Source organism: Inquilinus sp. NPDC058860 (assembly GCF_042743185.1).
Lineage (GTDB): Bacteria > Pseudomonadota > Alphaproteobacteria > DSM-16000 > Inquilinaceae > Inquilinus.
In genome coordinates this window covers 1-54,180 of sequence record NZ_JBHYMS010000012.1, presented here as the reverse complement: position 1 = coordinate 54,180, position 54,180 = coordinate 1, and the positions used below count along the sequence as shown (strand labels likewise).

Here is a 54,180-nt window from a genome sequence, read left to right as displayed (position 1 = left end):
GCCACAGATAGTATTCCCGATACTCGAATCGACAATCTGCAGAAGGTCAGCGATATCTATGACTGGTTCGATCCCGCCGTGGATCATGTGGTGCGCCGCCACCTGAAGGTGGTGCCGGGCGTGTCCCGCCGGACCTGGGAATTCGCGATGATCTTCCTGGCCCTGCACCGGGCCGGAAAGCTGCATGACGGGGCGCGCGGGCTGGCGCTCGGCGCCGGCACCGAACGGCTGATCTTCGCCATCGCGGACCGGGTCGCCCATGTCGTCGTCACCGATCTGTACCAGGCCGACAGCCGCTGGGTCGGGGTGCGAACCGATAATCCGCAGGATCTGGTGATCGCGCATGCGCCCTGGCCGGTCCCGGAGGGCCGGATCCGGGCGTTGCGCATGGACATGCGGCAGATCGAGTTCCCGGACGACAGTTTCGACTTCGCCTGGTCGACCGGGTCCTTCGAGCATATCGGCGAGGATGCGGATTTCATCCGGCATCTCGACGAGGTGCATCGCGTGCTGAAGCCTGGCGGCGTCTACGCCTTCACCACGGTGGTATCCTACGGCAGCGAAAGCCACCGGATTCCCAACAACTACTACTTCCACCCGGAGCACTTCGTCGATCTGCTGCACGCCTCGAAGCTGCGGCCTCAGCCGGTGTTCGATTGTGCGGTCCGGGAGCATCACTTCAACAAGCCGGGCCTGGAGTCGCTCGAGGATTTCGGCTGCGCCGTGGCCGACGGGCAGCTCCACGCGGTGGTCGCCTGGCGGCGCGGCACGATCAACGTCGCCAACCTGGCGGTGCTGCGGAAGGACGACGTCGCACCCAAGGTCCGGCCGGAGGTGCGGGGATTCGCCGAGACCAAGGCCCGGCTGTGGCGCGAGGCCGAGATGCTGACCCGGCGGCTATGGGCCGACTGGCAGGAACTGAAGCCGCGTCGCAGCGGCGCCGACCACGTCACCGGCCCGCAGTATTTCGGCAGGGGCTCGGTGGAGATCGAGGTCGATGCGATCGACCGCAACGGCACCGCGATCGACGTGGCGGTGCTGGCGCGCCGCCCGGCCCCGCCGCTTGGCCGGCGGATCCTGACGACGCTGCAGCACAAGCCCGGCGACGGGCCGCTGACCTTCCAGGCGCAGGCCGGCCACCTCTATGCGCTGCGGGTCGCGCGGCAGGATGGCGGCGACGGCGGGACCGTGCGGCTCCGCCTGCGCCGCGCCCGGAAACGCGGATCGCAGGCCGGCGTCATGACCGCCACGGCGGCCTGACCCCGCCACTCGGCATCCGGTGCCGGCGGGGCGGCACAATGACAGGAGCCGCCCCGTCGGCATCAGGGTTCACGAACAATTCACGGTCGCCGCCAATGATGGCGCTCGCCGGAGGGATAATCCGGAACAGCCAGGGGTGATCGCATGTGTCAGGGAATGTCCAGCTATTATGCTCTCTTTTCGGCTGTGTTGGCGGAGCGGTATTTGCAGAAACTCGATGGCGCCATGGATCACTGGGAGGTCCACTTCCTGCGCCGTGGGTATGACTTCCTGCGTCGTGGCATTCCGGAGGGTGCCATTTCCGCGCTGAACTATCTCGAGCTTCCGCCCGATCGTCGGGCGGCGGCTTTCACCGGGCCGATGCCGGTCACGCCGCTGACCAGCCGCGAGGCGGAGGAGATCCGCCGCGGGCTCGGGCACGTCATCGCCATGGATGAGAGGCGGATGGTGGTCTCGGTCCCATCGGTCGCCGCCTCCACCCGGATGCCGACAGCCCGGTTCGGCTAGACCTCGACCAGCGCCTTGATCACCCCGGCCTCCGGGCGGCTCCAGCCCGGCACCAGCGCCGGTACCTCGGCAAGGCCGCCGCGATGGCTGGCCAGCGCCGCGGTCGGCACATGGCCGGCCCGCATCGACGCCAGCACATGCTCGAAATCCTCGCGCGTGGCGTTGCGGCTGGCCAGGAGCGTCGTCTCGCGCTTGTGGAACTCGGGGTCGGAGAAGCCGATCTCGCCGAGGACGATGCTCAGCAGGACATAGGCGCCGGCATGGGCGACGTAGGAGAAGCCCTTGCGCATCGCCGCCGGGCTGCCGGTGGCGTCGACCACGAGGTCGAAGAAGTCGCCATCGGTCGCCTGCTTCAGCCGGTCGTCGATGTCGCCGCCGCCCTGGAACACCGCATCGGCCTTCAGCACGTCGCGGCTGAAGGCGAGGCGGCCCGGATTGAGATCCAGCACGCTGACATGGGCGCGGCGCAGCTTGGCGAAGATTGTCGCGGCGATGCCGATCGGCCCGGCGCCGACCACCAGAACCCGGTCGCCGGCCGCCGGCGCGCCGCGGCGGATGCCATGCGCGCCGATCGCCAGGAACTCGACCATCGCCGCCTGGTCCAGGCTCAAGCCCTCGGCCGGCACGACGTTCTGCTCCGGTACCGAGATGAATTCGCACAAGCCCCCGTCGCGGTGCACGCCCAGCACCGACAGGGTCCTGCAGCAATTGGTGCGGCCGCGCCGGCAGGCGCCGCAGGTGCCGCAATGCAGATAGGGCTGTATGGCGACGACCTGGCCCGGGCGGAAGGCGCTGCCGGCATCGGCCTCCACCACCTCGGCGCCGAGCTCATGGCCGATGACCCGCGGATACTCGAAGTAAGGCTGGTTGCCCTTGTAGATGTGATAGTCGGTGCCGCAGATGCCGACCCGGCGGATCCGCACCAGCACCTCGCCCGGGCGGCGCTGCGGCTCCGGCCGGTCGATCAGGCGCAGGGTCTCGGGCTTCTCGCAGAGGATCGCTTTCATCGTCGGTCCGTGTCGGCTTCGCGGCGGGCGTCCCCAAATTGATCGGACATATCGCGATTGTCGAGCGCGTTTGACTGGAAAGCCGGGCCGGATCTGGGACAGACTGCCGCCCGAGTCCCAAGAGGCCCAGGGCCGATCATCCGGGGGAAGCCAGGAGTGCAGAGAGTCGCCGAGGCTGTGCGCGGCGGAGAAGTCCCGCCGGCCATCGCGTTTTCCGGGATTTCCGTCGCCTATCCGCTGAAGGGCGGCGGGCGCTACGTCGCGCTGGGCGAGACCGATCTTGTGGTGGCCGACGGCGAGTTCACCGCCATCGTCGGCCCGACCGGCTGCGGCAAGTCGACCCTGCTGAACGTCGCCGCCGGGCTGGTGCCGGCGGCGTCCGGCGGCTGCACCGTGTTCGGCCGGGCGCTGCAGGGGCTGAACCGCGATGCCGGCTATCTGTTCCAGGCCGACTCCCTGATGCCGTGGAAGACCGCGCGCGACAATGTCGCCGTCGGCCTGTCGGTGCGCGGCGTGGCGGGGACGGAAGCGCGGGACCGGGCCCAGGCCTGGCTGACGCGGGTCGGGTTGGCGTCGATGGGCGACCGCTATCCGCACCAGCTGTCCGGCGGCCAGAAGAAGCGTGTCGCCCTGGCCCAGATGCTGATCCTGGAGCCGAAGCTGCTGCTGATGGACGAGCCCTTCGGCCCGCTCGACGCCCAGACCCGGATCGTGATGGGCGACCTCTTGCTGTCGCTGTGGTCGGCCGAGCGCAAGGCGGTGCTGTTCGTGACCCACGACCTGGAGGAGGCGATCGCGCTGGCCGACCGGGTGGTGGTGCTGTCGGCCGGGCCGCAGGCGCGGATCATCGCCGACCATCGGGTCGGGCTGGCCCGGCCGCGCGAGCTGGCCGAATCCCGGCACGATCCCGAATTCATGGGCCTGCACCGGGCGATCTGGGCGGCGCTGAAGGACGAGGTGATGAAGGCCTATGGCGATGTCGTCTGAGCGCGCCCGCATCCTGTTCTGGCAGATCGCGGTCGCGGTGATCTGCCTCCTGGCCTGGCACGTGCTGACGGCGACGAAGATCCTCGATCCGTTCTTCTTCGCCACGCCGCTCGGCGTGATCGAGCGGACCTGGAAGGATTTCGCCTCCGGCGTGATCTGGCGCCATCTCGGCGTCACCCTGCTGGAGACCGTGCTGGCCTTCGCCATCGGCTCGCTCGGCGGCACGGCACTCGGCTTCTGGTTCGCCCGGCGGGCGATGGCCGCAGCCGTGTTCGACCCCTACATCAAGGCCGCCAACGCGCTGCCGCGGGTGGTGCTGGCGCCGATCTTCGCCCTATGGTTCGGCCTCGGCATCTGGTCGAAGGTGGCGCTGGGCGTCACGCTGGTGTTCTTCATCGTCTTCTTCAACGTCTACCAGGGCGTGCGCGAGGTCAGCCCGACCGTGCTGGCCAATGCCCGCATGCTGGGCATGAACGACCGGCAGCTGCTGCGCCATGTCTATATGCCCTCGGCGCTGTCCTGGGTGTTCTCCAGCCTGCACACCTCGGTCGGCTTCGCCCTGGTTGGCGCCGTGGTCGGCGAGTATCTCGGCGCCACCGCCGGGCTCGGCTACCGCATCGCCCAGGCCGAGGGCGTGTTCGACGTGGTCAGCGTGTTCTCCGGCATGCTGGTGCTGTCGGCCTTCGTGGTGGCGATCGATGCCTTCGTCTCGGTGATCGAACGACGGCTCTTGGTGTGGCGGCCGGAGAGCGCTGCGAGCGCCTCGGCCCAGGGATGACGGGAGGAAACCGATGAAGACCCTGCTGCGCGGAATGGCGCTGGTTCTCGGCCTGGCGCTGGCAGCGCCGGTGGCCATGGCGGCGCCGGAGAAGACGCACGTCAACATCGGCGTCGGCGGCAAGCCGCTCTTGTACTACCTGCCGCTGACCGTCGCCGAGAAGAAGGGCTTCTTCCAGGAGGAGGGGCTGGAGGTCGAGATCAGCGACTTCGCCGGCGGCGCCAAGAGCCTGCAGGCGATGATGGGCGGGTCGACCGACGTCACCACCGGCGCCTATGAGCACACCATCCTGATGCAGGCCAAGGGCCAGGACATCCGGGCGCTGGTCGAGCTCGGCCGCTTCCCCGGCATCGTGCTGGTGGTGCGCCAGTCGCTGGCCGGCGAGATCAAGTCGGTGGTCGACCTCAAGGGCCGCAAGATCGGCGTGACCGCCCCCGGCTCCTCGACCAATTTCTTCGTCAATGCCCTCCTGGCCAAGGAAGGGCTGACGCCGGAGGACGTGTCCTTCGTCTCGGTCGGCGGCGGCCCCAGCGCGGTGGCGGCGATGCAGCATGGCGAGATCGACGCCATGGCCAATCTCGACCCGGTGATCTCGAAGCTGCAGCAGACCGGTGCCGCCACCGTGCTGGTCGATACCCGGACGGAGGAGGGGGTGAAGGCGGTGTTCGGCGGTCCGGTGCCGGCCGCCGTGCTGTACGCCAAGGAAGACTTCATCGAGGAGAATCCGGAGACGGCGCAGGCGCTGGTCAACGCCTTCATGAAGTCGCTGCGCTGGCTGGCCACGGCGACGCCGGAGGACGTGGCCGCGGTGGTGCCGGAGGAGTATCTGCTGGGCGACCGCGACCTCTATGTCGCGGCGGTGAAGGCCTCGCTGCCGATGTATTCCCGCGACGGGCTGATCAAGGCGGAGGGGATGCAGACCGCGCTCGACATCCTGCACCGCTTCAGCCCGGAGCTGAAGGACGCCCAGATCGACCTGTCGAAGACCTGGGACCCGCGCTTCGCCGAGAAGGCGCAGGCGATCAAGTAGCCGGCGGGGAAGGCTGGGTTCGCGCCGCAGTCTCAGCCTTCCCCTCGTCCCGGACGATCCGATGCAGGGAAGGGCTTGACTCAATATTTCTCTATATCGTTAAATATTTCATATCGAGTGAAGGAGATGAGCCATGGCTGAGCCTGCCCCGCGCCCGGCGTTGACGCCGAGCGTCTTCTACAGGGACCCCAAGGCTGCTCTCGACTGGCTGGAGAAGGCCTTCGGCTTCGAGCGCAGCATGGTCATCACCGACCAGGACGGGAACCTCGCCCATTCCGAGATGCGGGTCGGCGACGGCCTGATCTATGTCGGGTCCGAATGGACCGACTCCGTCGCCAGCCCCGCCTCGGTCGGCGGCAAGAACACCCAGTCGATCCATGTTCACCTCCATCATGGCATCGACGAGCACTGCGCCCGGGCGAGAGCGGCCGGGGCAGCGATCCTGCAAGGCCCATCCGACCAGTTCTATGGCGACCGAACCTACCGCGCGAGTGACCCGGAGGGTCATGTCTGGGTTTTCGGCCAGACCGTCCGCCAGGTCTCGCGCGAGGAGGCGGAGCAGGCCTCGGGGCTGAAGATCGAAGGCTGGATGTGAAAGCGGCCGCCGCGCTCGACCAGACCCTGGCGGCGCTCGCCGACCCGCATCGGCGGCGGGTGGTCGAGCTGCTGCGCGAGCGGCCGCGGCGGGCGGGGGAGCTGGCGGAGGCGCTGGGCCTCAACCCACCGGCGCTCAGCCGGCACCTGCGCACGCTGAAGGCGGGCGGGCTGATCGAGGAGGCGCATCCGGAGTTCGATGCCCGTGTCCGCATCTACAGCCTGAGACCCGAGCCGATGGCCGATCTGAAAGCCTGGCTGGCCGAGACCGAGCGGCTGTGGGTCGACCAGCTCGCCGCGTTCAAGGCGCATCTGGAACGTTCGCCATGACCTCGCGCATCCTTGTATCGCTGCGCGTCGCGGCGACGCCGGAGCGGGCCTTCGCCGCCTTTGTCCGGGACATCGGCCTGTGGTGGCGGCCGAACCCGCTGTTCCGGTTCGGCCCCGGCGAGTCCGGGACGCTGAGCTTCGAGCCGGGTCCCGGCGGCCGGTTCACCGAGACATACCCGGACGGGCGGATCTTCGAGATCGGCCGGATCTCGGCGTGGGAGCCGGGCAGCCGCCTGGTCTTCTCCTGGCGGCAGGCGAGCTTCTCGCCCGGGCAGGACACCGAGGTCGAGGTCCGGTTCGAGCCCGTCGGCGACCAGACCCGCGTGACCGTCGAGCATCGCGGCTGGGACAGCGTGCCGCAGGACCATGTCGCCCGGCACCATTTCCCGGACGCGGTGTTCCTGCAGCGGCACGGCGAATGGTGGCAGGCCCTGCTGGGGGCCTATCGGGCGTCGGCCCGGTTTGATGGATAGGACAAGGTCGTTCCCCGGCCTTCTCCCGGGTCAGCCCCGCGCCTCCGCGATCTTCTGCCGGATCTCGTCGGCGAAGGTTGCGGCCTGGATCGGCTTCTGGATGTAGGAGGAGCCCCCGGCGGTCAGCGCCTGGTCGATCAGGCTCATGTCGCGGGTGGCGCTGATCATGATCACCGGCAGGTCGCTGTAGCCGCCGTGCCCGCGGATCAGCGAGCACAGCTCGGTGCCCGAGACCTCCGGCATGACGATGTCGATCAGCACGGCGTCGAAGTCCCGCGCCGGCTTGGCCTCGTCGTCGAGATGGAGCGCGGCCATGGCTTCGGCCGCGCTGGCGCAGGTCTCGACGGCGGCGCCGTCGGCGCTCAGCATGGCCGAGGCGAATTCCAGGAACAGCTCGTCGTCGTCGACAAGAAGGATCTTCATCGGGGCGGCGCACCTGCTCGAAGCCATTGGGCCGGCCGGGTCACGATGGACGCCTTCCCCGAGGGTGAGGCCGGCGGCTTCCGACATGTCGCATTTCCCGCTGCTGCTCCGCTGTCCGAGGTCGGCATCCCTGCCCATGCTGAGGCCGGTCCGTCACGGCCGGTGACGAATTGCAGATAATCAATGCGATGGCAAATGGTTCCCTGTTGCCGATGTGAACGTTACCATCGAACGGGTCCCCACGCTATGCGCCGCGGTGAACCGCGCGCGCCGCGGCTGCCAGATCGCCGGCGGGCACCGGCTGGCCGAACAGGTAGCCCTGGCCCTGCTCGACGCCCAGCCGCCGCAGGATGTCGTATTGCGCCTGGCTCTCGACATGCTCGGCGCAAAGCGAGACGCCGAAGGTCTCGGCGAAGCGGGCGATGCCGTCGATCAGCCTCTCGCAGCGGGATTCGGTCGCCAGGGTCTGCACGATCTCGCCGGCGATCTTGATGGCGGAGAAGGGCAGCCGCGACAGCGCCGCCAGATTGGCCTCACCGCTGCCGAAATCGTCGAGCTCGAAGGTGATGCCGAGCCCGACCATGCGCTCCACCACCGCCTCGACCTCGGCCGGCATCCGGGTCAGGGCCCGTTCGACGATCTCGATCCGCAGCAGGCTCAGCGGCAGCCCCGCCTCGGTCATGCGGCCGAGCATGGCGGTGAACACGGCGTCGGACTGCATCACCGCGACCGGGATGTTGATCGAGATCGGCACCAGCGCGTCCCGCGGCAGCCGGATCAGCGTGTCGGCCAGGGAACGCAGCAGCCACTCGGTGTATCCCAGGGCCAGATCGGGGCGGCGCTCGACCCAGGGGATGAAATGGCTCGGCGACAGCACGCCGAGGGTCGGATGGTTCCAGCGGGCCAGCGCCTCGAACCCGGTCACCCGCCCGCTGACGAGGTTGACCCGCGGCTGGAACACCAGCCCGATCTGATCCGACTGCAGCGCCGCCGGGATATCGAACTCCACCGCCGAGATCGACATCGCCCGCCGCACCTCCGGCGTGGCGGCCGAGGCGATGCCGGTGGCGGATTGCTTGGCGTAGTACATCGCCATGTCGGCCAGGCGCTTCAGCAGGGCCGGGTCGGATTCATGGTCGGGGCAGGTGGCGATGCCGATGCTGCAATAGATCGGCAGCCGGTAGCCGCGCAGCATCGCCGGCTCCTTCAGCGCCTTGGCGATCCGTCCGGCAGCGGCCGTGGCCGCGCCGGCATCCGCGGTGACGACGGCCGCGAACTCGTCGCCGCCCAGCCGGGCGACGAAGGCCTCGGCCGACAGGGCCCGGCGCAGCCGGCTGCCGACGATGGCCAGCAGCAGGTCGCCCACCTCGTGCCCCAGGGTATCGTTGACCTTCTTGAACTCGTCCAGGTCCATGAACAGGACCGAGACCGGAGAGGCGGCATCGACCCCGCGGGCGAAGGTCCCGGCCAGCCGCTCCTCGAAGCAGCGGCGGTTGGGCAGGCCGGTCAGCGGGTCGCGGTAGATCAGGTCCTGCACGTCGCGGTCACGCCGGTCGCGCCGCAGCGCCATGGCGAACAGCCGGCCGACGGTCTGCCGCAGCGCGTCCGGCACCCCGTCCGCAGGGGGCAGGCCGGCGAGCACCAGGGCGCCGGCGATCCGCCCGTCATCGTCGGTCAGCGGTTCGGCGAGCACCTCCACGGCGCCGTTGGCCCGGCCGAGGAGGCCGGCGGCCGCTGCGTTGGTGAAGACGGCGACACCCGGCGGCGGGCCGGCGGGGCCGACGCGGATCGTTCCCAGCGCATCCAGCACGGGTCCCTGCAGCCCGCTCTGCGCCAGCAGGGACAGGCTGGCGCCGCTTTCGTCGAGCCGCAGGAAGGCGACGCCGGCCCCGGGGGAAAAGGGGCCATGCAGCCGGCCCACCGCCCGGGCCACGTCGCGCAGGATGGCTTCGATCGGATCGCCGTCGACCAGGGCCTGCAGGGCGTCGCGTTCCAGCGCGATCAGGGGGGAAGCGGGGGAGCCAGTCATCGGGCCGAAGCGGCGGCTCCAGCGGGCGGCGCGGCCCGCTCCATATTGGGATGCGGCCGGGCGGTCGAAGATCTGCCGTTCATGGCTCCCGCATCTCCCGGTCGGACGAATGGTCCGGCTCGGCGCCGGTCCTCCGCCGATTAGAGCCGGATTTGGGCCGGAGGCGGAAGGCATTTCAAATAAATACAATTTTAGCAAATTGCAATTCCTTCGTGATGCCCAGCGGGATGAGCCCGAGTCGCAGGCCGTCCGCTGCTCATTGACGAATCGAACGGCAGCCGCCAAAGGTGGACCCTCGGCATCGGCGGTCCGGGCCGTGCCGGCGATCGCGAGGGGACATGGGAAAGATCATGCGCAACCAGGCACGACCGCGGCATCTCATCGGTTCGATCGCGGCGGCGGCCGCGGCCCTCTTCCTCGGCATCGCGGCGCCGGCCCAGGCGGCGGGCGGCAAGCTGGTCTTCATCTCGCCCGACCCGCTCGGGGTGAACGATTTCCTGAAGCTCGGCCGCAAGGGCGCCGAGGAGGCGGCGGCCGCGATCGGCGGCGAGGCCAGGATCTATGAGAGCACCGACCCCGCCACCCGCCGCCAGAATGTCGAGGCGGCGGCGCGCGAGGGCGCCGCGGTGGTGATCGTGATCGGCTTCGAATTCGGCGACATCGTGCCGGATGCGGCGGCGAAGTTCCCGGACATCAAGTTCCTGATCGTCGACCAGTGCATCCAGAAGCCGATGCCGAACGTCTACTGCGCCGTGTTCCGCGAGCATGAGGGCGCGTACCTGGCCGGCGCCGAGGCGGCGCTGACGACCGAAAGCGGCACCATCGGCGCGGTCGGCGCGCTGGACATCCCGTTCCTGCACCGCTTCACCGACGGCTTCGCCGCCGGCGCCAAGGCGGTGAACGACGAGATCGTGGTCAGCCCGACGGTCTGGGTCGGCGGCGACAACCCGTTCTCCGACCCGGTGCGGGCGCAGCAGCAGGCGGTGTCGCTGATCAGCGACGGCGCCGACCGGGTGCTGGCCGCCACCTCCGGCGGCAATGGCGGCATCTTCAAGGCGGCCGAGGCGACGCCGGGCACCCTGGCCTTCGGCGTCGATGTGAACCAATGCCCGTTGGCGCCGGGCGTGGTGCTGGACAACATCGAGAAGAAGGTCGATGTCGCCCTGGTCGAGGCGGTGAAGGGCATCCTCGCCGGCACCCAGGCGCCGTTGACCTCCTACGGGGTGAAGGAGGGCGGCATCACCCTGACCGGCCTCGGCGACGACGTCGCCGGCTCCAAATGCCTGATCGCCGAGCACCCCGACGTGATCACCAAGGTGCGGGAGCTGCGCGACGCCATCGCCGCCGGCACGGTGACGGTGACCGATCCGCTGACGGCCGGCCAGTAAACCGGAGGCGGTGCCGTGGCGTTCCTGGAGATGCGCGGCATCGTCAAGCGCTACCCCGGCGTGCTGGCGAACGACCGGGTCGACCTGTCGGTCGAGGCCGGCGAGATCCACGCGGTGATGGGCGAGAACGGGGCCGGCAAGTCGACCCTGATGGGCATCCTGTACGGGCTGGTGCAGCCGGATGAGGGCGAGATCGCGATCGACGGCCGGAAGCGGTCGTTCCGCTCGCCGATCGACGCCATCGCTGCCGGGCTCGGCATGGTGCACCAGGCCTTCAAGCTGTTCGACAGCCTGACGGTCTGGGAGAACGTGGCCTATCGGGCCGAGCCGCGGCGCGGGCCGTTCATCGACCGCGCCGCCGCCCGCCGCAAGGTGGCGGAGCTGGCGCGGCGCCATGGCCTGCCGATCGACCCCGACGCCCGGGTCGGCACCCTGCCGGTCGGGGTCAAGCAGCGGATCGAGATCCTGAAGGCGCTGTACCGCGACGCCCGCATCCTGATCCTGGACGAGCCGACGGCGGTGCTGACCCCGGGTGAGCGCGACGGGCTGTTCCAGGTGATGCGCGGCCTGGCGGCGGACGGGCGCACCATCCTGTTCGTCACCCACAAGATCCATGAGGTGATGGCGGTGACCGACCGCATCACCGTGCTGCGCGACGGCCGCGTTGCCGACCGCATGGTGACGGCCGAGACCGACCCGCAGGCGATCATCCGGGCGATGACTGGCCGCAACGTGACGCTGAAAGTCGACAAGGCGCCGGCCCAGCCGGGCCGGCCGTTGCTGGAGGTCGAGGGCCTGACCCTGGCGGCGCCTGGCAAGCCCGCGGTCGACGGCGTCTCCTTCGCGGTGCGGGCGGGGGAGATCGTCGGCATCGCCGGCGTCGCCGGCAACGGCCAGACCGAGCTGATCGAGATCGTGGCCGGGCTGCGGGCGGCCGATGCCGGGGCGATCCGGGTCGACGGGCGCGACGTCACCGCCGCAGGCGTCGCCGGCCGCCGCGCCGCCGGCATCGCCTATGTGCCCGAGGACCGGGCCCACACCGGCACCGCGCTGCGCGCCAGCGCCACCGACAATCTCGGCATGGGCTTCCACCGGCGTGCGCCGCTGTCGCGCCGAGGCGTGCTCGACCCCACGGCGATGCGGGACCGGGCGCGCGGCCTGATCGCCCGCTTCGGCATCAAGATCCCGGGCGAGGGCACGGCGGTCGGCACCCTGTCCGGCGGCAACCTGCAGAAGGTGGTGGTGGCGCGCGAGCTGGACCACGAGGCGCCGGTTCTGATCGCCGAGCAGCCGACCCGCGGCGTCGATGTCGGCGCCATCGAGTTCATCCACGGCCGGCTGGTGGCGGAGCGCGACCGCGGCCGCGCCGTGCTGCTGGTCTCGGCCGAGCTGAGCGAGATCCTCGCCCTCTCCGACCGGGTGCTGGTGATGTATGAGGGCCGGGTGATCGCCGAGGTGCCGGGCGCCGAGGCCACCGAGACCAGCCTGGGCCTGCTGATGGCCGGAGTGGCGGGGGAGGCGGCATGAGGGCCCTCTCCGGGCCATGCCCATTCTTGTCCCCCCTCCCCTTGCGGGAGGGGGGTAGGGGGAGGGGGTTCGTGCCGATTGCGCGTTGGGCGAGGAAGAGTGCAGGTCGACCATCCTCGAATACGCTCCGGCCTCTCGCGCCGCCGGCTCTTTGCATCGACAACCCCCTCCCCCTAACCCCCTCCCGCGAGGGGAGGGGGGACTCAGTTTTTCTCCGTCGGAGATCTCTATGACCGCCGCCACTGCCCTGCGCGGCGCCGCGACCTCCTCCGTGCTCTGGGCGATCCTCGGCGGGCTCATGATCGGGGCGCTGATAACCCTGGCCGCCGGGCACGACCCGGTCGCGGTCTATGGCGAGATCCTGGCCGGCGCCGTGGCCGGGCCGAACCTGGCGGAGACCGTGGCCCGGGCGGTGCCGCTGGTCGGCATGACGCTGGTCGCCGCCATCCCGCTGCGCGGCGGCATGGTCAATCTCGGCGGCGACGGCCAACTGGTGCTGGGCGGGCTGGTGGCGGCGGTGGTGGCACTGTACCTGCCGGCGCCCGGCGAGGTCCGGCTGGTCGCCGCGATCCTGGCCGCCATGGCCGTCTCCGGCGCCTATGCCGCGCTGGCCGCCTGGGGCGAGGTCCGGTTCGGCGTGCCGCTGCTGATCTCGACCCTGCTGCTCAGCTATCCGGCCCAGGGCGTCAGCTCCTACTTGGCGCGGTTCCCACTGCGCGACCCGGCGACCGGCATGCCGGAGACCTTCCGGGTCGAGGAGACGGCGCGGCTGCCGGTGCTGGTGCCAGGCACGCCGATCACCTGGGGGCTCGTCCTCTTGCTGCTGGTGATCGCCGCGGTGGTGTTTGTCGACCGGCGCGGCACCGCCGGCTACGAGCTGCGGCTGCGCGGCCTGAACCCGCGCTTCGTCGCCTATGGCGGGGTCGATCTCGGCCGCCAGACCGTGCGGACGCTGTTCGCCAGCGGCGCCGTGGCCGGGCTGGTCGGCGCCATGCTGGTGCTGGGCGACCAGTTCCGCTTCACCGACGGGGCGCTGCTGTCGCCGGCCTACACCTGGTCCGGGCTGATGGCGGCCCTGCTGGCGATGGGCGAGCCCATCGGCGCCGTCTGCGCCGGGCTGTTCTTCGCCGCGCTGCAGACCGGCGGCTTCGCCATGGAGCGGGCGACCGAGGTGCCGCGAGTGCTGACCCTGGTGCTGCAGGCGGTGATCATCCTGCTGCTGGCCATGCGCCACGGCCTTCGGAGGCGGTGACCGGCATGGACTGGCTGTCGCTGTTCAACGCGGTGCTGTTCGCCCAGACCATCCAGGCGGTGACGCCGATCCTCTTGGCCGCCCTGGCCGGGGTGCTGTGCGACCGCGCCGGCGTGTTCAACATCGCGCTGGAAGGCCAGATGCTGATCGGCGCCTTCGCCGCCATCGCCGGCACCTGGTACACCGGCAGCGTCGCCGGCGGCGTGGCCGTCGCCCTCATCGGCACCATGGCCTTCTCGGCCATCCTGGCGCTGGGATCGACCTGGTTCCGCGGCGACCCGATCGTCATCGGCATCGGCCTCAACCTGCTGGCCTCGGGCCTGACCGCCTTCCTGCTGCGCATCCTGTTCGGCGTCTCCGGCACCTTCACCGACCCGACCATGCAGGACCTGCCGCGCGTGGTGCTGCCGCGGATCGCGGCGGTGCCCTGGTTCAACCGCGTCTTCGGCAGCCACAGCGTGCTGACCTGGGCGGCCTGGATCCTGGTGGCGGTGATCGCCGTGTTCCTGTTCCGCACCGTCTGGGGCCTGCGCCTGCGCGGTGTCGGCGAGCGGCCGGATGCGGCGGAGACGCTGGGTGCCGACGTCGCCCGCACCCGCATCGCCGCGGTGCTGGCCGGCGGCGCCCTGTGCGGTCTGGCCGGGGCGCAGCTGTCGCTCGGCAGCGTCACCCTGTTCGCCGAGGATATGAGCGCCGGGCGCGGCTGGATCGCGGTGGTGGCGGTGATGCTGGGCCGCGGCCATCCGGTCGGCGTCGCCCTGGCCTGCCTGCTGTTCGGCTTCGCCGACGCCGCCGGCCTCAGGCTGCAGGGCCGGGGGCTGCCGAACCAGCTCACCGATATGGCACCCTATGTCATCACCCTGGTCGCGCTGGTGGTCGCCCGCGGGCGGCGCCGGCGCGGGGCCATGGCCTGAAAGCGAGGAGACATCGCGATGGAAGACCCCTATGTTCTGGCGGAAGCCGCCGCCGCGGCGCTGAAGCAGAAGCTCGGCGCCGACCACCACGTCGCGATCGTGCTCGGTTCCGGCTGGGGGCCGGCGGTGGACAGGATCGGCGAGACCGTGGCCGAGGTGCCCTTCGCCGAGATCCCCGGCTTCCCGCCGACCACCGTGCTGGGCCACAAGGGCGTGTTCCGCAGCGTCCGGGCCGGCGACCGGCGGATCCTGGTGATGGCCGGGCGGGTTCATCTCTATGAAGGCCATCCGCCGGCCAAGGTGGTGCATGGCGTCCGCAGCATGGTGCTGGCGGGGACGAAGATCATTGTCCTGACCAATGCCTGCGGCGGCCTCAGGCCGGGGATGAAGCCGGGCGAGCCGGTGCTGATCCGCGACCACATCAACTTCACCGGCGTGTCGCCGCTGTTCGGGCCGAACCCGGAGCGGCTGGGGCCGCGCTTCGTCGACCTGACCGGCTGCTATTCGCCGCGGCTGCGGCAGGCGGCGCAGGCGCTGGACCCGGCGCTGACCGAAGGCGTCTATGTCGGCTTCCCGGGCCCGATGTTCGAGACGCCGGCGGAGATCCAGATGGTCGGCCGCTGGGGCGGCGACATGGTCGGCATGTCGACGGTGCTGGAGGCGATCGCCGCCCGCCATCTCGGCGCCGAGGTGCTGGGCCTGTCGCTGGTCACCAACCTCGCCGCCGGCCTGCCGGGCGCCGATCTCGACCACGAGCACATCCTCGAGGTCGCCCGCGGCACCGCCGAACGGATGGGCGGGCTGTTCCACGACCTGGTGCGGACGATCTGATACCGCAGACGTAGGTCGGGTTCGCCACGGGCGAACCCGACATCCCGCCACCAATGATGGCCCCGAACGTGTTGGGTTCGCTGCCGCGAACCCAACCTACGAAACCAATGCCGACGCAGCTCAGTGGTTGTTGCGCGGCACGCCCTTGGTCTGAGCGACGCGCTGGTACTTCAGCGCCGGCTTGAGCGCCATGCCCTCGGCCAGCTGGTCGGTCATCCCGCGCTGGATCTCCTGCCACGGGGTCTGGCTGGCCGGGTACTTGTAGCCGCCCTGGGCCTCCAGCGCGGCCCGCCGGCGCGCCAGCTCCTCGTCCGGGATCAGCACGTTGACGGTGCGCTGGCGCAGGTCGACCCGGATCTTGTCCCCGGTCTGCAGCAAAGCGAGGCCGCCGCCGGCCGCCGCCTCGGGCGAGGCGTTCAGGATCGAGGGCGAGCCCGAGGTGCCGGACTGCCGGCCGTCGCCGATGCAGGGCAGGGCGTGGACGCCGCGCTGGATCAGGCGCGCCGGCGGCTGCATGTTCACCACCTCGGCGGCGCCGGGATAGCCGATCGGCCCGGTACCGCGGATCACCAGGATCGAGAACTCGTCGATCTCGAGCGCCGGGTCCTCGATCCGGTGGTGGTAGTCCTCGGGCCCGTCGAAGACCACGGCCTTGCCGATGAAGGCCTCGGGGTCCTGGGGATTCGACAGGTAGCGGTCGCGGAACTCCGGCGAGACCACGCTGGTCTTCATGATCGCGCTGTCGAACAGGTTGCCCTTGAGGTTGAGGAAGCCCGACTTCGCCTTCAGCGGCCGGTCGGTCGGGCGGATCACCTCGGGGTTCAGGTTCTCCACGTCCCGGCAGTTGTCGCCGATGGCGCGGCCGTTGACCGTGACCGCCTCGGGATGCGGCAGCAGGCCGGCCTTCAAGAGCTCCGCCACCACGGCCGGCACGCCGCCCGCCTGGTGGTAGTCCTCGCCGAGATACTCCCCGGCGGGCTGCAGGTTGACCAGCAGCGGGATGTCGTGCCCGACCTTCTCCCAGTCGTCATTGTCCAGCGGTACGCCGAGATGCGCGGCGATGGCGTTCAGATGGATCGGCGCGTTGGTCGACCCGCCGATGGCGGAGTTGATGACGATCGCGTTCTCGAACGCTTCGCGGGTCATGATGTCGGACGGCTTGATGTCCTGCTCCACCATCTCGACGATGCGCTTGCCGGTCTCGTAGGCGATCTGGCCGCGCTCGCGGTAGGGGGCCGGGATGGCGGCCGAACCGGGCAGCTGCATGCCCAGCGCCTCGGCCAGCGAGTTCATGGTCGACGCCGTGCCCATGGTGTTGCAGTAGCCGACCGACGGGGCCGAGGCCGCAACGATGTTCATGAACTCGTCGTAGTCGATCTCGCCGGTGGCCAGCCGCTCGCGCGACCGCCAGACGATGGTGCCGGACCCGACCCGCTCGCCCTTGTGCCAGCCGTTCAGCATCGGGCCGACCGACAGGGCGATGGCTGGGATGTTGACGGTGGCGGCCGCCATCAGCAGCGCCGGGGTGGTCTTGTCGCAGCCGACGGTCAGCACGACGCCGTCGAGCGGATAGCCGTACAGCACCTCGACCAGCGAGAGATAGGTCAGGTTGCGATCCAGCGTGGCCGACGGGCGCTTGCCGGTTTCCTGGATCGGATGGCAGGGGAATTCGAAGGGCACGCCGCCGGCGGCGCGGATGCCGGCGCTGACCCGCTTGGCCAGCTCGAGGTGATGCCGGTTGCAGGGCGACAGGTCCGATCCGGTCTGGGCGATGCCGATCATCGGCTTGCCGGACTGGAGCTCCTCCCGCGTGATCCCGAAGTTCAGGTAGCGCTCGATATACAGGGCAGTCATCCCCGGATCGTCCGGGTTGTCGAACCACTGCTGGGACCGCAGCGGTCTCGAACGGTCTTGGCCGGCCATCGTCTTTCTTTCCTCCAAGCGCCGCACTTCGTCGGCGCCCCACACCAAACGCAAATGTACGACGATATTAGGGCAGCAGGAGGCCGTCCGGATAGAGGCGGATTTATCGGATGGTCTACGGCGGGAACCCGGCAAGGCATCCGGCCATTCGCGAGAGGGAGGAGGCCGTGCCATGCCGCGCATCAGGCGGGCTCCGCTCGAGTCCAGCGCCGTGAACTCCGTCGGTTATGATCCGCGGACCAAGGCACTTGATGTCGAATATGCCGGCGGCGCCGTTTATCGCTACTATCCCGTTCCGGACCGCGTCTACCGGCAACTGCTGCAGGCGGAGTCGAAGGGCCGGTTCGTGAATTCCCGGATCCGCGACGCGTATCCGTTCCGTCGCATCGGCTGACTGGCCGCCGCAATCCGGCCACCGAATCCTGCTTCGATCGCGGGATGCTTCGGCGCCGCCTCTTCCTCTCATTCGGTCTTCTGCCGGTTCTCGGCCGCATCGCCCGGGCCGAAGCGCCGGATCGGCCGGCGCGGCTGGTGGCGGCGGCCGAGGCCCAGATCGGCGTGACCTTGACCTACGACCCCGCCTATGTCCGCCTGGCCTATCCCGGCGGCGACGTGCCCCGCGACCGCGGCGTCTGCACCGATGTGGTGATCCGCGCCTATCGCGACGCCTTCGGCATCGACCTGCAGCGCCTGGTGCATGAGGACATGCGGGCGAACTTCGCGCGCTATCCCCGGTCCTGGGGGCTGTCGCGCCCGGACCGGAACATCGACCATCGCCGGGTGCCGAACCTGCAGACCTTCTTCCGCCGCCGCGGCCGGGCGCTGCCGGCCGAATCTCCGAGGGATTTCGCCGAGGGCGACCTGGTCACCCAGATGCTGCCGGGCAATCTGCCGCACATCGCCATCGTGACGGGCCGGGCCGGCGCCAGCGGGGCTCCGCTGGTGGTCCACAACATCGGCGGCGGGACGCGGCTGGAGGATCGGCTGCTCGACTTTCCGCTCACCGGCCGCTACCGCTTCATGGTCGGCTAGGCCGGCGCGGATTCACAGGCAGGCAGACCCGGCATGAAGGCCGCCATCTTCGATCTCGACGGCACTCTGGTGGACAGCGCGCCGGACATCGCCCATGCGGTCAACCGCATGCTGGCCGACCGCGGCGCGCCGGTGCAGGCGGTGGCCTTCATCGAGACCCTGGTCGGCGAGGGGGCGCGGGCGCTGGTGGCCAAGCTGCACCGCGCGCTGGGGTTGCCGGAAGCAGACGTCGACCAGGACACCCGGATCTATCTCGATTACTACGCCGCCCGGCCGGTGGCGGATTCCCGGCTCTATGCCGATGCGGCGACCGCCCTGCCGGCGTTGCGGGCGGCGGGCATCCGGCTCGGAGTCTGCACCAACAAGCCGCAGGCGCTGGCCGAGCAGGTGCTCGACCAGCTCGGGCTGCTGGGCGATCTCTCCGCGGTGGTCGGCGCCGACACTACGCCGCATGTGAAGCCCGATCCGCGGCCGCTGCTGCACACGCTCGGCGCGCTGGGCGTGACGGCGGGCGAGGCGGTCTATGTCGGCGACACCGGCATCGACCTGGCCTGCGCCCGGGCGGCCGGGGTGCCCTGCCGGATCGTCGGCTGGGGCACCGGCCCGGCCGTGCCGGTCGAGGACTCGGCGCGGCTGGGCTGCTTCGCGGACCTGCTGCCGGCTGCGGCGCCGGCGTAGAGGATCAGCGGGACAGCGCGAAGCGCCCGCCGGTGCGGCGGGCGAAGGCGCGTTCCGCCAGGACGCCGAACGCCAGGCCTATCGTGGTCCAGAGCACGGCGTGCATGCCCAGCGAGGCGATCCGGAAGTTCCACAGCAGGTCTGCCGGGAAGCCCTCCGGCACATCGTTCACCACCGGCAATGCCGTCTGCGCGACGGCGATGATCGCTATGTAGACGGCGGCCCCAATCAGGCCCGCCGTCCAGCCGCCGTGACGCCGGGCCAGGCCGCGGGCGAGGCTGACCGCCAGTACGAGGGCCGCGACCGAGACCGCCAGCATGATGAAGTACAGCGCCGTGCGCTCGCCGATCGTGTCCGGGTTGCCGACCGCGGGCGGGTTGGCCGGGTATTTCAGGCCGGGCACCACCACCAGCGCGACGAAGGCGCCGAGCGCCAGCAGGGCCGCGGTGGCGCGGGCGTCGAAGCGGCCGACCCGGCCGTAGCTGAAGGCGAAGGCCAGCGCGAACAGCCCGCCGATGGCGGCGCCGTAGACCACCGCGCCGGTCAGGAGGCCGAGCCCGGCCTGGGTCTCGCGGCTGACCAACTCGGGCTCCTCCGCCTCGCCGCCGGCGGTGGCCGTCGCGGCATGGTCGCCGTGGTCATGCGAATGGCCCAGCGTCCCTTCCAGGGCGATGGCGCGATCCACCTGCGGCTCGCCGAAGATCCGGGCGAAGCCGAAGGCGAGCAGCCCCGCCAGCACGCCGACCAGCATGCCGCGCAGCAGGAGGCTTCCAACCATGGCGGTTGGCCTCAGTGGCAGGGGAAGCCGAGCAGATGGCGGCCGTCATGCACGAATTCGTGCACATAACTGCCGGAGAAGAGGGAGGTCGCGCCCTGCTCGGCGCCGACGAAATACACCGCCAGCAGCAGGAGCAGCCCGGCGAACACCGTCCAGGGCAGCACTTCCCCGACAGGGATGGGGCCGACGGGAACGGAAATCGGACGTGCCGCGGCGGTGATGTCGGACATGATAGCGCTCCCCTGGGATTCGCGTCCCGCTGATGTGCACCCGGGCCATGACGGGGTCTGACTCCCGGAACCGCGTCTACGACGCCGCCCCGGTCACAGTGGCGCGACCGTGCCGGAGTTGCACCGGCTTCCGCATTCATGGCGACCGGCTGCAGCATGGGTCGCGGCCCGGCGTCTGTCAATCGAAGCCGCTGCCGATCGCCGGCGGGCTGTGCTTTGCTGACGGCAAGCACCACCGCCGCCGAACGGTCCCGCCGATGCCGACCCGCCTGACCCTGATCTGCCACGGCGCCACCGCCGCCACCCGCTCGGGCGCGTTTCCCGCCGACGAGCCGCTGGAGGAGCGCGCCCTGCCGCGGGCGGCGGCGCTGAAGCCGATGATCCGGCGGGCCGACCGGGCCTGGACCAGCCCGGCGCTGCGGGCGCGGCAGACGGCGGCGGCGCTCGGGTTCGATGCGGTGTCGGAACCGGCCCTGCGAGACGGCGATCACGGGCGCTGGGCCGGGCGGCGGCTGGAGGAGATCCAGGCCGCGGAGCCGGACGGCGTCATCGCCTGGCTGGCCGATCCGGACGCGGCCCCGCATGGCGGCGAGACGCTGTCGGATCTGTTGCGCCGGGCCGCGGCCTGGGTCGATGCCCGGGCCGGCGACGGCGGCCACGGCGTTGCCGTCACCCATGCCGCGGTGATCCGGGCGGCGATCCTGCATGGGCTGGACGCGCCGGCCTCGTCCTTCTGGCGCATCGACATCGCACCGCTGAGTCTGACCGAGCTGAGCCATGACGGCCGGCGCTGGGCCTGGCGGGCCTCGAGCCTGCCCTTCGCCGGCTGAAGGGCACGGGGGCTTGTCCGGCCGGGTCCGCGATCTCATCCTTTGGAGAGCCCATCGCTCGCGGCCGCGCCCGGCCGCCGGAGACACCCCATGGCCCTGAAGATCGATCCCTGGTCCTTTCCCGCCCCCGAGCTGGACGCCGAAGAGCAGGGCCGCCGCTCGATCGTGCTGGGCGGCGGCTGCTTCTGGTGCACCGAAGCGGTGTACAGCCAGCTCGACGGCGTGCTGTCGGTGCGGCCCGGCTATGCCGGCGGCACCCGCGAGACGGCCGACTACCGTGCCGTCTGCACCGGCACCACCGACCATGCCGAGGTGATCGAGGTGGCCTACGATTCCGGCAAGATCAGCCTGGGCCAGATCCTCAAGCTGTTCTTCTCGATCGCGCACGACCCGACCCAGAAGGACCGCCAGGGCAACGATGTCGGCCGGCAGTACCGCTCAGCGATCTTTTATGCCGACGAGCAGCAGAAGCGGGTGGCCGAAGCCTATATCGCCCAGATCGAGGGGCTGTTCGACGCGCGGGTGGTGACCGAGGTGGTGCCGCTCGAGGCCTTCTACGAGGCCGAGCAGTATCACCACGACTACGCCGCGCGGAATCCGAACCAGCCCTATATCCGGGCGGTCTCGACCCCGAAGGTCGAGAAGCTGAAGGCGGTGCATGGCGACATGCTGAAGCCGGCCGCCAAGGCGGGTTGACCCCTCACACCCCGCAGCGCGGGCACAGGTCGCGCAGCGGGCAGGCGCCGCAGGCCGGGGCGTGGGCGGTGCAGATGGTCTGGCCCAGCAGCTTCATCAGCCGGTGGAGTTCGCTGAGGTCGTCGGCGTCCCACGAATCCTGCAGCTGGCGCATGAACAGCCCGTATCCGGCGTCGTAGTCGGCGTCGGGCGGCAGCAGCCCCAGCCGGCCGCCGAGCCGCAGCAGATGCGTGTCGACGACCAGAGCGCGCTTGCGCAGCGTGCTGAAGTTCAGCACCGCGGCGGCGATCTTCGACCCGACGCCGGGCAGGCGGCGCAGCCACTGCATCGCCGCCTCCTCGTCCAGATCCGCCAGATGGTCGAGCGAGAGGCGGCCGGTGCAGGCGACGATCATGCGCAGCGCCTGGGGCAACTGCTCGGCCTTGGCATCCGCCAGGTTCACCGGCCAGATGACGCGCAGCACGGCGCGCGGCGACTCCTCGCCCAGCCAGTCCCAGGACGGGTATTGCCGGCGCAGCTCCCGGAAGACGCGCCGCGACACCTCGTCCCGGGTCTTGGAGCCGAGCATGCTGCGGACCAGCTGGCTGACCGGGTCGCGGCGCCGGCCGTCGCGCCGCGGCCCGAGCCGCGCCAGCAGCCGGTCCCGGATGCGGGGCAGGAGCGGATGGTCGTCGAGGGCGAGGGAGAGCTGCATCATGGGTCACCGCGGGCGCGATCCCGTGGCGGCGACCCGATGCGCGGCCGCCAGCCCGGCCCGTGCCCAGCCGATCAGCTCGTCGGGCTCGTCGAACAGCCGGTCCGGCACGCGCCAGAAGGAGAGGTCGATGGTACGGCCCTGCTTCTCGTAACTGAGCGGCGGATAGGCCTTCGCTTCCCGGAAGGCCGCGCGGTTGTGGTCGTCCACCCGGAGGTAGAGGGCGTCCTCTGCCATCACGCCGAACATCACCCCCTCGCAGAACAGGCCGGTGACGCCGAACATGCGTCGCGTCGCGATCGGGCCGAGCAGCGCGAACTGATCGCGCAGGAACTCGATGAAGCCGTCGCTGGCCGCCATGCTCGATCCCCCGGAAGCGCCGACTCCGTCATGTTAAGAACAAAGGAGGAACATGGCAAGCGGGAATCGGTGCCTTGGCCGCCTTCTGGGCGCATGGGATAAGGATGTCCCGCTCCGCACCGAGACCGAACCTATGCTCCGACCACCCGCGCCGCCCGTCGACATCGCCGCCCTGGCGCCGACCGACCGCAGCCGGCGCATGCTGGAGGCGGCGCTGGCCGGGGCGGAGGCGATCCGGGCCCTTCGGGCCCATGCTGGGCGCTGGGAGGGTGCGGCGCTGGAGCGCAAGGGCGCGCGGGACTTCGTCACCGCCGCCGACCGGCAGTCCGAGGCGGCGGTGGCCGCGGCGCTGTCTTCCGCTTTCCCGGACCATGCCATCACCGGCGAGGAGGGGACGGCGATCGGGCGCGACGGGGGGCGCGACGGGGCCGGCACCTTCCTGGTCGACCCGATCGACGGCACCACCAACTTCGCCTGGGGCATGCCGTTCTTCGGCATCGCCATCGCCCTGGTCGAAGGCGGCGAGACCGTGGCGGGCGTGGTGCTGGACCCGAGCCTGGGCGAGGCCTTCGTCGCCGAGCGCGGCCTCGGCGCCTTCCTGAACGGCCGCCGGCTGCGGATCGACCGCGGCGTGGTGCCGGAAGAGGCGCTGGTCGGCGCCAGCCTGCCGATCCCCGGCCAGGTGCGCAGCATCGAAGTCGAGTCCTATCACCGCGCGCTGCGCGGGGTGATCGACCGCGCCGCCGGGGTGCGCCGGCTCGGCTCCGCCGCGCTCAGCCTGTGCTATGTCGCGGCCGGCCGGCACGACGCCTTCTTCGAGGACGGCCTGTCGCCGCTCGACTACGCCGCCGCGGTGCTGATGCTGCGCGAGGCGGGCGGGATCGCCACCGGCTTCGACGGCGGTCCGATCCCGGCGACCGGCGCGGTTCTCGGCGCCAATCCCGGCCTGCATCCCTGGCTGGTCGGGCTGCTGACCGGCGGCTAACCGCGGCCGGCAGCCCGGCGGCGGACGATCTCCTCGGCCTCGACATCCGGTGGCTGCAGCTCGCCGCGCCACCGGGGCAGGGCCCGCGGATGCGCCTCCTGCAGCCAGCCGATCATCTTCTCGCGCACCTCGCAGCGCAGGTCGAAGGCCCGGCCGGAGTTGCGGGCGCTGACCAGCATGCGGATCTCCATCACCTGCTCGCGGAAATCGGTGACCTGCAGCACCGCGACCTGGCCGTCCCACAGCGGCGAGGCCTTGGCGATCTCGTCCAGCCTGCACCGCATCTCCGCCACCGGCGCGGTATGGTCGAGATAGAGGAAGACGCTGCCGATCAGGGCGGAACCCTCGCGCGTCCAGTTCTGGAACGGGTGCTCGATGAAGTAGCTGAGCGGCAGCACCAGCCGGCGCCAGTCCCACAGCCGGACCACGACATAGGTCGAGGTGATCTCCTCGATGTTGCCCCATTCGTTCTCGACCAGGACGGCGTCGTCGATGCGGATCGGCTGGGTCACCGCCAGCTGGATGCCGGCGATCATGTTCTTCAGCATCGGCTGCAGCGCCAGGCCGATGACCAGGCCGGCGGCGCCGGCCGAGGCCAGGAGGCTGATGCCGTATTGCCGCACCTCCTCGAAGGTCATCAGCGCGGCGGAGAGAGCGACCGTCACGATCAACGCCGCGACCACCCGGCGCAGGATCCGGGTCTGGGTGACGTGCTTGCGCGCCAGCAGGTTGTCCTCGGCGTCCAGCGTGAAGCGGCGCAGATAGACCGTCATCCAGATGTGCAGGGCGGTCAGCGCCACCCAGCCGAGCAGGGCGATGAAGGCCAGCAGCAGGATGTGGCGGACGATGCCGACCTGGGCGTCGGACAGCGGCGCGACGGTGGCCGCGGCGGAGATCGCCACGATCATCGCGGCCAGCCGCGTCGGCCCGTGGGTGCGCGACACCAGCGAGCGCCAGAACAGGTCCTTGCCGGCGACGATGCGGGTCGCCGCCCGGAACAGGATCTGGTGGACGCCCCTTGCGACCATCACGGCCAAGGCCAGCAGGCCGGCGCTGATCGCCCAGGGCGGCATCCAGGGCAGCTGGGCCTGGAACCAGTCCAGCCAGCGGTCGACGGTATCGATCATTCGGCGGTTCCCGCGGGTGTCCCTCTGCATGGCAATGCATAGGAGCACGGTCGGTTCCGCGTAGGTTGGGTTCGCGGTTGCGCGAACCCAACATCGTCGGGGCTGCGCGTTGGGTTCGCGGAGCGAACCCAACCTAACCTAACCTAACCAGGCGGTTTGGGCTGGTCGAACAACGCCTCCAGCACGCCCGGCGCGTCGGTGGTGATCTGGTCGGCGCGCAGCGCCACCAGCCGGGCCAGCGCGGCCGCGGCGCCCGGATGGTCCGGGTTCAGGGTCCAGGCGTCGACCGTCCTGCCGGCGGCATGGCAGGACGCGATCAGGTCGACCCCCAGCGCGTCGGCGCGCAGCACGATCGGCCAGGACAGGTAGATCATCGTCGCGTCCGGGGCATGGTCCAGCGCCGCGGCGATGAAGCGCTCGGCATCCGCCGCGGCGACCAGGGTTCCCAGGGTGTCGTCGTCGCAGGGATCGAAGCCGAGACGCAGCCCGGGGACCGCCGCGCCGAGACGGCGCACCGCCGTCCAGTCGCCGCCGCTGAGGATGAAACGGCCGGCCACCGGCGCCAGCACCGACCGGAAGGCGTCGACGCTGCGCCCGTCCAGCGCCGCATCCGCCTCCTTGAGGTCGAGCTGGACCAGGGTGGCGGGATCGGCCCCGGCCGTGGCCAGCTCGGCCAGATCTTCGAGCAGCAGCAGGCGCTCCTCGGTCGGCGTCCCGTCCTTGCCGCGCATCCGCAAGGCCCGCAGATCGCTGGAGGTGGCCGCCGCGACCGCGCCGCGGCCGGTGGTCTCGCGGTCCAGCGTCTCGTCGTGCAGGCAGGCGAAGCCGCCATCGGCGCGGCGGCGCAGATCCACCTCCATCGAGGCGCCCAGCGCCATGCCCTCGCGCAGCCGGGCGGGGGTGAAGGGGATGTCCTCGGGCCGACGCTGCAGCCGGTGCCATTTCAGCCGGGTGCGGTGACCCTGGAAGACGATCTCGATGCCGTCAGGCATGGGTCTGCTCCGGTTGCCGGGCGGGCTCGGCCAGGGTCAGGTGGCGGGCCGGCTCGCCCGGGCGGAACACCGCGCAGCGGGTCGGGCGCAGCGTCACCGCGGCGCCCTCGGCGATGCCGTCGGCCCGGCCGAGCTGCAGCTTGAGCGCGGCGCCGTTGCCGATGTCCACATCGGCCATCCGCACCGCGCCGAGGTCGACCAGCCGGGCGACCCGGCCGGAGACGGCGTCCGGCGTGCCGGCGGGGACGGGAACCAGATCCTCCGGCCGCAGCGCCAGGGTGGCGGGGCCGTCCGCCAGGTCGCAGGGCGCCGTCAGGCCGCCCCAGCGCAAGAGGCCGGCCTCGACCCGCGCCTCGGCCAGGGTCATGGTGCCGATGAAGCCGGCGACGAATTCGGTCTCCGGCCGGGCATAGATCTCGCCGGGCCGGCCGACCTGCTCGATCCGCCCGTCCTTCATCACCACGATGCGGTCGGCCAGCGTCATCGCCTCCTCCTGGTCGTGGGTGACGAAGACGGTGGTCAGGCCGAGGCGGCGCTGGATCGCCCGCACCTCCTCGCGCAGCCGCACCCGGAGATGGGCGTCGAGGGCGGAGAAGGGCTCGTCCATCAAGAGGATCTTCGGCTCCAGCACGACGCAGCGGGCGATGGCGACGCGCTGCTGCTGGCCGCCCGACAGCTGGCCGGGATAGCGGCCGCCGTAGCCGGAGAGGCCGACCAGATCGAGCACGCCGTCGACCCGGCGGCCGACCTCGCCGCGCGACAGCGGCCTGAGGCGCAGGCCGAAGGCGATGTTGCGGGCCACGGTCATGTGCGGCCACAGCGCGTGGCTCTGGAACACCATGCCGGTCGGGCGGTGGTTCGGCGGCAGCGCGCCGATGTCGGCGCCGTCGATCGCGACCCGGCCGCCGCTCGGCGTCTCGAAGCCGCCGACCATGCGCAGCACGGTCGACTTGCCGCAGCCGGACGGGCCGAGCAGGCAGACCAGCTCGCCGTCGCCGATCGCCAGCGACACGCGGTCGACCGCGGCGGTCTCGCCGAAGCGCTTGGTCAGGCGGTCGAGCTCGAGCGTGGCCATGCGTTCCTAGGCTCCGAGCCCGCGCGCGATGGTGCGGGCGCTGAGGATGTTGCGCGCGAACAGCAGCGCGACGAAGGACGGGACCCAGAGCAGCACGGACAGCACCGCGCCGTACTGGATCACCAGCTGGTTGTTGATCAGGGAGATCATCAGGATCGGCATGGTCCGGACCGTCGGCGCGCCGATCAGCCAGGCGCCCTCGGTCTCGTAGAAGGTGCCGACGAAGCTGAGCAGCAGGGCCGCGGCGATGGCCGGGCCGGCCTGCGGCAGGGTGACGTGCCAGAAGGTGCGGAACGGACCTGCCCCGACATCGCGCGCGGCCTCCTCCAGCCGCCGGTCGACGTTCTGGAAGGCGGCGACCGGGATCCAGATCATGAACAGCAGCGTGTTCAGCACCTGGATGATGGCGACGCCGGCGAAGGTGCCGATCAGGCCGAGCTGCAGGAAGATCGCGGCGATGGCGACGTAGAGGCCGAATTTCGGGAAGGCCTGGGTCGCCAGGAAGGACAGCAGGAGCAACTGCTTGCCGGGGAAGTCGAGCCTGGCGAAGGCATAGGCGGCGGGCAGGCAGATCGCGGCCGAGACCGCGGTGACCACCACCGACAGCGCCAGCGAGGTGCGCAGCGCCGACCAGACATCGGCGCGGGCCAGGGTCATGCCCCAGAAGCGGAAGCCCCATTGCGTCGGCAGCAGCGCCGGGTAGCGCCAGGCCTCGGCGAAGGCCCACAGGAACACGGTGGCGATCGGCACGATGATGGCGACCGCCAGCACCGTCGCCAGCAGCGGACCGGGCAGGCGGCGCAGCAGGCGCCGGGCCGCGGTCACGGCGCACCTCGGGCGCGCGATTTCGAGATCGCGCGGACATAGAGCACGCCGACCGCGGCGCAGATCAGGAAGGTGACGACGGCCTGGGTCTGTGCGGCGACCGGGTCGCGCACGTCGCCGAAGGTGCGCTGCATGTACACGCCCATCATCTCCGGCGAGGCGGGGCCGAGCAGATAGGGCAGGGTGAAGCTGCCGAAGATGTTGAGGAATTCGAGGGCGAAGGCGATCAGCAGCGAGTTGCGGATCAGCGGCAGGACGATGCTGACCAGGATGCGGAAGGGGCCGGCGCCGACGTCGCGCGCGGCCTCGATCGCCGGCAGCGGCACCTGGGCCAGGCCGGACAGCAGCACCAGCAAGGTCAGCGGCACGCCCTCCCACACCAGTCCGATCACCGGGCCCCAGGGGCCGAGATAGGGCGAGACGTAGCCGCCGATGCCGAAGGCGGCGAGGATCGTGGCCAGGAGACCGTTCGGCCCGATCGACCGGATCAGGGCATAGGCGACGATGATGCCGGGCACGAACAGCGGGAACACGGCGATGCCCTGCACCACCGCCGGCAACCGGCCGGTGGCGAAGCGGAGGTAGAGCGCCAGCGGCAGGCACAGGGCCAGCAGCAGCAGCGTTGCCACCGCCGTGGTCCACAGGGTGAAGCCGAGGTTGCGGCGGCTCTGCGGGTCGGCGAAGAACTCGGCATAGTTGGCCAGCGAGAAGACGCTGCGGCCGTCGACCTCGACCCGCAGCGTGGTCAGGATCGCCGAAACCGCCGGCACCAGCACCAGCGCCACCACCAGCAGCACCGGCGCCGCCACCATCAGCAGGCCGAGCGCCTGCCGCCGGAAGCCGATCGCGCGCAGGGACGGGCCGGACCCTTCGATCACTTCGACCGGTCGATGTTGGGGGCGACGTTGCGGTACCAGCCGTCGTTCATCGCCGCCTCCCAGTCGCCGCCCGGATAGGTCGGGATCGAGGTCGGGATCACCGCGGCGAACTGGTCCTTCAGCTCCGGCGGCAGCTTGCCCCAGTCGACCCCCGGGAAACCGCCGAGGTCCTTGACGATCGAGACCTGGATCCCGTCGGTCAGCAGGAAGTCGGCCAGGGCCAGGGCGGCGTCCTTGTGCGCCGCGTTGCCGGGCACGGTGGCGTCGGCGAAGCTGCCGCACAAGGCCAGATCCTGCAGCTGGAACAGCTTGACCGAGGGCGGCAGCACGCCCTGCGCGATGCCCTGCAGCGCCTGGTCCGACCAGGCCGGGATCATCGACACGGCGCCGCTGGCCAGAAGCTGCAGCGTCGGCGTGTTGCCGGCGGCGTAGGCGCCCTTCTCGTACAGCGACGGTGCCAGGTCGTTCAGGATGGTCCAGGCCTTGGGCAAGCGCTCCTCCGCCGCCTGCTTCGTGAAGCCGGCGACCGTGAACAGCGACGGATCGCGGCCATTGGCCTCGTGGATGGCGCGGACCACGAAGTTGCGGCCCGACCCGCCCTTGTCCGGCCGGCCGTAGATGAACTGGCCGGGATGGGCCTTGATCCAGGCGACCAGGCCGGGCCAGTCCTTCGGCACCTCGGCCTCGGCCACCTTCTCCGAATCATAGGCCAGCACGACCTGGGAGCCGCGATAGGGCAGGCCGTAGGGTGTCTCGACCGCCAGCGGGTTGACGCGGCCGTAGCCGGGCACGGCGCCGGCGTCGAGCCGGACCCACAGCCCGGCCTCGATGCCGCCCTGGGGCAGCCGCGGGTCGTGCTGCTCGAAGAAGTCGACCTGCGGGTCCGCGCCCGCCTTCAACGCCGCGAAGGCCCGGTCGGCGATCGCCACGATGCCGCCGCTGCCGGCGCCGCGCGAGATCACGATGTTGATCTCGAACTCCGGATGCGCCGCCTCGAAGGCCGGCTTCACGACATTGGTCCACCAGTCCGACACATTGGCGTCGCTGTTGGTGTAGACGTCGATCCGGGTCACGGCGGCGCGGGCGCGGCGCCGCGGCACCAGGGCAATGGCGCCGGCGGCGACGCCGGCGGAAAGAACCTGACGGCGATTGAGCATCCTGCCCCCCGAAGACAATCGGCATGTGGTTTGCGGGTGCTGCCTTTAGGGGCGAAGCATGACAGGGCGATGACAGTCGGGCCACAGCTTCGTGACTCGCCGGCCGGGCGGCGTCGTTTGCGCGGGATTTTCCGTCGCCGCCGGCCTGGAGGGGCGGGATCGGGCGAGCCATGATGGCCCGGGCCGTGATGCGCTGGTGCGCCGGCCCGAGCGAAAGGCCGCCGCATGAAGATCGCGTCGTTGGAGACCCATGTCGTCGCCGTTCCGCCGCCGCATGTCGGTGGCATGTACTGGATCTTCGTGCTGCTGAAGACCGACGACGGCATCGAGGGGGTCGGCGAGATCTACAGCACGGCCTTCCACCCCCAGGCGCTGGTGCCGCTGATCGGGGACGTGTTCGAGCGCCACCTGCTGGGCCACGACCCGCACCGGATCGAGCGGTTCTGGCGGTCGGCCTATTCCAGCGGCTTCACCCAGCGCCCGGACCCGACGATGATGGGCATCGTCTCGGGGCTGGAGATCGCCTGCTGGGACATCATCGGCAAGGCGGCCGGCCGGCCGGTCCATGACCTGCTGGGCGGGCTGGTGCACGAGAGGCTGCGCGCCTACACCTATCTCTACCCGAAGAACGCCGCCGGCGAGTTCGACTTCAACGACCCCGACCTGGCGGCCGAATGCGCCGTCGAGATGGTCAGGATGGGCTTCACCGGGGTGAAGTTCGACCCGGCCGGTCCGTACACCGCCTATTCCGGGCACCAGATCTCCCTCGGCGTGCTCGACCGCTGCGAGACCTTCTGCCGCAAGGTGCGCGAGGCGGTGGGCAGCAGCGCCGACCTCTTGTTCGGCACCCATGGCCAGATGGTGCCGTCCTCGGCCATCCGCCTGGCCAAGCGGCTGGAGAAATACGATCCGCTGTGGTTCGAGGAGCCGGTGCCGCCGGGCCAGGAGGCGGCGATGGCCGAGGTGGCGCGCGCGACCTCGATTCCGATCTCGACCGGCGAGCGGCTGTGCACGAAATACGAATTCCAGCGGGTGCTGGAACTGGGCGCCGCCTCGATCCTGCAGCCTGATATCGGCCGGGTCGGCGGCATCCTGGAGGCCAAGAAGATCGCCAGCATGGCCGAGGCCTACTACGCCCAGATCGCGCCGCATGTGTATTGCGGCCCGGTGGTCGCCGCCGCCAGCATCCAGCTCGGCGCCGCCTCGCCGAACTTCCTGATCCAGGAATCGATCCTCGATTTCGGCGGCTTCCACGCCGAGATCCTCAAGAAGCCCCTGACTTTCTACGACGGCTATCTGATCCCGTCGCGCGAACCCGGCCTGGGGGTCGAGCTGAACCTGGACGTGGTGGCGAAGCACTCGCCCTACACCGGCGACCGGCTGCACCTGCAGATGGCGTCCGAGCCCGCCGACGTGAAGCAGTTCGCCCCGGCCCGAGGCTGAGCAACGCTTCATGACCCATGACTACGTCATCGTCGGCGCCGGCTCGGCCGGCTGCATCCTGGCGGCGCGGCTGAGCGAGAGCGGCCGGCATTCCGTGCTGCTGCTCGAGGCCGGCGGCCGCGACGATTCCTTCTGGTTCCGCATCCCGGTCGGCTATGCCCGCAGCTACTACGACCCCCGTGTCAACTGGATGTACTGGTCGGAGCCCGAGCCGGCGCTGGGCGGCCGGCGCATCTACTGCCCGCGCGGCAAGGTGCAGGGCGGCTCCGGCTCGATCAACGCCATGGTGTTCGTCCGCGGCGCCGCGGACGATTTCGACGACTGGGCCGCGGCCGGCAATCCCGGCTGGGCCTATGACGACGTGCTGCCCACGTTCTGCCGGCTGGAGACGCATGCCGGCGGCGCCTCGCCATGGCACGGCGGCGACGGGCCGATCCATGTCACGCCGATGCGCGGCATGACCCATCCGGTCAGCGACGCCTTCCTGCGGGCCTGCGGCGAGCTGCAGCTGCCGCCGAACCCGGACTTCAACGGCGCGACGGTGGAGGGGGCGGGGGTCTACGACGTCAACACCCGCGACGGGCGGCGGTCGTCGTCGAGCGTCGAATACCTGCACCCGGCGCTGGGCCGCAGCAACCTGACGGTCGAGCGCGACGCCCAGGCCCTGCGGGTGGTGCTGGACGGCACCGGCCGGGCCACCGGCGTCGAGATTCGGCAGGGGTCGGAGACCCGGATCGTCACGGCGCGGCGCGAGGTGATCCTGGCGGCCGGCGCGGTCGACACGCCGAAGCTGCTGCAGCTCTCCGGCATCGGCGACGGCGCGCGGTTGGCCGAAGCCGGAGTGGCGGTCGCGCATCACCTGCCGGCGGTCGGGCGCAACCTGCAGGACCATCTCTGCGCCAGCTTCTACTACCGGTCGCGCGTGCCGACGCTGAACGGCGATTTCGGCAGCTTGTTCGGTCAAGCCAAGCTGGGGCTGCAATACCTGCTGACCCGCAAGGGTCCCTTCGCCATGAGCGTCAACCAGGCCGGCGGCTTCTTCCGCGGCGCGCCGGACGAGGCGCGGCCGAACATCCAGCTCTACTTCAACCCACTGTCCTACCGCATCCCGGACAGCCCGAAGGCCGGGCTGAAGCCGGAGCCCTATCCGGGCTTCCTGCTGGCCTTCAACGCGTGCCGGCCGACCAGCCGCGGCGAGATCGCCATCGCCTCGCCCGACCCGGCGGCGCCGGCCAGGATCCGGCCGAACTACCTGTCGACCGACCGCGACATCGAGGAGGTGCTGCAGGGCGGCCGGCTGGCGCGCCGGATCATGGCGGCGCCGAGCCTGGCCGCGGTCACGGCAGAGGAGATGCCGCCCTCCGCCGGAGCCGAGAGCGACGACGCGCTGCTGGACTGGTTCCGCGCCAACAGCGGCTCGATCTACCATCTGTGCGGCAGCTGCGCGATGGGGCCGGACCCGGCGACCGCGGTGGTCGACGCCCGGCTGCGGGTGCACGGCGTGCCGGGCCTGCGCGTGGTCGACGCCTCGATCTTCCCCAACATCACCGCCGGCAACATCAACGCCCCGACCATGATGGTGGCGGAGAAGGGCGCCGGGATGATCCTGGCGGATGCGGGATGAGGATACCCTCTCGCAACGGCCACCATCGTCATTGCGAGCGCAGCGAAGCAATCCAGGGCCGCTCGCTGTGGCCCCTGGATTGCTTCGTCGGCTTCGCCTCCTCGCAATGACGGTGAGAGTCGATACGGCCGCGCGTCAGCCCAGCGGCAGCCCGACATAGTTCTCGGCCAGCACGGTCTGGGCGGCGCGGGAGCTGCGGATATAGTCCAGCTCGGCCCGCTGCAGCCGGCGCTCCAGCGGGCCGGTTTCGGGGAAGCGGTGGGTCAGGCCGGTGAACCACCAGGAGAAGCGTTCCGCCTTCCACACCCGAGCCAAGGCGCGGGCGGAATACGCGTCGATCCCGGCGGCCGAGCGCTCGCCATAGAACTCGCCGAAGGCCTCGGCCAGCATGGCCACGTCGGACACCGCCAGGTTCAGCCCCTTGGCGCCGGTCGGCGGCACGATGTGCGCGGCATCGCCGGCCAGGAACAGCCGGCCGTGGCGCATCGGCTCGGACACGAAGCTGCGCAGCGGTGCGATGCTCTTCTCGAAAGACGGGCCGCGCACCACCGCCGCCTGCGGACCCAGGCGCAGGCAGATTTCGTCCCAGAACCTGTCGTCCGGCCAGTCCTCGATCCGGTCGTCCAGCGGGCACTGCACGTAATAGCGGCTGCGATGGGCCGACCGCATGCTGGCCAGGGCGAAGCCGCGCTCGTGGTTGGCGTAGATCAGCTCGTGATGCGCCGGCGGCACCTCGGCCAGAACGCCCAGCCAGCCGAAGGGATAGATCCGCTCGAACTCCTGCCGCACACCGTCGGGGATGCAGCCGCGGCTGACCCCATGGAAGCCGTCGCAGCCGGCGATGAGGTCGCAGCCCAGGCGCCGCTCGACGCCGTCCTGCCGCCAGCTGACATAGGGGCGGTCGGTCTCTATGTCGTGCAGCGCCACGTCCCCGGCCTCGAACACCACCGTCAGGCTGCGCTCCTCGGCGCCGTCGAACAGATCGCGCATCACCTCCTGCTGGCCGTAGACGGTGATGCAGGAGCCGGTCATGGCCTGCATGTCGATGCGGAACATCTCGCCGTCAACCGCCAGGTTGGTGCCGGCATGGGGCAGCCCCTCGCGGCGCAGGCGATCGCCGAGGCCCAGCCGGTCCAAGAGGTCGACCGTGCCCTGCTCCAGCACCCCGGCGCGGACCCGGCCCTCGACATGGTCCCGGCTGCGGCGCTCGACCACCACGGCGTCGATGCCGGCGCGGTGCAGCAGATGGGCCAGCACCATCCCGGCCGGCCCGGCGCCGATGATCGCGACCTTGGTGCGCATTTGGCCCTCCCGGAGCCTGTCGTTTCCGGAAAGGCTAGGCGCGACGGCGCGGAAAGCCATGGACGCGGCGTCGCAAAATTTGGACAATTCTTCCCGCGCACCTTGGGCGGCCAGGAGGCAGGAATCCATGCAGACGCCCACGATTCCGAATTTCTTCCTCTATGGCGAGGCACCGCGGACGGTCGATGACCGGTTCCTGCATTTGGAGGCGTTGGAAGACCGCAGCCGGCCCAGTGGCTGGACCATCCGGGCCCATGCCCATGCCAACCTGAACCATGTCTTCCACTTCACCCGCGGGGGCGGCGTCGCTCGGGCCGAGGGGCAGTCGATCCGGCTGCCGGCCCCCTGCCTGCTGCTGATGCCGGCCGGGGTGGTGCACGGCTTCGACTTCGAGCCGGAGACGATCGGCTCGGTGCTGACCGTCTCCGACGCGTATCTGCGCGAGCTGATGCGGCGCGAGCCGGAGTTCCGTCCGCTCTTCGCGGCGCCGGCCGTGATCCCGGCCGCCGACCACGGCTTCCTCCGCGCCAGCCTCGGGCGGCTGTCGCGCGAGCTTGCCTGGCTGGCGCCCGGCCGGGCCGCGGCGGTGGAGGCGCTGCTGGTCGGCATCCTGGTCGAGGTGCTGCGCCTGGCGCAGACCGGCGGCGGGGAGACGGCGGCGCCGGGCCCGCAAGCGCTGCTGGTGGCCCGGTTCCGTGAGCGGATCGAACAGCGCTACCGCGCCCATGACGAGGTCGAGGATTATGCCCGGGCCCTGGCGGTCAGCCCGAAGCGGCTCTGGGCCGCCTGCCGCCGGGTGGCCGGCGCGCCGCCGGCCCGGCTGATCCAGGACCGGCTGCTGCTCGAGGCCAAGCGCCTGCTGCTCTACACCAACGTCTCGGTGGCCGAGGCGGCCTATGCCCTCGGCTTCAACGACCCGGCCTATTTCTCGCGGCTGTTCGCCAAGGAGACGGGCCGGTCGCCGCGCGCCTTCCGCCGCGGCGGCGACGGCCGGGAGCAGGATCAGGCAATGGTGTCGACCACGCCGCCGTCGACCCTGAGGGCCGCGCCGTTGGTGGCCGCGGCCTGGGGCGAGACGGCGTAGACCACCATGTTGGCGACCTCCTCCGGCGTCGCCATGCGGCCGATGATCGAGGTCGGGCGATGGGTGCGGACGAACTCGGTGGCGGTCTCGTCGATCGACTTGCCGGACTCCTCGGCCATCTCGCGCAGGAAGTCCTTGACCCCCTCGGTCATGGTCGGACCGGGCAGCACCGAGTTGACGGTGACGCCCGTCCCCCGGGTCAGCTTGGCCAGGCCACGGGCGATCGAGATCTGCGCCGTCTTGGTGAAGCCGTAATGCACCATCTCCACCGGGATGTTCAGGCCCGATTCGGAGGAGATGAACACCACCCGGCCCCAGTCCCGCGCCAGCATCCCCTTCAGATAGGCGCGTGACAGCCGCACGCCGGACATGACATTGACCTCGAAGAACCGGGTCCAGTCCTCGTCCGGAATGTCGAAGAACTCCTTCATCTCGAAGATGCCGACATTGTTGATCAGGATGTCGGCCTCCGGCACCGCCGCCAGCAGCTCGGCGCAGCCCGCGGCGGTCGAGACGTCGGCCACGGCGGGTCGCAGCGCGGCGCCGGGCACGGCCTGTTTGATCCGCTCGATCGCCTCCGCCACCGCGGCGGGTCTGCGGCCGTTCACGATCACCTCGGCGCCGGCGGCCGCCAGCCCCTGGGCGATGGCGAAGCCGATTCCGGTGGTCGAGCCGGTGACGAGGGCGGTTTTGCCCGACAGGTCGATCTTCATGGGTAATCTCCAGGATACGGGGCGAGGCCTCCCGGGACGTCAGACCAGGGCGCCGCCGCCATGGATATAGACCGTGCTGCCGGTGGCGTAAGGGTTGGCGATGAAGGCCAGGATCTGGCTGGCGATGTGCTCCGGCCGGCCGACCAGCCCAGCCGGCAGGGTCGCGGCGGCGCGGTCGTACATCGCCTGGCGCGCATCGGCGGCCATGCGGTCGTACAGCGGCGTCGCCACCAGCCCGGGCGAGACCGTATTGACCCGCACCGGCGCCAGCTCCAGCGCCAGGCCCTGGGCCAGCGCCTCCAGCCCGGCATTGATCGCGCCCTGGATCGCTGCCCCCTTGCGCGGCCGGATGGCAAGCACGCCGGTGACCAGGGTCAAGGACCCGCCGTCGTGGATCGGCGCGGCGCGGGCGATGCGATAGGCGCCCCAGAACTTCGAGTTCATCGAGGCGAAGGCGTCGGCCAGCGGCAGCTCGCGCACAGCCGCCACCTTGGTCTGGGCCGCCGTGACCACGACATGGTCGTAGACGGTTCCGTCGGCGAAGAAGGCTTCGACCGCGGCATCCGAGGTGGTGTCGAGCATCCGGCCCTCGGCGCCGGTGCCGATCGTCGCCACCGCCGCGTCGATCTTCTCCTGCGACCGCGAGGCCACCGTCACCATCGCGCCGAGGCCGGCGGCCGCCTGCGCCGTCGCGAGGCCGAGCCCCGAGCTGCCGCCCACCACCAGCACCCGCTGGCCCGAAAGATCGCCCATCGTCTCGCTCCTTTCATGCCCGCCGGCCCGTCCGGCCGGTCGTCGCGAAGATCTGGACCTTCCACGTTCCGGAAATAATACTCGGATCGAGAAAGCCACTCTTTCCGGATCATTGAGAATGGGTGCGATCGAGAACCTGACCGACATCGCCGTCTTCGCCCGCATCGCCGTCGCCGGCAGCCTGTCGGCGGCCGCGCGGGATCTGGGCCTGTCGCTGGCGGTGGTGTCGAAGCGGCTGGCGCGGCTGGAGGCGGCGCTCGGCGCCCGGCTGGTGCAGCGCACCACCCGGCGGCTGAGCCTGACCGAGGAGGGCGCGGCGTTCCACGAGCGGGCGCTGCGCATCCTGGCGGAGCTGGAAGCGGCGCAGGAGGCGGTGGGCGGCGACGGCCGGCCCCGCGGCCTGCTGCGGGTGACCACCACGGCCGCCTTCGCCCGCCGCTGGATCGCGCCGATCCTCGCTCGGTTCCAGACGGATTGTCCGGACGTCCGGGTGCAGGTGACGGCCACGGATGCAGTGCTGGACCTGGTGCAGACCGGCATCGACCTTGCCATCCGGCAGGCGGTGCTGCCCGACAGCGCCCTGATGGTGCGGGACCTGGCGCCGAACTGGCGGGTGGTCTGCGCCGCACCGGACTATCTCGCCCGGCGCGGCCGTCCGGAGACGCCGGAGGACTTGGCCGGCCATTCCTGCATCGTCTATGGCGACCCGCCGATGACGGCCTGGAGCTTCGTGCGGCCGGGCGAGCCGCCGGTCGAGGTCGCCGTCTCCGGCGCGATCATGAGCAATGATGGCGAGGTGGCGCATGAGGCGGCGCTGGCCGGCGCCGGTATCGTGCTCAAGTCGATCTGGTACGTGGCCGGGGACCTGGCCGCCGGCCGGCTGGTCCGGGTGCTGGCCGATCACGCGTCGCCGGCCTCGCCGGTCCAGGCGGTGTTCCCCTCGGCCCGGTACCTGGCGCCCAAGACCCGCGCCTTCCTGGACGTGCTGGGCGCCGAGCTGCGCGTCGCCGCCCGGCGCCTCGGCCGGCCATGACGCGACGCCTTGCCAGGGTGCGCCGGGGCTGCTCAACTCGGGTAACCCCGGCCGACCCGCGGCCGCGCCCCCGAGATGATGGACCCGATGACCGAGCCTGCGCCCATTCCCGTGTTCGACGGGCACAATGACGTCCTGCTGCGTCTCCTGAAGTCCCACGCGGCCTCGGCCGAGGCCGCCTTCATCGAGGGCACCGCGACCGGCCATCTCGACCTGCCGCGGGCACGCCGCGGCGGCTTCGTCGGCGGCATGTTCGCGATCTTCCCACCGTCGCCGCACTCCTCCGGCTCGATCGACCGGATGCAGGGCGGCAACTACACCGTGCAACTGCCGCCGGAGCTGGGGCTGGCCGAGGCCCAGGCCTCGACCGCGGCGATGGCCTCGATCCTGCTGCGGCTGGAGCGTGAGGGCGGCCTCAGCGTCTGCCGCAACGTCGCCGAGATCCGCGCCGCCATCGCCCGTGAGTCGCTGGCCGCGGTGTTCCACATCGAGGGCTGCGAGGCGATCGACACCGATTTCCGCATGCTCGACCTGCTCTACGCCGCCGGCCTGCGCTCGCTCGGCATCGTCTGGAGCCGGCCGAACGCCTTCGGCCACGGCGTGCCGTTCAAGTTCCCAAGCTCGCCCGACACCGGGCCGGGCCTGACCGATGCCGGGCGCGAGCTGGTGCGGGTGTGCAACGAGCGCCGCATCCTGATCGACCTGTCGCATCTGAACGAGAAGGGCTTCTGGGACGTGGCGGAGCTGTCGACGGCGCCGCTGGTCGCGACCCATTCCAACGCCCATTCGGTCTGCCCGCATGCGCGCAACCTGACCGACCGGCAGCTCGACGCGATCCGCGAGAGCGGCGGCATGGTCGGGCTGAACTTCGCCACCGCCTTCCTGCGGCCGGACGGGTCGATGAACGCCGACACCGATCTTGAGATCATGATCCGGCACCTCGATGCGCTGATCGAGCGGCTGGGCGAGGACGGCGTCGGCATGGGCTCCGACTACGACGGCGCCACCGTGCCCGCGGCGATCAAGGACGCGGCCGGCCTGCCGCGGCTGTTCGAGGCGCTGCGCGGCCATGGCTATGACGACGCGCTGCTGCGCAAGCTCGGCACCGAGAACTGGTTCGGTGTGCTGGAGCGCAGCTGGGGCGGGTGACGGCGATGTCGGAAGGACCGGCCATCATGACCGTGGACGAGGCGATCCGGGACCTTGGCGAGTCGCCGGACGGCGTTCTGCCCGTCGACGCGATGAACTGGGCGCTGCAGCATTGGGATAAAGCCGGGCCGCGGTTCATCGAGCTGATGGAACGCTACGCCGACGGTGACGATCGGTCGGACGACACGGGAGATGCCCTCTTCTTCATCCTCCACATGATGGGGGAGATGCAGGAGACGCGCGCCTTTCCGGGTCTCTGCCGCTTGGTCCGCGACAGCGAAGCGATCGATTGGATCCTCGGCGACGCGACCACCGTGACTCTCAATCAGATCCTGATCAGCACCTTCGATGGCGATCCTGCGCCGCTGAAGACGGTGATCGAGGATGCCGCGGCCGACCAGTTCGTGCGCGAGGCCGCATTCGAGGCTCTGGCTTGGCACTGCCGCATGGGCGCGATCTCCAACGAGGAGATGCGGGCCTATCTGCTGCATCTTCACGAGCACATGCAGCCGCAGGGCGAGAATGTCGTCTGGCTCGGCTGGGTGAATGCGGTCTCGAGCCTGGGCTACGCGGATCTGGCGCCACAGGCGGAGCGGCTGGTCGACGAGTACTTCCTGCACGTCATGGACGTCGACGATTTCCGCGACGATCTCCGGCAGACTCTCGACGACCCCGATCGGATGGCTCGCTTCACCGCCAACCATGTGGGCCCGTTCGTTGATGCGGTCGGCACCCTCTCGACCTGGCACGGCTTCTCGGAGGAATACCGAGAGCAGCTGGCGAGAGGGGATGGGCCGGATGATGGGTTCGACGATCTGGACGATCCGCTGGTCCCCCGTGGATGGCCGTCCATCACGTTCGGCGAGCCTGCGGTCAATCCGACGCGGGATGTCGGCCGCAACGACCCGTGCCCCTGTGGCAGCGGCAAGAAGTACAAGAAGTGCTGCCTGGCGAAGGAGGCGGATTGACCTCGGTCTCATGCTGCACTGCAAATTCGCAATTGCGAGTGATTTGCATTTGAAATAAGGTCGCGCCGGTCTCGTTTCGGGGGTGGAATCAAGGTCGGAATGGCCGAGCAGGATCGGTCCTCGCTGCTGGCGCTGCTGACGCGCCACTACCAGGAGTTGCTGCGCCATCTGACCCGCCGGCTGGGCAGCGCCAGCGCGGCGGCCGACGTGGCCCAGGACACCTGGCTGCGTCTACGGCGGGCCGAGGCTGTGCCGGAGCTGCAGAACCCCCAGGCCTATCTGTTCCGCATCGCCGACAACCTGGCGCGCGACCGGCTGCGCAGCGACGCCGTCCGCGCCCGCACCCTGCTGCCGGCCGAGCTCGGCGACGACCGCCCCTCCGACGTGCCGGGGGCGGAGACGGTGCTGGACCACCGGCAGCGGCTGAGGATGTTGGAGCGGGCGGTGGCGGAGCTGCCGCCGAAATGCCGGGAGGTGTTCCTGCTGCACAAGTTCGACGGGCTGGGCCATGGCGAGATCGCCGCCCGGCTCGGCATCTCGAAGAGCATGGTGGAGAAGCATGTGATGAAGGCCCTGGCCCATTGCCGCGACCGCATGCGCGACCTGCTTGACTGACGGAAGGTGAGGGGAGAGGCCGGCGGATTCGTCATTCCTGACGGGCACCGCCGCGAACGACCGAAGACATGACCATGGATCTCCAGCCAGACGCCCGGGACCAGGCCCTTCGATGGTTCGTCCGGATCAACGCCGGCGACGCCTCAGCCGCCGATCGCGCGGCCTTCGAGGCTTGGCTCGCCGCCGATCCGGCCCATGGCCGCGAGATCGACACCCTGGCCGGGCTGTGGGCGGATCTGGGCCGCATCCCCGACCCGCGGCCAAGCGCCCTGCCGAGGACGCCCTTGTTCGGCCGACGCCGGGTCCTGGCCGGCGGCCTGGCCTTCGCCGGGCTCGGCGGCGCGGTGGCGCTGACCGGCCTGCCGCCGGCGCTGACCAGCGACATCCGGACCGGCACCGGCGAGCTGCGCACGGTGACGCTGGCGGACGGCACGCGGGTCGATCTCGACGCCGGCTCGGCCCTGTCGCTGGCCTTCTCGGACTCTGCGCGCGAGGTCTCGCTCGACCGCGGCCGGGCGCTGTTCACGGTAGCGAAGGACGCGGCGCGGCCGTTCCGGGTCTCGGCCGGGCCGGGGCGCAGCACCGCCCTCGGCACCCAGTTCGTGGTCCATCGCTGGGCCGACGAGGTCACGGTCGCGGTGATGGAGAGCGCCGTTGTCGTCGCCGTGCCCGGGACGGGCGGCGCCGCAGAGGCCCGGGTCGCCGCCGGGAAGCAGGTATCCTACGGCCCCGCCGGGCTGGGCGCCGTGCGGAAGGCCGACGGCCAGGTCGAGACCGCCTGGCGCCGCGGCAAGCTGGTGTTCGAGGACCGGTCGCTGCGCCAGGTGGTGGCGGAGCTCGGGCGCTACCGCAGCGGGTCGATCGCGATGACCGACGGCACCCTGGCCGAGCTGCGGGTCAGCGGCATCTTCGACGTCTCCGATCCCGATGCGGCGCTCGACGCCATCACCCGCACCCTGCCGGTGCGCGTGGTGTCGCTGACCCGCTACCTGGTGGTTCTCCGGCCGGCTTGAACTTTTTTCGCCGGGCGAGGTGAGGGGACGGCGCCGCCGATCCGTCATCTCGGCGAGGAGGTGACGCGATTGCGTCTCACTCCTAACTCCTAATTCGGGCGCGACGCGTGGGATGATGATGCAGAGTGATCGGACGGCCTTGCCGGGCAGGGCGCGCAGGATGTCGGGCGGCTTGGCCGTGGTGCTGCTGGCGTGCACGGCGCTGGCGTCCGCCGCGGCCTTTGGCCAGGCGGAGACCGAGGTGGCTCAGGCAGCGCCCGCAGTGCGCTTCGATATCCCGGCCGGGCCGCTGGCCGCCGCCCTGGCGCAGTTCGGCGACGCCGCCGGGCTGCAGCTGCTGTATCCGGCGGATCTGGCGCGCGGCCTGACCTCCCCCGGCGCCACCGGCGCGATGTCGCGCAACGAGGCGCTGCGCCGCCTGCTGTCCGGCACCGGCCTGACCTGGCGCTTCACCGGCGCCGACACGGTGACGCTGGAACGGGTGCCCAGCGGCGATGCGGCCGGGGGCGGGCTGGCGCTCGACCCGATCATCGTCACCGGCGCCGGCGGCAGCGCCTGGGGGCCGGTCGACGGCTATGTGGCCGAACGCAGCGCCACCGGCAGCAAGACCGACACACCGCTCCTGGAGACCCCGGCATCGGTCTCGGTGATCGGGCGGACGCAGATGGAGGACCAGGCGATCCGCACGGTGGATGAGGCGCTGCGCTATTCCCCCGGCATCCGCACCCAGCCCTACGGCACCGACACCCGCTTCGACTGGTTCTTCATCCGCGGCTTCCGCGCCTATCAGGACGGGCTGTTCCGCGACGGGCTGTCGCTGTTCTCGACCGCCCTGGCCGGCTGGCGCGCCGAGCCCTACGGGCTCGAGCGGATCGAGATGCTGCGCGGCCCGTCCTCCTTCCTCTATGGCGGCGGCTCGCCGGGCGGCCTGGTCAACCTGGTCACCAAGCGGCCGCCGGAGGAGACGCTGCGCTCGGTCGAGGCCGGGATCAACGAATACGGCAGGGCCTATGGCGCCTTCGACATCGGCGGCCCGCTGGACGACCAGGGTGAATGGTTCTACCGGCTGACCGCGCTGGTCCATTCCGGCGGCACCGAGACCGAGAAGGCCGAGGATTTCCGCGGCTTCATCGCGCCCAGCCTGACCTGGAAGCCGAACGAGGACACGACGCTGACCATCCTGGCCAGCTACCAGCATGACGACCTGAACCAGGCGGCGGGCTTCCTGCCCTATGTCGGCACGGTGAAGCGGGCCGGCTTCGGCCGCATTCCGCGCGACCTGTTCACCAGCGAGCCGGGCTACGACACGTTCATCCGCAACCAGGCGATGATCGGCTATCAGCTGGAGCACCGCGTCGACGACACCTGGACCGTGCGGCAGAATTTCCGCTACGCCCATCTCGACCTGTTCCACGACGGCATGTTCGGCGTCGGCTATGCCGATGCGGCCCAGACCCAGCTGGCCCGCCTCAACTACCAGACCCGGCCCGAGGTCAATTTCGTCACCGTCGACAACCAGGCCGAGGCGCGCTTCGACACCGGGCCGCTGCAGCACACCATGCTGTTCGGGCTGGACTACAAGCGCTACCAGATCGACGACGATCAGGCGTCCAGCCTGACCGCGCCGCTGGACCTGGTCCATCCGCGATACGGCCAGGATCCCGGCCCCTCGGCGCGCTACATCCTGAACCGGCAGGTGATGAGCCAGCTCGGCGTCTATGTGCAGGACCAGATCAGCTGGGACGACCGCTGGTTCCTGACCGCGACCGGCCGTTACGACTGGGTCTCCTCCGACGTCGACGACCACCTGACCGACACCAGCACCAGCTCGGACGACGGCGCCTTCACCGGCCGGATCGCGCTGCTCTACAAGTCGGATCTCGGCCTCGCCCCCTATGTCAGCTATGCCACCTTCTTCAATCCGGTGGTCGGCACGAATGTCTACGGCCAGCCCTTCAAGCCCGAGACCGGCGACCAGATCGAAATCGGGGTGAAATACCAGCCGGAGGGGATGCGCAGCTTCATCACCGCCGCGGTGTTCGACCTCCGGCGCGAGAACACCACCACCGCCGACCCGGACAACATCCTGAACCAGGTGCAGACCGGCGAGGTGCGCTCCCGCGGTGTGGAGCTGGAGGCGACCGCCAGCCTGGCGGACGGGCTGGACCTGATCGCCTCCTACACCCGCTACGAGCTGGAGATCACCGAGAGCAACGACGTCGACAAGGGCAAGGTGCCGATCGGCGTGCCGCAGGAGCTCGGCTCGCTGTGGCTCGACTACAAGGTCCTGCACGGCCGGTTCGAGGGTGTCGGCCTCGGCGGCGGCGCGCGCTATGTCGGCGCCAGCTGGGCCGACGCCGCCAACACGCTGAAGGTGCCGGCCTCCACCGTGTTCGACGCGGCGGTCAGCTACGGCCGCGACAACTGGCGGGTGGCGCTGAACGCCTCCAACCTGTTCGACCGCACCTACGTCGCCGGCTGCAGCGGTCCGAACGCCTGCTACTACGGCGACGGGCGCACGGTGAAGCTGACGCTGGGCTACAACTGGTGATGCGGCGAGGGCTGTGGGCGCTGCTGCTCGTCCTGGCCGCGGCGCTGCCGGCCCGGGCGGAGTGGCCGCGGACGGTCACCGACGTTCTGGGACGATCGGTCACGATCGGGCACGAGCCGCGGCGCATCCTCCTCGCGGAGGGCTTCCAGCTGATCGCGCTGGCGCTGATCGACCCCGACCCCGTGTCGCGGCTGGCCGGCTGGGGCGGCGACCTGGAGAAGCAGGACCCGGCGACCTACGCCCTGTTCAAGGCGCGCTTTCCGGCAGTGGCGGAACTGCCGGTGGTCGGGCTCGGCAGCGGCGAGACCTTCTCGATGGAGAAGGCCCTGGCGGTGGCGCCGGACCTCGCGATCTTCAGTGCCTGGCAGGCGGCGGCGACCAGCCCCGAGGCCGTGGCCAAGTCCTTCGAGCAGGCGGGCATCCCGGTGGTCTTCGTCGACTTCTACCAGTCGCCGCTGACCCACACCGTGCCCAGCCTGCGTCTGCTCGGCCGGGCGCTGGGGCGCGAGGCGGCGGCCGAGGCCTTCATCACCTTCAGCGAGGCGCGGCTGCGCCGGATCCGCGACCGCATGGCAGGCGTCGGGCCGGGGCCGCGGGTGATGCTGCACGCCTATCCCGGCCTGTGGCCCTGCTGCTGGTCGGCCGGCAGCGGCAGCCTGGGCGAGGTCATCACGCTGCTCGGCGGCCGCAACATCGGCGCCGACCGGTTCCCGACGCCGAATGGCGGCCAGCTGGACCCGGAATACGTGCTGGCGGCGGATCCCGAGGTCTACATCGCCACCGGCCTGCCGCAGCTCGACCAGCCCGGCAGCATCAGCATCGGCAGCAGCGTGGATGCGGCGACGGCGCGCGGCCGGCTGCGGTCGGTGGCAGCGGAGCCCGGCCTGGCCGGTCTGTCGGCGATGCGGCGGGGCCGGGTGCATGCGCTGTGGAACTTCTTCAACGGCGGCCCGCTCAGCATCGTCGGCATCGAGGCGATGGCGCGCTGGATCCGGCCGGAACTGTTCGGCGACCTCGACCCCGCGGCGACGCTGGCGGAGATCAACCGCCGCTTCCTGGCCGTGCCCTTCGCCGGCACCTACTGGGTCAGCCTCGACCCGGCCGCAGGACCTTGACCTTCGCCCGGCTCAGCCCATGCCGATCCCCATGCGGACCGCGCCGCAACGGCGGGATGCCTCGATCATCGACCCCTCCCGCGAACGTCGTTTCCGTGATACTGGCGGCCCTGCGCTTCACGGGAAAGCCCGATGACGGATATCGATCGGTATCGCGCCGCGATCCTTCACGCCGCTCCGGACCTCGCGGCGTCGGACTTCCGGCTGCTGGCGGAAAGCTGGGATTCGACGGCGGTCGAGGCGGATGGCCGGCTGGTCTTCAAATTCCCGCGTCACGAGGCGGCGGCCCGGCGGCTGCGCAAGGAAGCGGCGCTGCTGGCCGTGATCCGGCCCGCCGTGTCGCTGCCGGTCCCCGATCTCGTGCTCGAGGAGGGACCGCCCCTGTTCTCCCGGCACTCCAAGATCCCCGGCGATTATTTGCTGACGGAGCACTACGCCGAACTTCCCGAGAAAGCCCGGCGGCGGCTCGCCGAGGATCTGGCGGGGTTCTACGCCGAGCTGCACGGGCTGGATCTCGACCGGATGGCGGCGGCCGGCGCCGAGCCCGAGTCCTGGGGAACGGCGGAGGAGATCGGTGCGAAGGCGCTGCCGGCGCTGACGCCGGAGCTGCGCCCGACGGCAGAGCGGTTGCTCGCGGCCTATGACCGGTTGCCGCCCGATCCGCACGGGACGATCTACGGCTTCTTCGACGGGCATGGCTGGAACATGGCGTTCGACCACGACCGGCAGCGGCTCAACGGCATCTACGACTTCGCGGATTCGGGCATCGGGCCGCTGCACCAGGAGTTCGTCTATTCGAGCTTCGTCTCGCCCGACCTCACCGCCCGGCTCGCGGCAGCCTATGAGCAGTTGACCGGGCACATGCTCGACCGCCGACGGATCGCCATCCTTACCGGGGTGCACCGCCTGTGGGAGCTGGGCGAGCTCGCCGATGATCCCGAGCATGTGCCGCTGATGGTCCGCAGCTTCGCGGACTGGGCCGCGACGGCGGAGCGCTTCTAAGGCCTGTCCGGACGGTCAGAGTACCGGCCGGCCGGGGGCCCCGACGCGGCCGGCCCGTACCGGCGCGACGGCCAGCGGCCGGTACTGGCCGATCAGCAGCGCCGCCTGCGTCCGAAGCGGGTCGCTGAGCTGCACCGCGCCGCGGTCCATCTCCTCGGTGACCCGGAACAGCAGCCGTTCGATCGTGTCGAGGTGCTTCGTCCGCAGCGTGCCGGCGACATGCGCTTCCCGGCGCCTGGGGTCGAGCAGCACGTCGTAGAGGGCATCGAGATGCTCGACCAGCGTGGTGGCGGCGGCGATCGAAGCCTCGCCATCGGTCGAGGTGAATCGGATCGGTGGAACGATGCGCGTCGGCCGATCCATAATGGGACCTCCCCGGAAATCAATGGTTCACGATCCCTTGGATCGTGACATTTGGCAACCTCCGAAGCGAATGCGGGCGGATAATTTATCTTACGGATTTTTCAGGGATTTTAGCGGCTGTCGAGGTATCGCGTCTGAAACGCCGAGAGATCGCGCTGGAAGCTGGCGAGACTGTAGTCTCCGGCCTCGGGGGGAGGGACGCGGTCCTGCAGGATCGCGTGCAGAATGCATTCCTGGGCCCGTCCCAGACTGCCGTGCCGCGCCGCCTCCAGGGCCAGGCAGATCCATGCCGCCTCGTCCGGGCTGGGCGGAAATCCGTCCTCCCAGTTCTGGCCCTGGATACGGAGCCAGAAGTGCAGAGTCTGCGCAAGGCTCCGGCCATCGTTCATCATTCGGTCTGCCGTCAGCATCATCTTCACAAAAGACACGGGCGGCCGATTTGTTCCGGTCGGACGTAACAACCTGTCCGTGAGAGCGAAACGGAATCACCTCGGCGATCCGACCACATCGGAGTGGCCGTTTTGACGAGGAAAATGCGATCAACTCTCATTTGCATTTCTTGATTGACTCAATGACCGCCGGTCAGTCATCAATGATCAGCCGACTTCGCGGAAGCGGCTTCATCGGGTTGCGGAGGCATTGGCCGTCATGATGATCAACCGGACGATGCTGTCCCTGGCCGGGCCGGTCGGGGGCGAGGTGGCGCTGGGCGCCGGGCTGGGGCTGGCCGTCACGGCGGCCAATCTCGGCCAGGGCGTGCTGCTGGCGCTGGTCGCGGGCGGGTTGCTGCAGGGGCAGGGGATGGCGCCGGTCTTGCCCTGGATCGGGCTGCTGGCCGGCTTGGTGCTGCTGCGGGCGGGGCTGGTCTGGCTGGCCGAGCTTGCGGCCCAGCGCGCCGCCCAGAGGACCAAGCTGGCGCTGCGCCGCCGCCTGTTCGAGCGGCTGCTGCAGCTGGGCCCCGGCTTCGCCACCGAACGCCGGACCGGCAAGATCCAGGCGACGCTGGTCGGCGGGGTCGAGGCGGTCGAGGCCTATGTCGCGCGCTACCTGCCTGCGGTGATCGTGGCGGTGCTCGGGCCGACCGCGGTGCTGGCCTGCCTGGCCGTTCTGGACCTGACCTCGGCGGCGATCCTGGCCGTCTTCGTGATCCTGGCGCCGGTCGCCAACTCGCTGTGGCTGGCCTGGCGCATGCCGCGGTCGACCGGGATCTTCGCGGCGATGGCTGTGTTCGGCGCCTTCCTGCTCGACGGCATCCAGGGGCTGGTGACGCTGAAGGCGTTCAACGCCGTCGGCCGGCGGCGGCAGGAGCTGTCGGCCCATGCCGCCCGGCTGCGCCGGGAATCGATGCGCGAGCTCAGCGTCACGCTGATGCGCGACGGCGTGACGACGCTGTGCTCGCTGGGCGGCGTCGCCGCGGTGCTGGCCTGGGGCGCCTGGCGCGTCTCCGCGGGCGAGCTGGCGCCGGTGGCGCTGCTGACGGCGCTGTTCCTGGCGCGCGAGGCGTTCCGGCCGATCGAGCGCATGGACCAGGCGCTGCACGCCGCCTGGGCCGGCATCGGGGCGGGAAAGGAGATCGTGGCCCTGCTGGCGGCGCGGCCGGCGGTGGTCGACGCGCCGCGGCTGCCGACCCCGGCGCCGCTGGCCGCCAACATCGCCTTCGACCGCGTCGGCTTCGCCTATGAGGGGGCGGAGGGCCCGACGCTGGACGATGTGTCGCTGCGGGTGGAGGAGGGGGAGATGGTGGCGCTGGTCGGCCCGTCCGGCGCCGGCAAGTCGACCGTCGTCGCCCTGCTGCTGCGCTTCTTCGACCCGGCCCGCGGCGGCATCCGGGTCGGCGGCATCGACATCCGCGACCTGCCGTTGGCGGCGCTGCGCGAGCGCATCGCCGTGGTGTCGCAGGACACCCATCTGTTCCCCGGCACGGTCGCCGACAACCTGCGCATCGCCCGGCCGGAGGCGGGGCTGGACGAGCTGGTCGAGGCCGCCCGCGCCGCCAACGCCCACGACTTCATCCAGGCCCTGCCCGAGGGCTACGACACCGAGGTGGGCGAGCGCGGCGCGCTCCTGTCCGGCGGCCAGCGCCAGCGCATCGCCATCGCCCGGGCACTGTTGAAGGACGCGCCGATCCTGGTGCTGGACGAGGCGACGTCGAGCGTCGACGCCGCCAGCGAGCAGGCGATCCAGGATGCGCTGGAGCGGCTGTTCCGCAACCGCACCACCCTCGTCATTGCCCACCGCCTGTCCACCATCCGCAAGGCCGACCGCATCCTGGTGCTCGACCAGGGCCGAGTTGTGGAGGAGGGGCGGCACGAGGCGCTGCTGGCGGATGGCCGCCGCTACGCCCGCCTCGCCCAGGCCCAGGGAGCCGTCGCATGACCACCGTGGAGCTGACCGCCCCCCGCTATCGCCTGCGCGACCTGCTGCCGGTCGCCGCCCGCCGGCCCGCCGGGCTGGTCCTGACTGCGCTGTGCGGCACGCTGGCCCAGCTCGGCATGCTGGCGACGCTGGCCACCGGCGCCTGGCTGGTCGGCGGCGCCATCACCGGCACGGCCGGCCCGATGCTGCTTCCGGCCGCCTGGGGCCTCGCCGCCGGGGTGCTGGTGACGGCGCTGGCCCGCTGGGGCCAGTCGTACTTCGGCCACGACTTGGCCTTCGCCCTGATCGAGCAGCTGCAGCTCGGCCTGTTCGACGGGCTGGAGCGCGCGGCGCCCGGCTATGTCCTGGGCCGCCGCACCGGCGATCTGGCCGGCACCGCCACCGGCGACGCCGAGATGCTGGAGAGCTTCTTCGCCCACCTCCTCGGCGACTACGTCGGCGCCGCGCTGGTGCCGCTGGCGGCGCTGGCCGCGCTGGCGCTGGTCCATCCGCTGCCGGCGCTGGTGCTGGCGCCGTTCCTGCCGCTGGTGGCGTCGATCCCGTTCTGGCTGGCGCGCCGCGCCGGGCAGCAGGGCGAGGCGCTGCGGATGGAGCTCGGCCATCTCAACGCCGAGGTGGTGGAGGGCGTGCAGGGCCTGCGCGAGCTGGCGATCTTCGGCCATGGCCGCCGCTATCTCGACCGGCTGATGCGGCGGACACCGGATCTGCACGGCCACCAGCTGCGCTACGGCGCCCGGGCGGGGCTGGAGGCCGCGGCGATCGACATCCTGCTGGCGCTGGCCGTTCTGGCGGTGCTGGCCACCGGCGCCAGCCTCGTCGCCGAGGGTGCCCTGCCGATGGCGCTGTTCCCGCTGGCGCTGGTGCTGGCCGGGGCGGCGCTGGCGCCGATCACCCAGGTGACCGAGACCGGCCGCCAGCTCGGCGCGCTGCAGGCGGCGACGCAGCGGGTTCTGACCATCCTGCACCAGACGCCGCAGGTGGAGGATCGCGGCCGGGTGCGGCCGGAGGAGGCGCTGGCGCCGGAGGTCCGGTTCGAGGGCGTGGCGTTCGGCTACGACGCCGAGCGCGGACACGTGCTGCGCGGCTTCGACGCCGCGATCGCCGCCGGCGAGACGGTGGCGCTGGTCGGCCGCTCCGGCGCCGGCAAGAGCACCTGCGCCAGCCTGCTGGTGCGGTTCTGGGACCCGGCGGCCGGGCGCATCACGCTGGGCGGCCACGACCTGCGCGACCTGCCGCTGGCGGAGCTGCGCCGGCGCGTCGCCATCGTGCCGCAGGACGTGCATCTGTTCGACCTGCCGGTCGCCGACAACATCCGCCTCGGCCGGCCCGAGGCGACGGAGGAGGAGGTGCGGCAGGCCGCGCACCTGGCCCAGGCCGACGGCTTCATCCGCGCCCTGCCGCAGGGCTACGGCACGTCCTGCGGCGAGCGCGGCGCGCGGCTGTCCGGCGGCCAGCGCCAGCGCATCGCCATCGCCCGCGCCTTCCTGCAGAACGCGCCGGTGCTGGTGATGGACGAGGCGGTGTCGAACCTGGACACCGAGAGCGAGCAGGCGCTGCAGGCGGCGGTGCGCGAGCTGCGCCGCGGCCGCACCACCCTGGTCATCGCCCACCGCCTGTCGACCATCCGCAGCGCCGACCGGATCCTGATGCTGGAGGGCGGCCGCATCGTCGAGGCCGGCCGGCACGAGGAGCTGCTGCGCCGCGGCGGCGCCTATGCCCGGCTGGTCGCGGCCGCGGTCGACGGCGTGCTGGAGGCGTGAGGGGCCGCCGTCAGGCGACGGCGGCCCGCAGCGCCTGGTCCAGGTCGGCGATCAGCTCGGCCGGATCCTCGATGCCGGCGGAGAGGCGCAGCAGGTCGTCCGGCACCGGGCTGGTCGGGCCCTCGACGCTGGCGCGGTGCTCGATCAGGCTTTCGACCCCGCCCAGCGAGGTGGCGCGCTTCCACAGCTCGACCTTGGCCGCCGTGGCGATCGCGGCCTGGGCGCCGGCCCGGACCCGGACCGAGAGCATGCCGCCGAAGCCGCCCTGCATCTGCCGGGCGGCGACCGCGTGGCCGGGCGCGTCGTCCAGGCCGGGATACAGCACCGCCGAGACCAGATCGTGCCCACGGAAATGCTCGGCGATGGCCAGCGCCGTGGCCGAGGCCTGGCGCACCCGCGGCACCAGCGTGCGCATGCCGCGCAGCAGCAGCCAGGCCTCGAACGGGCCGAGCACGGCGCCGTTCTGGGCCCGGATGCGCTTGATCCGCTGCCAGGTCTCGTCATCGCGGGCGGTGGCCAGCGCCCCGGCGATGACGTCGGAATGGCCGTTCAGGTATTTGGTCGCCGAATGCATCACCAGGTCGGCGCCCAGCGCCAGCGGCCGGGTCAGCACCGGCGTCGCGACGGTGGAATCGACAGCCACCCGCGCCCCGGCGGCGTGCGCCGCCTCGGCCACCGCGGCGATGTCGGTGACCGTCCACAGCGGGTTGGCCGGCGTCTCCAGCCACACCAGCTTCGTCTCGCCCGGGCGCAGCGCGGCGCGAACGGCGTCGAGATCATGCGTGTCGACCAGCTCGACCTTCAGCCCCCAGCGGGTGGCCTCGGTGACGAGCCAGTTGCGCAGCGACCAGTACATCACCTTCGGCGCCAGCATATGGTCGCCCGGCGCCAGCGCCAGGAACACAGCGGTCGCCGCGGCCATGCCGGAGGCGAAGACGGCGGCGCCCGCCGCGCCTTCCAGCGCCGCCAGCACCGCCTCGGCCTGGTCATAGCTTGGGTTGTTGTCCCGGGCGTAGATCCGGCCGGACCGGTACTGGTTGTCCGGATCGCGGATATAGGTGGAGGAAGGGTGGATCGCCGGGGTGACCGCCTTGGTCACCGGGTCGACCCAGCCCAGCGCCTGCGCCGCGATGCTGGCGGCCGAAAGCTTGCTCTTGTCCATCTTGCCGCCCCCCGGAGCGGTATCAGGCGGCCGCGAAGACGCGGGCGAAGATGTCGTCGACGTGCTTGGTGTAGAAGTCGTAGCTGAAGGCGTGCGCCAGGGTCTCGCGCGGGATCGTGACCTCCGGGTCCTCGGCCAGGCGGTCGAGGAAGCTGCCGCCCTCGTGCCACACCTTCATGGCGTTGCGCTGAACCAGCAGATAGGCGTCCTCGCGGCTGACTCCGGCCTGGGTCAGCGCCAGCAGCACACGCTGCGAGAAGACAAGCCCGCCGAGCGATTCCAGATTGACCTTCATCCGCTCCGGATAGATCAGCAGCTTGTCGATCACGCCGGTCAGGCGCGACAGGGCGAAATCGAGGGTGACGGTGGCGTCGGGGGCCTGCATCCGCTCGACCGAGGAATGGCTGATGTCGCGCTCGTGCCACAGCGCCACATTCTCCATCGCCGGCACCACCGCGGCGCGCACCAGCCGGGCCAGGCCGGTCAGGTTCTCGGTCAGGACCGGGTTGCGCTTGTGCGGCATCGCCGACGAGCCCTTCTGGCCCTGGTGGAAGAACTCCTCCGCCTCGCGCACCTCGGTGCGCTGCAGGTGCCGGATCTCGATGGCGAGGTGCTCGATCGACGAGGCGACGACGCCGAACACGGCGAACGCCATGGCGTGGCGGTCGCGCGGGATCACCTGGGTCGACACCGGCTCGACCTGCAGCCCCAGCTTGTCGGCGACGTAGCGCTCGACGAAGGGATCGACCGAGGCGAAGGTGCCAACCGGGCCGGAGATGGCGCAGGTGGCGATCTCGCGCCGGGCCTGCATCAGCCGGTCGCGGTTGCGGCGGAAGGCGGCCCAGTGGCCGGCCAGCTTCAGGCCGAAGGTGGTCGGCTCGGCATGGATGCCGTGGCTGCGGCCGACGGTCAGGGTGTGCCGGTGCTCCTCCGCCCGCCGCTGCAGTGCCGCCAGCAGCCCGTCGACATCGGCGATCAGCAGGTCGATCGCCTGGGACAGCTGGATCGACAGCGTGGTGTCCAGCACGTCCGACGAGGTCATGCCCTGGTGCACGAAGCGCGCCTCAGGCCCGACATACTCGGCCAGGTTGGTCAGGAAGGCGATGACGTCGTGCCGGGTCTCGCGCTCGATCTCGTCGATGCGCTCGACATTGAAGTTGCCGCGCTCGCGCACCGCCTTGACCGCCGTCTCGGGGACGATGCCCAGCTGCGCCATCGCCTCCAGCGCCGCGACCTCGATGTCCAGCCAGATCCGGTACTTGTTCTCCGGCTCCCAGATCCGGGTCATCTCGGGGCGGCTGTAGCGGGGGATCATCGGCATGGTCCAGATGGGGGGCAGGGGAGGGGCTGTCGGGGGCCGGTCTCCCTCTCCTTGTCATTGCCGGGCTTGACCCGGCAATCCAGAAGATGTCGAGACCCTCTGGATGCCCGGGTCGAGCCCGGGCATGACAGTTGAGAGAGACCTGCCCCAATGTTCTGCGGCCGGATATAGCAGCAAGGGCCGGCATGGCGGAAGCGCGCGGCCCTGCCGAAGGCGCATGCCGCCGCTGCGCGTGCCGGAATTGGACCGGCCGTTCCGGGCCGATTGGCCCTGGCGGCCAGTCCGATTCATCGCCATCTGTTCGCCATCATCCTGCTGCCAGGCCCAATGCCATGTATGTCCCGCCCGCCTTCCGGGAAGACCGGACCGAGATCCTGCACACTGCCATCCGCGAGGCCGGCCTGGCCACGCTGGTCAGCCTCGGGCCCGACGGCCTGGTCGCCAGCCACGTGCCGATGCTGCTGGACGCCGAGGCCGGGCCGAACGGCACGCTGTACGGCCACCTCGCCAAGGCCAATCCCCACGCCGCCGGCGGCGTGGCGGGGACGGAGGCGCTGGCGATCTTCCAGGGCCCGGAGGCCTACATCACCCCGTCCTGGTACGAGACCAAACGCCAGACCGGGAAGGTGGTGCCGACCTGGAACTACGTCGCGATCCATGCCCATGGGCCGCTGGAGATGTTCAACGACGCCGACCGGCTGCTCGATCTGGTGACCCGCCTGACCCGGCGGCACGAGGGCGGCCGGGCGGCGCCCTGGGCGGTCAGCGATGCGCCGACGGATTTCGTCCGCGGCCAGCTCAAGGGCATCGTCGGCTTCGCCCTGCCGATCGCCCGGCTGGAGGGCAAGTGGAAGATGAGCCAGAACAGGCCGGCCGCCGACCGCCTGGGCGTGGCCGAAGGCCTGCGCGGCGAGGGGCGGCCCGAGGTCGCGGCGCTGGTTCCGGTCGACGAAGGCTGAGATAGGACAGGCGATCGAGAAGGCCATGTCAGTCTTCGCGTTGCCTTTCCCACAAGCGAGACCCTTTCAGGATTCGATTGCTTGAACCGACGCATGCCTTCCGCTCTCCCTCTCCCCCTGCGGGAGGGGGAGCGTGGAAAGCCGGGCAGGCTGGTGATGCATTCGTAGGTTGGGTTCGCGGCAAGCGAAGTAACCCTCCGCCGGAGGCCGCCTTTGCGGGTTTGTCGGGTTGACCGAGGCTGAAGCGTTGGTTGACAGCGGCGGTGGTGGGAAGTGTCCACAAG

General features: G+C 70.8%; 54 protein-coding genes and 1 riboswitch (1 of these 55 only partly in view). Of the genes, 33 read left to right on the top strand and 21 right to left on the bottom strand.

From position 1 onward, the window contains the following. Both ACFW16_RS10665 and ACFW16_RS10660 read left to right on the top strand, forming a co-directional pair. On the top strand, positions 1-1,260 hold the 3' portion of the coding sequence (locus ACFW16_RS10665; RefSeq protein ID WP_380304614.1) for a class I SAM-dependent methyltransferase. Its footprint begins 6 nt before the window's first position; the window shows 1,260 of its 1,266 coding nt (coding positions 7-1,266); the start codon falls outside the window, past its left edge; its stop codon occupies positions 1,258-1,260. 156 nt (positions 1,261-1,416) lie between these two features. Then, a complete protein-coding gene (locus tag ACFW16_RS10660) occupies positions 1,417-1,767 on the top strand; it encodes a hypothetical protein (protein ID WP_380304612.1) in 351 nt (116 codons plus the stop codon). On the opposite strand, the gene ACFW16_RS10655 is transcribed toward ACFW16_RS10660, so the two are convergent. Continuing rightward, entirely contained in the window at positions 1,764-2,774 is a 1,011-nt protein-coding gene (locus tag ACFW16_RS10655) for a zinc-binding alcohol dehydrogenase family protein (RefSeq protein ID WP_380304610.1), read from the bottom strand. The two genes, ACFW16_RS10660 and ACFW16_RS10655, sit on opposite strands and share 4 nt — an antisense overlap. Before the next feature lie 156 nt (positions 2,775-2,930). On the opposite strand from ACFW16_RS10655, the gene ACFW16_RS10650 reads away from it, so the two are divergent. The 6 genes from ACFW16_RS10650 (at position 2,931) to ACFW16_RS10625 (ending at position 6,966) form a co-directional block, all read left to right on the top strand. Further along, the gene (locus ACFW16_RS10650) at positions 2,931-3,761 is read left to right on the top strand and encodes an ABC transporter ATP-binding protein (RefSeq protein WP_380304608.1); all 831 of its coding nucleotides are present in this window, start codon (positions 2,931-2,933) and stop codon (positions 3,759-3,761) included. Next, the gene (locus tag ACFW16_RS10645; RefSeq protein ID WP_380304606.1) at positions 3,751-4,539 is read left to right on the top strand and encodes an ABC transporter permease; all 789 of its coding nucleotides are present in this window, start codon (positions 3,751-3,753) and stop codon (positions 4,537-4,539) included. Before ACFW16_RS10650 ends, ACFW16_RS10645 begins: the two co-directional genes overlap by 11 nt. Positions 4,540-4,552: 13 nt before the next feature. After that, positions 4,553-5,569, top strand: coding sequence for an ABC transporter substrate-binding protein (locus tag ACFW16_RS10640; RefSeq protein ID WP_380304604.1), 1,017 nt, complete (start codon positions 4,553-4,555; stop codon positions 5,567-5,569). Positions 5,570-5,702: 133 nt separating this feature from the next. Beyond that, complete coding sequence (locus ACFW16_RS10635) at positions 5,703-6,164, top strand: VOC family protein (RefSeq protein ID WP_380304602.1); 462 nt, start codon at positions 5,703-5,705, stop codon at positions 6,162-6,164. After that, positions 6,161-6,493: an ArsR/SmtB family transcription factor gene (locus tag ACFW16_RS10630; RefSeq protein ID WP_380304600.1), complete on the top strand. Its 333-nt coding sequence runs from the start codon at positions 6,161-6,163 to the stop codon at positions 6,491-6,493. Before ACFW16_RS10635 ends, ACFW16_RS10630 begins: the two co-directional genes overlap by 4 nt. Continuing rightward, on the top strand, positions 6,490-6,966 hold the full coding sequence (locus ACFW16_RS10625; protein WP_380304598.1) for an SRPBCC family protein: 477 nt from the start codon (positions 6,490-6,492) through the stop codon (positions 6,964-6,966). Before ACFW16_RS10630 ends, ACFW16_RS10625 begins: the two co-directional genes overlap by 4 nt. Positions 6,967-6,996: 30 nt before the next feature. On the opposite strand, the gene ACFW16_RS10620 is transcribed toward ACFW16_RS10625, so the two are convergent. Both ACFW16_RS10620 and ACFW16_RS10615 read right to left on the bottom strand, forming a co-directional pair. Then, positions 6,997-7,389 carry a response regulator gene (locus tag ACFW16_RS10620; protein WP_380304596.1) on the bottom strand — a complete coding sequence of 131 codons (393 nt, stop codon included), beginning with the start codon at positions 7,387-7,389 and terminating at the stop codon, positions 6,997-6,999. Positions 7,390-7,633: 244 nt separating this feature from the next. Next, entirely contained in the window at positions 7,634-9,418 is a 1,785-nt protein-coding gene (locus tag ACFW16_RS10615) for a putative bifunctional diguanylate cyclase/phosphodiesterase (RefSeq protein ID WP_380304594.1), read from the bottom strand. 338 nt (positions 9,419-9,756) lie between these two features. On the opposite strand from ACFW16_RS10615, the gene ACFW16_RS10610 reads away from it, so the two are divergent. The 5 genes from ACFW16_RS10610 to ACFW16_RS10590 all read left to right on the top strand — a co-directional run bounded on the left by ACFW16_RS10610 (position 9,757) and on the right by ACFW16_RS10590 (position 15,330). Beyond that, on the top strand, positions 9,757-10,806 hold the full coding sequence (locus ACFW16_RS10610; protein WP_380304592.1) for a BMP family ABC transporter substrate-binding protein: 1,050 nt from the start codon (positions 9,757-9,759) through the stop codon (positions 10,804-10,806). Positions 10,807-10,821: 15 nt separating this feature from the next. Continuing rightward, positions 10,822-12,333, top strand: a complete 1,512-nt coding sequence (locus ACFW16_RS10605) for an ABC transporter ATP-binding protein (RefSeq protein ID WP_380304590.1) — start codon at positions 10,822-10,824, stop codon at positions 12,331-12,333. A gap of 229 nt (positions 12,334-12,562) precedes the next feature. Next, positions 12,563-13,585 carry an ABC transporter permease gene (locus tag ACFW16_RS10600; protein WP_380304588.1) on the top strand — a complete coding sequence of 341 codons (1,023 nt, stop codon included), beginning with the start codon at positions 12,563-12,565 and terminating at the stop codon, positions 13,583-13,585. Between the two features lie 5 nt (positions 13,586-13,590). After that, positions 13,591-14,499 carry an ABC transporter permease gene (locus ACFW16_RS10595; RefSeq protein ID WP_380304586.1) on the top strand — a complete coding sequence of 303 codons (909 nt, stop codon included), beginning with the start codon at positions 13,591-13,593 and terminating at the stop codon, positions 14,497-14,499. An 18-nt stretch (positions 14,500-14,517) separates the two neighbouring features. Next, complete coding sequence (locus ACFW16_RS10590; RefSeq protein ID WP_380304584.1) at positions 14,518-15,330, top strand: purine-nucleoside phosphorylase; 813 nt, start codon at positions 14,518-14,520, stop codon at positions 15,328-15,330. Between the two features lie 120 nt (positions 15,331-15,450). Here ACFW16_RS10590 and ACFW16_RS10585 read toward each other — a convergent pair whose 3' ends face one another. Next, entirely contained in the window at positions 15,451-17,253 is a 1,803-nt protein-coding gene (locus ACFW16_RS10585; protein WP_380304582.1) for an IlvD/Edd family dehydratase, read from the bottom strand. A 172-nt stretch (positions 17,254-17,425) separates the two neighbouring features. Here ACFW16_RS10585 and ACFW16_RS10580 point away from each other — a divergent pair, with 172 nt between their 5' ends. The 3 genes from ACFW16_RS10580 to ACFW16_RS10570 are packed head-to-tail and all read left to right on the top strand — an operon-like array spanning position 17,426 to position 18,963. Beyond that, positions 17,426-17,647, top strand: coding sequence for a KTSC domain-containing protein (locus ACFW16_RS10580; RefSeq protein ID WP_380304580.1), 222 nt, complete (start codon positions 17,426-17,428; stop codon positions 17,645-17,647). Positions 17,648-17,691: 44 nt separating this feature from the next. After that, positions 17,692-18,285, top strand: a complete 594-nt coding sequence (locus ACFW16_RS10575; protein ID WP_380304578.1) for a DUF1287 domain-containing protein — start codon at positions 17,692-17,694, stop codon at positions 18,283-18,285. Between the two features lie 33 nt (positions 18,286-18,318). Then, entirely contained in the window at positions 18,319-18,963 is a 645-nt protein-coding gene (locus tag ACFW16_RS10570) for an HAD-IA family hydrolase (protein ID WP_380304576.1), read from the top strand. Positions 18,964-18,967: 4 nt separating this feature from the next. Here the strand turns inward: ACFW16_RS10570 and ACFW16_RS10565 are convergent, their stop codons facing one another. Then, complete coding sequence (locus ACFW16_RS10565; RefSeq protein WP_380304574.1) at positions 18,968-19,741, bottom strand: CbtA family protein; 774 nt, start codon at positions 19,739-19,741, stop codon at positions 18,968-18,970. 11 nt (positions 19,742-19,752) lie between these two features. Further along, the gene (locus ACFW16_RS10560) at positions 19,753-19,971 is read right to left on the bottom strand and encodes a CbtB domain-containing protein (protein ID WP_380304572.1); all 219 of its coding nucleotides are present in this window, start codon (positions 19,969-19,971) and stop codon (positions 19,753-19,755) included. Positions 19,972-20,024: 53 nt separating this feature from the next. Beyond that, a riboswitch (cobalamin riboswitch) is annotated at positions 20,025-20,110 on the bottom strand. Positions 20,111-20,228: 118 nt separating this feature from the next. Between ACFW16_RS10560 and ACFW16_RS10555 the strand changes: the two genes are divergently transcribed. Together ACFW16_RS10555 and msrA are read left to right on the top strand one after the other, a co-directional pair. Further along, positions 20,229-20,801, top strand: coding sequence for a histidine phosphatase family protein (locus ACFW16_RS10555; protein WP_380304570.1), 573 nt, complete (start codon positions 20,229-20,231; stop codon positions 20,799-20,801). 90 nt (positions 20,802-20,891) lie between these two features. Beyond that, a complete protein-coding gene (gene msrA, locus ACFW16_RS10550) occupies positions 20,892-21,497 on the top strand; it encodes a peptide-methionine (S)-S-oxide reductase MsrA (protein ID WP_380304568.1) in 606 nt (201 codons plus the stop codon). A gap of 4 nt (positions 21,498-21,501) precedes the next feature. Here msrA and nth read toward each other — a convergent pair whose 3' ends face one another. Both nth and ACFW16_RS10540 read right to left on the bottom strand, forming a co-directional pair. Further along, entirely contained in the window at positions 21,502-22,191 is a 690-nt protein-coding gene (gene nth / locus ACFW16_RS10545; protein ID WP_380304566.1) for an endonuclease III domain-containing protein, read from the bottom strand. Positions 22,192-22,197: 6 nt separating this feature from the next. Beyond that, positions 22,198-22,551, bottom strand: a complete 354-nt coding sequence (locus tag ACFW16_RS10540) for a TfoX/Sxy family protein (RefSeq protein ID WP_380304564.1) — start codon at positions 22,549-22,551, stop codon at positions 22,198-22,200. 133 nt (positions 22,552-22,684) lie between these two features. On the opposite strand from ACFW16_RS10540, the gene ACFW16_RS10535 reads away from it, so the two are divergent. Next, entirely contained in the window at positions 22,685-23,536 is an 852-nt protein-coding gene (locus ACFW16_RS10535; RefSeq protein WP_380304563.1) for an inositol monophosphatase family protein, read from the top strand. On the opposite strand, the gene ACFW16_RS10530 is transcribed toward ACFW16_RS10535, so the two are convergent. From ACFW16_RS10530 to ACFW16_RS10505, 6 genes are all read right to left on the bottom strand, one after another. Next, the gene (locus ACFW16_RS10530) at positions 23,533-24,663 is read right to left on the bottom strand and encodes a mechanosensitive ion channel family protein (RefSeq protein WP_380304561.1); all 1,131 of its coding nucleotides are present in this window, start codon (positions 24,661-24,663) and stop codon (positions 23,533-23,535) included. The genes ACFW16_RS10535 and ACFW16_RS10530 overlap by 4 nt on opposite strands. A gap of 143 nt (positions 24,664-24,806) precedes the next feature. Then, on the bottom strand, positions 24,807-25,655 hold the full coding sequence (locus ACFW16_RS10525; RefSeq protein ID WP_380304559.1) for a glycerophosphodiester phosphodiesterase: 849 nt from the start codon (positions 25,653-25,655) through the stop codon (positions 24,807-24,809). Further along, the gene (locus ACFW16_RS10520; RefSeq protein ID WP_380304557.1) at positions 25,648-26,730 is read right to left on the bottom strand and encodes an ABC transporter ATP-binding protein; all 1,083 of its coding nucleotides are present in this window, start codon (positions 26,728-26,730) and stop codon (positions 25,648-25,650) included. The genes ACFW16_RS10525 and ACFW16_RS10520 overlap by 8 nt, the downstream gene beginning before the upstream one ends. Positions 26,731-26,736: 6 nt before the next feature. Beyond that, positions 26,737-27,555, bottom strand: coding sequence for an ABC transporter permease (locus tag ACFW16_RS10515; protein ID WP_380304555.1), 819 nt, complete (start codon positions 27,553-27,555; stop codon positions 26,737-26,739). Further along, a complete protein-coding gene (locus tag ACFW16_RS10510) occupies positions 27,552-28,433 on the bottom strand; it encodes an ABC transporter permease (RefSeq protein WP_380304553.1) in 882 nt (293 codons plus the stop codon). The genes ACFW16_RS10515 and ACFW16_RS10510 overlap by 4 nt, the downstream gene beginning before the upstream one ends. After that, on the bottom strand, positions 28,430-29,590 hold the full coding sequence (locus ACFW16_RS10505) for an extracellular solute-binding protein (protein ID WP_380304551.1): 1,161 nt from the start codon (positions 29,588-29,590) through the stop codon (positions 28,430-28,432). The genes ACFW16_RS10510 and ACFW16_RS10505 overlap by 4 nt, the downstream gene beginning before the upstream one ends. A gap of 225 nt (positions 29,591-29,815) precedes the next feature. Between ACFW16_RS10505 and ACFW16_RS10500 the strand changes: the two genes are divergently transcribed. Further along, positions 29,816-31,033, top strand: a complete 1,218-nt coding sequence (locus tag ACFW16_RS10500; protein WP_380304549.1) for a mandelate racemase/muconate lactonizing enzyme family protein — start codon at positions 29,816-29,818, stop codon at positions 31,031-31,033. Between the two features lie 10 nt (positions 31,034-31,043). Further along, positions 31,044-32,657 carry a GMC family oxidoreductase gene (locus ACFW16_RS10495; RefSeq protein WP_380304547.1) on the top strand — a complete coding sequence of 538 codons (1,614 nt, stop codon included), beginning with the start codon at positions 31,044-31,046 and terminating at the stop codon, positions 32,655-32,657. 135 nt (positions 32,658-32,792) lie between these two features. On the opposite strand, the gene pobA is transcribed toward ACFW16_RS10495, so the two are convergent. Next, positions 32,793-33,959: a 4-hydroxybenzoate 3-monooxygenase gene (gene pobA / locus ACFW16_RS10490; protein WP_380304545.1), complete on the bottom strand. Its 1,167-nt coding sequence runs from the start codon at positions 33,957-33,959 to the stop codon at positions 32,793-32,795. Positions 33,960-34,086: 127 nt separating this feature from the next. On the opposite strand from pobA, the gene ACFW16_RS10485 reads away from it, so the two are divergent. Next, positions 34,087-35,043, top strand: a complete 957-nt coding sequence (locus ACFW16_RS10485) for a helix-turn-helix domain-containing protein (RefSeq protein WP_380304543.1) — start codon at positions 34,087-34,089, stop codon at positions 35,041-35,043. On the opposite strand, the gene ACFW16_RS10480 is transcribed toward ACFW16_RS10485, so the two are convergent. Further along, a complete protein-coding gene (locus ACFW16_RS10480; RefSeq protein WP_380304541.1) occupies positions 34,962-35,756 on the bottom strand; it encodes an SDR family NAD(P)-dependent oxidoreductase in 795 nt (264 codons plus the stop codon). The genes ACFW16_RS10485 and ACFW16_RS10480 overlap by 82 nt on opposite strands. 39 nt (positions 35,757-35,795) lie before the next feature. Further along, complete coding sequence (locus ACFW16_RS10475; RefSeq protein WP_380304539.1) at positions 35,796-36,509, bottom strand: SDR family oxidoreductase; 714 nt, start codon at positions 36,507-36,509, stop codon at positions 35,796-35,798. Between the two features lie 118 nt (positions 36,510-36,627). Between ACFW16_RS10475 and ACFW16_RS10470 the strand changes: the two genes are divergently transcribed. The 8 genes from ACFW16_RS10470 (at position 36,628) to ACFW16_RS10435 (ending at position 45,955) form a co-directional block, all read left to right on the top strand. Next, a complete protein-coding gene (locus tag ACFW16_RS10470; protein ID WP_380304537.1) occupies positions 36,628-37,542 on the top strand; it encodes a LysR family transcriptional regulator in 915 nt (304 codons plus the stop codon). Positions 37,543-37,629: 87 nt separating this feature from the next. Beyond that, positions 37,630-38,691: a dipeptidase gene (locus ACFW16_RS10465; protein WP_380304535.1), complete on the top strand. Its 1,062-nt coding sequence runs from the start codon at positions 37,630-37,632 to the stop codon at positions 38,689-38,691. A 26-nt stretch (positions 38,692-38,717) separates the two neighbouring features. Beyond that, entirely contained in the window at positions 38,718-39,659 is a 942-nt protein-coding gene (locus ACFW16_RS10460; protein WP_380304533.1) for a DUF1186 domain-containing protein, read from the top strand. Positions 39,660-39,758: 99 nt separating this feature from the next. Next, complete coding sequence (locus ACFW16_RS10455; protein WP_380304531.1) at positions 39,759-40,274, top strand: sigma-70 family RNA polymerase sigma factor; 516 nt, start codon at positions 39,759-39,761, stop codon at positions 40,272-40,274. 74 nt (positions 40,275-40,348) lie between these two features. Further along, positions 40,349-41,287 (top strand): FecR family protein, encoded by a 939-nt coding sequence (locus tag ACFW16_RS10450; protein WP_380304529.1) that lies wholly within the window; start codon positions 40,349-40,351, stop codon positions 41,285-41,287. A gap of 160 nt (positions 41,288-41,447) precedes the next feature. Then, positions 41,448-43,838, top strand: coding sequence for a TonB-dependent siderophore receptor (locus ACFW16_RS10445; protein ID WP_380304527.1), 2,391 nt, complete (start codon positions 41,448-41,450; stop codon positions 43,836-43,838). Further along, complete coding sequence (locus ACFW16_RS10440; RefSeq protein ID WP_380304526.1) at positions 43,838-44,953, top strand: ABC transporter substrate-binding protein; 1,116 nt, start codon at positions 43,838-43,840, stop codon at positions 44,951-44,953. Before ACFW16_RS10445 ends, ACFW16_RS10440 begins: the two co-directional genes overlap by 1 nt. Positions 44,954-45,085: 132 nt before the next feature. Continuing rightward, positions 45,086-45,955 (top strand): phosphotransferase family protein, encoded by an 870-nt coding sequence (locus tag ACFW16_RS10435; RefSeq protein ID WP_380304524.1) that lies wholly within the window; start codon positions 45,086-45,088, stop codon positions 45,953-45,955. A 15-nt stretch (positions 45,956-45,970) separates the two neighbouring features. Here ACFW16_RS10435 and ACFW16_RS10430 read toward each other — a convergent pair whose 3' ends face one another. Both ACFW16_RS10430 and ACFW16_RS10425 read right to left on the bottom strand, forming a co-directional pair. Continuing rightward, the gene (locus ACFW16_RS10430; RefSeq protein ID WP_380304522.1) at positions 45,971-46,318 is read right to left on the bottom strand and encodes a hypothetical protein; all 348 of its coding nucleotides are present in this window, start codon (positions 46,316-46,318) and stop codon (positions 45,971-45,973) included. Between the two features lie 110 nt (positions 46,319-46,428). Continuing rightward, complete coding sequence (locus tag ACFW16_RS10425) at positions 46,429-46,710, bottom strand: hypothetical protein (RefSeq protein ID WP_380304521.1); 282 nt, start codon at positions 46,708-46,710, stop codon at positions 46,429-46,431. Between the two features lie 256 nt (positions 46,711-46,966). Here ACFW16_RS10425 and ACFW16_RS10420 point away from each other — a divergent pair, with 256 nt between their 5' ends. Further along, a complete protein-coding gene (locus tag ACFW16_RS10420) occupies positions 46,967-48,694 on the top strand; it encodes an ABC transporter ATP-binding protein (protein WP_380304519.1) in 1,728 nt (575 codons plus the stop codon). Beyond that, positions 48,691-50,454 carry an ABC transporter ATP-binding protein gene (locus ACFW16_RS10415; RefSeq protein WP_380304517.1) on the top strand — a complete coding sequence of 588 codons (1,764 nt, stop codon included), beginning with the start codon at positions 48,691-48,693 and terminating at the stop codon, positions 50,452-50,454. Before ACFW16_RS10420 ends, ACFW16_RS10415 begins: the two co-directional genes overlap by 4 nt. A gap of 10 nt (positions 50,455-50,464) precedes the next feature. Here the strand turns inward: ACFW16_RS10415 and ACFW16_RS10410 are convergent, their stop codons facing one another. Together ACFW16_RS10410 and purB are read right to left on the bottom strand one after the other, a co-directional pair. Further along, positions 50,465-51,616, bottom strand: a complete 1,152-nt coding sequence (locus ACFW16_RS10410; protein ID WP_380304515.1) for a trans-sulfuration enzyme family protein — start codon at positions 51,614-51,616, stop codon at positions 50,465-50,467. A gap of 22 nt (positions 51,617-51,638) precedes the next feature. Next, positions 51,639-52,931 (bottom strand): adenylosuccinate lyase, encoded by a 1,293-nt coding sequence (purB, locus tag ACFW16_RS10405; RefSeq protein ID WP_380304513.1) that lies wholly within the window; start codon positions 52,929-52,931, stop codon positions 51,639-51,641. 338 nt (positions 52,932-53,269) lie between these two features. Between purB and ACFW16_RS10400 the strand changes: the two genes are divergently transcribed. After that, entirely contained in the window at positions 53,270-53,896 is a 627-nt protein-coding gene (locus ACFW16_RS10400) for an FMN-binding negative transcriptional regulator (RefSeq protein WP_380304511.1), read from the top strand. Positions 53,897-54,180: the final 284 nt, after the last annotated feature.

What these genes read in the sequence shown, in the direction of transcription:
- ACFW16_RS10660 (WP_380304612.1), top strand. Translation starts at nt 1,417, where the DNA reads ATGTCCAGCTATTATGCTCTCTTTTCGGCTGTGTTGGCGGAGCGGTAT.
- ACFW16_RS10655 (WP_380304610.1), bottom strand. Translation starts at nt 2,774, where the DNA reads ATGAAAGCGATCCTCTGCGAGAAGCCCGAGACCCTGCGCCTGATCGAC.
- ACFW16_RS10645 (WP_380304606.1), top strand. Translation starts at nt 3,751, where the DNA reads ATGTCGTCTGAGCGCGCCCGCATCCTGTTCTGGCAGATCGCGGTCGCG.
- ACFW16_RS10640 (WP_380304604.1), top strand. Translation starts at nt 4,553, where the DNA reads ATGAAGACCCTGCTGCGCGGAATGGCGCTGGTTCTCGGCCTGGCGCTG.
- ACFW16_RS10635 (WP_380304602.1), top strand. Translation starts at nt 5,703, where the DNA reads ATGGCTGAGCCTGCCCCGCGCCCGGCGTTGACGCCGAGCGTCTTCTAC.
- ACFW16_RS10625 (WP_380304598.1), top strand. Translation starts at nt 6,490, where the DNA reads ATGACCTCGCGCATCCTTGTATCGCTGCGCGTCGCGGCGACGCCGGAG.
- ACFW16_RS10620 (WP_380304596.1), bottom strand. Translation starts at nt 7,389, where the DNA reads ATGAAGATCCTTCTTGTCGACGACGACGAGCTGTTCCTGGAATTCGCC.
- ACFW16_RS10615 (WP_380304594.1), bottom strand. Translation starts at nt 9,418, where the DNA reads ATGACTGGCTCCCCCGCTTCCCCCCTGATCGCGCTGGAACGCGACGCC.
- ACFW16_RS10610 (WP_380304592.1), top strand. Translation starts at nt 9,757, where the DNA reads ATGGGAAAGATCATGCGCAACCAGGCACGACCGCGGCATCTCATCGGT.
- ACFW16_RS10600 (WP_380304588.1), top strand. Translation starts at nt 12,563, where the DNA reads ATGACCGCCGCCACTGCCCTGCGCGGCGCCGCGACCTCCTCCGTGCTC.
- ACFW16_RS10595 (WP_380304586.1), top strand. Translation starts at nt 13,591, where the DNA reads ATGGACTGGCTGTCGCTGTTCAACGCGGTGCTGTTCGCCCAGACCATC.
- ACFW16_RS10590 (WP_380304584.1), top strand. Translation starts at nt 14,518, where the DNA reads ATGGAAGACCCCTATGTTCTGGCGGAAGCCGCCGCCGCGGCGCTGAAG.
- ACFW16_RS10585 (WP_380304582.1), bottom strand. Translation starts at nt 17,253, where the DNA reads ATGGCCGGCCAAGACCGTTCGAGACCGCTGCGGTCCCAGCAGTGGTTC.
- ACFW16_RS10580 (WP_380304580.1), top strand. Translation starts at nt 17,426, where the DNA reads ATGCCGCGCATCAGGCGGGCTCCGCTCGAGTCCAGCGCCGTGAACTCC.
- ACFW16_RS10575 (WP_380304578.1), top strand. Translation starts at nt 17,692, where the DNA reads ATGCTTCGGCGCCGCCTCTTCCTCTCATTCGGTCTTCTGCCGGTTCTC.
- ACFW16_RS10570 (WP_380304576.1), top strand. Translation starts at nt 18,319, where the DNA reads ATGAAGGCCGCCATCTTCGATCTCGACGGCACTCTGGTGGACAGCGCG.
- ACFW16_RS10565 (WP_380304574.1), bottom strand. Translation starts at nt 19,741, where the DNA reads ATGGTTGGAAGCCTCCTGCTGCGCGGCATGCTGGTCGGCGTGCTGGCG.
- ACFW16_RS10560 (WP_380304572.1), bottom strand. Translation starts at nt 19,971, where the DNA reads ATGTCCGACATCACCGCCGCGGCACGTCCGATTTCCGTTCCCGTCGGC.
- ACFW16_RS10555 (WP_380304570.1), top strand. Translation starts at nt 20,229, where the DNA reads ATGCCGACCCGCCTGACCCTGATCTGCCACGGCGCCACCGCCGCCACC.
- msrA (WP_380304568.1), top strand. Translation starts at nt 20,892, where the DNA reads ATGGCCCTGAAGATCGATCCCTGGTCCTTTCCCGCCCCCGAGCTGGAC.
- nth (WP_380304566.1), bottom strand. Translation starts at nt 22,191, where the DNA reads ATGCAGCTCTCCCTCGCCCTCGACGACCATCCGCTCCTGCCCCGCATC.
- ACFW16_RS10540 (WP_380304564.1), bottom strand. Translation starts at nt 22,551, where the DNA reads ATGGCGGCCAGCGACGGCTTCATCGAGTTCCTGCGCGATCAGTTCGCG.
- ACFW16_RS10535 (WP_380304563.1), top strand. Translation starts at nt 22,685, where the DNA reads ATGCTCCGACCACCCGCGCCGCCCGTCGACATCGCCGCCCTGGCGCCG.
- ACFW16_RS10530 (WP_380304561.1), bottom strand. Translation starts at nt 24,663, where the DNA reads ATGATCGATACCGTCGACCGCTGGCTGGACTGGTTCCAGGCCCAGCTG.
- ACFW16_RS10525 (WP_380304559.1), bottom strand. Translation starts at nt 25,655, where the DNA reads ATGCCTGACGGCATCGAGATCGTCTTCCAGGGTCACCGCACCCGGCTG.
- ACFW16_RS10520 (WP_380304557.1), bottom strand. Translation starts at nt 26,730, where the DNA reads ATGGCCACGCTCGAGCTCGACCGCCTGACCAAGCGCTTCGGCGAGACC.
- ACFW16_RS10505 (WP_380304551.1), bottom strand. Translation starts at nt 29,590, where the DNA reads ATGCTCAATCGCCGTCAGGTTCTTTCCGCCGGCGTCGCCGCCGGCGCC.
- ACFW16_RS10500 (WP_380304549.1), top strand. Translation starts at nt 29,816, where the DNA reads ATGAAGATCGCGTCGTTGGAGACCCATGTCGTCGCCGTTCCGCCGCCG.
- ACFW16_RS10495 (WP_380304547.1), top strand. Translation starts at nt 31,044, where the DNA reads ATGACCCATGACTACGTCATCGTCGGCGCCGGCTCGGCCGGCTGCATC.
- pobA (WP_380304545.1), bottom strand. Translation starts at nt 33,959, where the DNA reads ATGCGCACCAAGGTCGCGATCATCGGCGCCGGGCCGGCCGGGATGGTG.
- ACFW16_RS10485 (WP_380304543.1), top strand. Translation starts at nt 34,087, where the DNA reads ATGCAGACGCCCACGATTCCGAATTTCTTCCTCTATGGCGAGGCACCG.
- ACFW16_RS10480 (WP_380304541.1), bottom strand. Translation starts at nt 35,756, where the DNA reads ATGAAGATCGACCTGTCGGGCAAAACCGCCCTCGTCACCGGCTCGACC.
- ACFW16_RS10475 (WP_380304539.1), bottom strand. Translation starts at nt 36,509, where the DNA reads ATGGGCGATCTTTCGGGCCAGCGGGTGCTGGTGGTGGGCGGCAGCTCG.
- ACFW16_RS10470 (WP_380304537.1), top strand. Translation starts at nt 36,628, where the DNA reads ATGGGTGCGATCGAGAACCTGACCGACATCGCCGTCTTCGCCCGCATC.
- ACFW16_RS10465 (WP_380304535.1), top strand. Translation starts at nt 37,630, where the DNA reads ATGACCGAGCCTGCGCCCATTCCCGTGTTCGACGGGCACAATGACGTC.
- ACFW16_RS10460 (WP_380304533.1), top strand. Translation starts at nt 38,718, where the DNA reads ATGACCGTGGACGAGGCGATCCGGGACCTTGGCGAGTCGCCGGACGGC.
- ACFW16_RS10455 (WP_380304531.1), top strand. Translation starts at nt 39,759, where the DNA reads ATGGCCGAGCAGGATCGGTCCTCGCTGCTGGCGCTGCTGACGCGCCAC.
- ACFW16_RS10450 (WP_380304529.1), top strand. Translation starts at nt 40,349, where the DNA reads ATGGATCTCCAGCCAGACGCCCGGGACCAGGCCCTTCGATGGTTCGTC.
- ACFW16_RS10445 (WP_380304527.1), top strand. Translation starts at nt 41,448, where the DNA reads ATGTCGGGCGGCTTGGCCGTGGTGCTGCTGGCGTGCACGGCGCTGGCG.
- ACFW16_RS10440 (WP_380304526.1), top strand. Translation starts at nt 43,838, where the DNA reads ATGCGGCGAGGGCTGTGGGCGCTGCTGCTCGTCCTGGCCGCGGCGCTG.
- ACFW16_RS10435 (WP_380304524.1), top strand. Translation starts at nt 45,086, where the DNA reads ATGACGGATATCGATCGGTATCGCGCCGCGATCCTTCACGCCGCTCCG.
- ACFW16_RS10430 (WP_380304522.1), bottom strand. Translation starts at nt 46,318, where the DNA reads ATGGATCGGCCGACGCGCATCGTTCCACCGATCCGATTCACCTCGACC.
- ACFW16_RS10425 (WP_380304521.1), bottom strand. Translation starts at nt 46,710, where the DNA reads ATGATGAACGATGGCCGGAGCCTTGCGCAGACTCTGCACTTCTGGCTC.
- ACFW16_RS10420 (WP_380304519.1), top strand. Translation starts at nt 46,967, where the DNA reads ATGATGATCAACCGGACGATGCTGTCCCTGGCCGGGCCGGTCGGGGGC.
- ACFW16_RS10415 (WP_380304517.1), top strand. Translation starts at nt 48,691, where the DNA reads ATGACCACCGTGGAGCTGACCGCCCCCCGCTATCGCCTGCGCGACCTG.
- ACFW16_RS10410 (WP_380304515.1), bottom strand. Translation starts at nt 51,616, where the DNA reads ATGGACAAGAGCAAGCTTTCGGCCGCCAGCATCGCGGCGCAGGCGCTG.
- purB (WP_380304513.1), bottom strand. Translation starts at nt 52,931, where the DNA reads ATGATCCCCCGCTACAGCCGCCCCGAGATGACCCGGATCTGGGAGCCG.
- ACFW16_RS10400 (WP_380304511.1), top strand. Translation starts at nt 53,270, where the DNA reads ATGTATGTCCCGCCCGCCTTCCGGGAAGACCGGACCGAGATCCTGCAC.